This window comes from Bradyrhizobium nivariense, assembly GCF_029846695.2.
In the GTDB taxonomy this organism is placed as follows: Bacteria; Pseudomonadota; Alphaproteobacteria; order Rhizobiales; family Xanthobacteraceae; genus Bradyrhizobium.
Genome location: NZ_JARWCR020000046.1, coordinates 1 through 56548, shown reverse-complemented (window position 1 = coordinate 56548; position 56548 = coordinate 1). Strand labels below are relative to the sequence as shown.

The following is a 56548-nucleotide window of genomic DNA, read 5'->3' as shown; positions in this document are numbered from 1 at the left end:
CCCACCCGGTGAAATGGGTGGTCGGCTATCCGCCGGGCGGGGCCACCGACATCCTGGCGCGGCTGATCGGCCAGCGGCTGTCGGAGAAGTTCGGCCAGCAATTCGTGATCGAGAACAAGCCGGGTGCCGGCAACAATATCGCCACCGAATCAGTCGTCAACGCCGAGCCCGACGGCTACACGCTGCAACTGGTCAATCCGGCCAACTTCATCAACGCCTCGCTCTACACCAATCTGAAGTTCAACTTCGTGCGCGACATCGCGCCGGTCGCCTCGTTCCAGCGCGTGCCGAACGTGATGACCGTCAACAAGGACGTGCCGGCCAAGACCGTCGCCGAGTTCATCGAATACGTGAAGGCCAATCCCGGCAAGGTCAACATGGCCTCCTCGGGCAACGGCACATCGGTGCATCTGTCCGGCGAGATGTTCATGGCGCTGACCGGCTGCAAGATGCAGCACGTGCCTTATCGCGGCGCGGCGCCCGCGATCACCGACATGCTCGGCGGCCAGGTGCAGGTGATCTTCGACAACATGCCCTCGATCATCCAGCACATCCGTTCCGGCTCGCTCCGTGCCATCGGCGTCACCACAGCGGAGCGCTCGCCGCAGCTGCCCGACGTGCCGGCGATCGGCGAGACGGTGAAGGACTACGAGGCGAGCGCGCTGTTCGGCATGGCTGCGCCGAAGAATACGCCCAAGGAGATCATCGCCAAGCTCAATAGCGAGATCAACACGCTGATGAAGGAGCCGGACATGTCCAAGCGTCTGGTCGAGCTCGGCGGCGAGCCGCGGGTGCAGACGCCCGAGGCGTTCGGCGAGGAGATCAAGGCCGAGACCGAGAAATGGAAGAAGGTCGTCGAGTTCGCCGGCCTGAAGGTCGAGTAGCGATCTTGTGATGTCCGTGATTGGAGCCCTGCCGCATGGCAGGGCTTTTTTCTTGCGTGCTTTGTCCCGTCGACCTGGAATAAAACCGTGCGGCGAAACCTGATGATAGATGGCGCCGTATCTCGCGCCACCAACAGAGGAGTTGCGATCATGCGCAAGACGCAATTGGCGCTGCTGACGCTGGGCGCGACGGTCCTTGCCGGCTTCGTCACCATTATTACGCCGGCGGCGGCGGGCGGCTATCCCTGGTGCGCGCAGGGCGGCGGGTACGATTATCCCGGCGACTGCACCTACAGCACCTATAACCAATGTCAGGCCAGCGTCTCCGGCCGGCTGATGGCCTGCAGCCCCAATCCGCTTGTCGCCTATGGGCAAGTGCAGCAGCCGCAACCGCGCCCGCACCGTCGCGCGCGGCACGTTGCACCGTACTAGCCGCGCCTCACGCTCCCACGGATCGCTGACTGATCACGCAGTCGTGCGGGTTCCCGCTTGACCTGATCGTGCTCGCGCCTATACTAAACCTTATGGTTAAGTATAAAGATGAGATATTGGACCGGACTTTTGCGGCGCTGTCTGATCCGACGCGCCGCGCGTTGCTTGCGCGCCTCGGCGAGCAGGAAACCCTGTCGGTGAGCGAGCTGGCCGCGCCGTTTCCGATCTCGCTGCCGGCGGTCATGAAGCATCTCGACGTGCTCACGGATGCGGGCCTGATCGTGCGCGAGAAGAGCGGGCGCACTGTCGCCTGCCGGCTCACCGCGCAGCCGATGCAGCAGGCGATGAACTGGCTCAATCGCTACGCGCAATTCTGGTCCGACAATCTCGATCGCCTTGCCGCCTTTGTGGAGAAAGACCCATGGCCAACGCAGCCGTCAACGCCGGTCCCCGCAGCACAGAAAGCCCAACCGAACGTCCAAGCCTCACGCTCACGCGCCGGCTCCGCGCGCGGCCAGAAAAAGTCTACGCCGCCTGGACGCAAGCCGAGCAGCTAGTGCAATGGTTCGGGCCGCCGAACATGAAGCCGGCGACGCTGAACGCGGAGCTCGACGTCCGCACAGGCGGCCATTACCGCATCAGCTTCACGCGTGACGACGGCGAGTATTTTGAAGCAGGCGGGGTCTACCGCGAGGTCGTGCCGAACGAGCTTCTGGTCTTCACCTGGGCCTGGCACTCGACACCGGAGCGTGAATCGCTGGTGACGATATCGCTGAAGCCCGACAGTGCCGGCACCCTGATGATCTTCCATCACGCCCAGTTCTTCGACGAGACCGCGCGCGACAATCACCAGCGCGGCTGGAGCTCGTTCTTGGACAAGCTCGATGCCTTCGTCGCCTGACACCATGGAGGAGACCATGCAGCAACATCAGATCGTCTCTCGCGAGCAGTGGATCGCAGCCCGCAAAGCCCATCTTGCGCATGAGAAGGAACTCTCTCAAGCTCGCGAAAGGCTAGCCGAGGAGCGTCGCGCGCTGCCTTGGGTGAAGGTCGACAAGGCCTACGTGTTCGAAGGAGCGAACGGCAAGGTCACGCTCGCCGATCTCTTCAAGGGGCGCCCGCAACTGGTCGTCCAGCACGTGATGTTCGCGCCGGATTGGGAGGCGGCCTGCAAGAGCTGCTCGTTCTGGGCCGACGGCTTTGAGCTCATGGTGCCGCATCTCGCCGCCCGCGACACCACCATGGTCGCGGTCTCGCTCGCGCCAGCCGCAAAGCTCGAGGCTTTCAAGAAGCGGATGGGCTGGACGTTCGACTGGGTCTCGTCGGGCGGTAACGACTTCAATTATGATTACGAAGTCTCGTTCACGCGCGAGCAGATCGACAAGGGCGTGCCGAAATACAATTTCGGCACCACGCCCTTCTACGGCCCGGAGCTGCCCGGTATCAGCGTGTTCTTCCGCAATGAGGCCGGCGAGATTTTTCACACTTATTCCTGCTTCGCCCGCGGCCTCGACATGATGAACGCCGCCTATCAATATCTCGACCTCACGCCGCTCGGTCGACACGAGGACGGCCTGCCTTATCCGATGGACTGGGTGCGGCTGCGCGACCAATACGAGCCGCAGGCGGCGGAGGGCGCGTGTTGCCACGGGTGAGCGGGCGGGCACGCTGGGTCCGCACCAACGGTGTCATCGCCCGACTTGATCGGGCGATCCAGTACTCCGAGAGGGGAGCGCTTGAATCGAGAGGACGCGGCGTACTGGGATTCCCGCCTTCGCGGGAATGAGACTGCAGAGTGACGCGGCAGCGTGCCCTACCGCTTCGCGTCGGCCTGCTCGGTCGCGTTGCACGAGATCAGCATCGTATACGGCCGCGCATTGCCGGCGATGTCGGTGGTCTTGATCTCGCCCTTCGGTTCGGCGGTCTGATAGGCCACCACGGAATTGTCGAGGAAGTCCCGCAGCGCGCCGGTCTTGATCGCGAAGTTGATGTTTTCGGGGATGTTGCCGGTCGCCGCGGCCATCCGTATCCCATCAAGCTTGCGTGTGACCACGCCCACGATCTGCCCGGTGGTGTCGAACAGCGGGCCTCCGCTGTTGCCCGGCTGCACGGGCGCACTGATCTGCAGGAAACGCGAATCGTTGCGGATGCCGCTCAGCGAACTCACGATCCCGGTCGTCACAGTGAAGTCCGAGGTTAGCAATCCATGAAAGGGAAAGCCGATCGCGACGATGGAATCGCCGGACCGGATCGAGCGGTCGCGGATCCGGGCAAAGTCCTTGAACGTCGTTGTCGACGGCGCCTGCAACAAAGCGAGGTCGTTGTTGGCGTCACTCGAGACGACACGCAGCACCATCGCGGCTTCGCCGGTGAGATTGCCCTTGATGTCGCCGACGCAACCATCGATCACATGGTTGTTGGTGATGATGTGTCCGCTGGCGCTCACCACGAATCCGGTGCCGCTTTTGGCTCTGGCGGGCTTGCTGGCCGGCGGTGATGACTGCTTGTCCGCCGCGGCCTGCGGCTTGGCGGCGACCTTTGTGAAATCGCCGGCCTTGCTGAGCCCGTCGGCTTTCACTTTGGAGACGCAATTGGCGAGTGCCGCGATCACGGGCCCGGCCGAGGTCAGGTCGAAATTCAGCACGGTACGGCCGCTCGTTGCAACCATCAGGCTTGCCTTCTGAAACGTTCGCACGACGTTGGCAGGCATGACGGAGGTGAGCATGTTCGGCTGGTTGGCCGTGGCGAACAGCCTGGCCTGCTCCTGTCCGTCAAAGATGACGTCGATCGCGGCGTTCTCGCCCTGTTTGAAGCGGTAGCTCGGACTCGCAAAGCTCAATATCCACGAGCCTGCTGCATTCTGGCCGACGACGAGAATGACGCCGTTGGCATAAGGCGCCGTGGCGGCGCAATGGGAGAAAGCTCCCGTTTCATCATTGCTGAACGCGCCGCCGGTCCAGTTGCCGACATTGACGGAGCCGAACGGTCCCGCCGCATGCGCAACGCTGCCGACGCTCACCTGCAATAAAGACGCAACGATTAATGACTTAAGCCGCATACCTTCCCCCGGAACGCCTCTGCGCTGATCTTATCTGCGGGAGGAGGTGTCGCGCAACCGGCAGTTGTCTATCCAGACCGGCGGGTCTCGAGTCGACCTTCGGGCTTGCCTTTACTTTGCGATCCTATATACTTTGCAGTACAAAGTAACGGGACCCGTATTCCCGGCAAGCACGGGCGGAGCGGGGTTTTGGCGTTGCCAATGCGCGATCTCGACAAGGCACTGGCCGACATCGTGGCGATCCGCAGCCAGATTGCGGCCGGCACGGCGTTCCGCGGCTACGGCCCGGCGACGATGGCCGCGACCGGTGCGGTCGCGCTTCTGACCGCAATCCTGCAATTCTGGCTGCTTGGTGATCCCACCAGCGAACCGCTCGGCTTCTTCTTCGGCTGGTTCATTGCGGCCGCGCTCTCCGGCCTGATAATCGGCATCGAGATGCGCGCACGTTCGCGCCGCCATCATTCGGGTCTCGCCGATGCCATGATCCACCAGGCAGTCGAGCAGTTCCTGCCCGCAGGCGTTGCCGGTGTTCTGCTTGCGGTGGTGATGTGGAAGTTCGCAGGCGAAACGCTGTGGCTGCTGCCGGGCCTGTGGCAGATCCTGGTGTCGCTCGGCATTTTCGCCTCCATCCGCTCGCTGCCGCGCACCGTCGCGCTCGCCGGCGCCTGGTATTTCATGTCCGGCTTTGCGGTGGTGGTGCTCGCGAGCCAAACCCACACGCTGTCGCCATGGACCATGGGCCTGCCCTTCGTGATCGGGCAGTCGGTCATGGCGGGCATTCTGTATTTCGCGTCCGGAGACCATGATGTCGAAGACTGACAGCGCGCCCTTCTCTTATGAAGGACTTGACCGCGTGATCCACGAGAAGGCGAGACTCGGACTTCTGACCTCGCTGATGGCGCATCCGAAGGGTCTGGCGTTCGCCGATCTCAAGCAGCTCTGCGGCCTCACCGACGGCAATCTCAGCCGGCATCTCGCTGTGCTCCAGGAAGCCGGCCTCGTCGAGGTGACCAAGGGCTATGAGGGCAATCGCCCGCACACGACCTGCCGCCTGACCAAGGCCGGCCGCCGCCGCTTCCTCGACTATCTCGCCGTGCTCGAACGTCTGGTGCGCGACGCAGCCAAGGCCGCCGGTCGCGAGGCAGCGCCGCTCGGCCGCCTCAATATCATCTCGACCTGATCCCCATTTTTTTGACCGGAGACTTTGCAATGCAAAGTGACGTCACGTCCCAGAACGAGAAGCTTCATGTCGGCATCATCATGGACGGCAACGGCAGATGGGCGACGCGGCGCGGCCTGTCACGCGTGCGCGGCCATGAGGCCGGCGTCGAGACCATCCGCCGCATCGTCGAGGCCGCGCCCAAGCAGGGCATCGGCACGCTGACGCTCTACGCCTTCTCCGCCGACAATTGGCGAAGGCCGAAGGCCGAGGTCGCCGCGCTGATGACCTTGCTGCGATTCTATCTGGCGAACGAGGTGCAGAGCCTGGTGAAGAACGGCGTGCGTCTCACCGTGATCGGCCGCCGCGACCGTCTGCCCGATGGCATCGCCAATGCGATCGGGCGCGCCGAAGAGGCGACTGCCCATGGCAGCACGCTTCAATTGCGCATCGCCGTCGACTATTCCGCGCGCGATGCCATCCTCAACGCGGCGGCGAAGGCGGCGGCGCTGACCAGCCTGACCCGGGAGGCGTTCTCGCAGCTCGTCACCGGCGAGGCTGGTTTGCGCGACGTCGATCTCATCATCCGCACCTCGGGTGAGAAGCGGCTGTCGGACTTCCTGCTCTGGGAAGGCGCCTATGCCGAGCTGCACTTCACCGAGCGGATGTGGCCCGAATTCGACGCGGGCGATCTCGCCACTGCCCTGGCTTCCTTCCATGGTCGCGAGCGTCGCTTCGGCGGCCTCCAGGCGATCGTGCCGGAGGAGGTGCCTTCACTCTCTCGCGCGTGACGCAGAAAGCGGGGCAACGGTCCCCGCGTCTGTCATGTGCGCTGTCTTCGGGTTCAGTCGGGGGATTGGGCTTCTTTCAGGAAGTGGGACGGACGATCACGCCAACCAAAGCGGGAGCGAAAGTCCATGCGTGTTCTACTCGTCAACGTGCCTCATCCCTCGATCGGAAGTCGGATTCCCGACGATCATCTGCCGCCGCTCGGCCTGCTCGCGATCGGCGGACCGCTGATCGACGACGGTCATGCGGTGCGGCTGATCGATGCCGAATTCGGCCCCATGCCGATCGAAGGGATCATGGCCGACGCGAAGGGTTTTGCCCCGGACGCGGTGCTGTTCGGCCATTCCGGCTCGACCTCCGGACATCCGGTGATCACCGAGATCGCCCATGCCCTGGTCAAGGCGATGCCGCGCGTTTTGATCGTCTATGGCGGCGTCTTCCCGACCTACCATTGGCGCGAGATCCTGCGCGACGAGCCCTATGTCAGCGCGATCGTACGCGGCGAAGGCGAGGAGACCGCGCGGCGCCTGATGCGCGCGCTGGAGTATGGCCACGATCTCGGCGGCATTGCCGGCATCGCGTTTCGCGATGCTGCGGGTCCACGCGCGACGCCGCCGGCGCCCGTCATCGCGGACCTCGACGCTTATCGCATCGGCTGGGAATTGATCGATCATGCGCGCTACAGTTATTGGGGCGGCCTGCGCGCCGTGGTCGTGCAGTTCTCGCGCGGCTGTCCGCATCTGTGCAACTATTGCGGCCAGCGCGGCTTCTGGACGCGCTGGCGCCACCGCGATCCGGTTCGCTTCGCAAAGGAGCTGGCGCGCCTGCATCGCGAGCACGGCGTTGAGGTCATCAATTTCGCCGACGAGAATCCGACCGTGTCCAAGAAGGCGTGGCGCGCCTTTCTCGTAGCGCTGATCGCCGAGGACGTCGACCTCATCCTGGTCGGCTCGACCCGCGCCGACGACATCGTGCGCGATGCCGACATCCTGCATCTCTACAAGAAGGCGGGCTGGCAGCGCTTCCTGCTCGGGCTGGAGAACACCGACGAGAAGACCCTGGAGCTGATCCGCAAGGGCGCCACGACCGCGACCGACCGCGAGGCCATTCGGCTGCTGCGCCAGCACGACATCCTGTCGATGGCGACCTGGGTGGTCGGGTTCGAGGAGGAAACCGATCGCGATCACTGGCGCGGGCTGAAGCAGCTCCTCGCCTACGATCCCGACCAGGTCCAGCTGCTCTACGTCACGCCGCATCGCTGGACGCCGTACTTCCGGCTTGCCGCCGATCGCCGCGTGATCCAGCCCGATCGCCGCCGCTGGGACTACAAGCATCAGGTGCTGGCGACGCGCCACATGGCGCCGTGGCGCGTGCTGGTCTGGTTCAAGTTCACCGAGATGGTGCTGCAGTGTCGCCCCAAGGCGATCTGGCGGGTGTTGTTCCAGCGCGATGCGGGCCTGCGGCACGCCATGCGCTGGTACACGCAGATGGGCCGCAGGGTCTGGCCGCACGAGATCCTGGAATTCCTGCGCGCGCGACGGCTGAGATGGGGACCTTCGGTGAGCGAGTTCTGGGGCGCGCCGCAGGACGGCGAGGAGCAGTCGATGGCGGCGACAAGGCCGGAGCGCCGCGTCGGGAGACGTGAGGCCGCTTGAACGCGACCGTGTGTGACGCACGGCACAGGGCAACGAGCTGTTCGTTTACGGCTGCAAGATTGGCGGCAATGTCCAAGCGGCCGGTGCGCCGCTTCGGCTAAATGTGCAATCCACGCAACCTGCCGAAAGCCTCGCGCATGTCACAGTTATTGCTGGATGCCGCTGTCGAGTCAGCCGATGCGAACGGCACAGTCCGTATCAGGCCCGCCAGCGCCTCCGATGTCGAGAGCCTCTCGATCTATTTGACGAGCCTTTCGACGACATCACGCAACAAGCGCTTCATGGGCGCGCGAGCGGACCTTGTCGTGGTCGCGGCCGAATGCGTCGCCAAGACCAGCCATCCCGATCATTTCACCTTGCTCGCGGAGATCAGGCAGGAAGGACAGGGTACGATCATCGGCGAAACGCGATACGCCTGCGATGCGGCCGCACGGCATGGTGATTTCGCCATCTCCGTTGCCGAAGTCTTTCAGCGCAAAGGCGTCGGCCTCCGGATGATGACGGCGATGGAGAGGCACGCCAGCGATCTCGGTCACGAGATGATCGCGGCCGAGACCGCGCGGGTGAACGCCGAGATGCGGGGCCTTGCGAAGAAGGCCGGGTTCGAGGACACCGGCCTCGGCGACTGGCAGTCGGTCCATCTCGCGAAGCGTCTGTCGCGATAGCCTGGCTTGCCACAAATTTGAGCAAGCGCGCGACGCCGATCGTGCTCTAGTGTCTCCCTGCGACGGGAGCTTTGGTCGGATGCGCGCAGTTCTGGATTATTGCACCGGTGGGACGGAGCGGCAGGTTGCGGCCGGCACGCTTATCGTCACCGAGGGCGGCACCACCGGCCATCTCTATGTGCTGATCCAGGGCAAGCTCGAAGTGCTCAAGGGCGAGATGGTGGTCGCCACCGTGGCCGAGCCCGGCGCGGTGTTGGGCGAAATGTCGGTGCTGCTGGGACAGCCGCACACTGCGACGGTGCGGGCCTGCTCCGACGCAGTCATCTACGAATTCGAGGATGCGGCCTCGTTCCTCAAGCAGGAGGCGGGCGTGGCGCTTCTGATCGCAAAGATGCTGGCGCAGCGGCTCAACGTCGCCAACACCTATCTCGCCGATCTCAAGCAGCAATATGCCGGCCACGGCACGCATCTGGCCATGGTCGGCGAGGTGCTCCAGAGCATGATCAACCTGCCGCCGCACGAGGTCTCGCCAGGCTCGGATCGGCAATCCGATCCAAGAATGTGAGCCAGTCGGGCGGCGCCTCGATCGGGGCGGCGGGCCGCTTCAGCGGCGCGCCAAGATCGATCCATTGCGCTTCGCCGGCTGCAAGCCAGAACGCCTTGTCCGCATCGAGGTCCAGCACGATGTAGGTCGGGGGACGGCCGGGTTGCAGACCGGTGTTGAAGACCCAGGTCTGGCCCAGCCGGTCGAACCACGAGCCATCCGTAATGAATGGCGACTGATGCACATGGCCCGAGATCACCATCGAGGGCTGGTACTGCATGATCCATTGCACCAGCTCGACGTCGCCGAAGAAGCGCTTGCCGCCCCAGCTCGTCGGCGAGTTCGCCGGCGGCGCATGATGGGCCCAGATCCAGCGCTGCGGCCGCCCAGCCGCGGCGGCGCCGAGTTGCGCGACGAGGCGTTGCTTGACCAGCGGCCCATCCCACCATGGGCACACCGTGAACAGCGTGTCGCCGACGGTGAGGCTGTCACCGTCACAGGCAATGCCCAGCTCGCGCACCTCCGAGATCCAGCGCGAGATCTTTTCGCCTTCCGCATTGCGCTCGTCGAGGTCGTGATTGCCGGAGCAGAGGATCACGCGGGTCTTCGCGGCGAGCAGCGCGAGGTACTTCTTCACCACCACGATCTGCGCGCGAAAATCCACCATCGAGCCAATGTCGAGCGCATCGCCGGCGAAGATCACGAGGTCGAATTGCGGAGCGGCGCTGACGAGCCAGTCGAGCTGAGGCAGCGAATAGTGCAGGTCGGCCACGACCAGACAGCGCATTGGAAATCCACGGGTGAGACGTCAAAAATGTTCGGGAATTGCAAAATATCTGAACGCAAGAAGCAGGCCAGCCGCATCTCTCGCCAATTCAACGCGGGCAGTATGCTGCGGCGCATCCGCGGGTGCAAGCATCGAAGCGTCGCCGGGCTGGACCGGATCATCGAATTCTGATGTCGTGGCGTGTCCTCAACCGCTCGTGTCCGCATGACCTCCTTCAAGACCATTCGTGCTCGCGCCGAGAAACGCAAGGGCGGGCCCAAGGCGCTCGAAAAGCTGATGCCTGAAAAGCCCGACCTGAAGGGCCTCGCAAAACTCGGCGACGACCGCATCCTCGCCGAGATGACGAAGCGGGTGTTTTGCGCGGGCTTTGCCTGGAGTGTGATCGAGACGAAATGGGACGGGTTTGAAGGCGCCTTCCTGCATTTCCAGCCGGCCAAGCTCACCTTCCAGCCCGAGGATTATTGGGAGGGCCTGCTGCGCGACGCGCGCATCGTGCGCAACGGTGCCAAGATCATGTCGGTGCGCGACAACGCCGGCTTCGTGCAGGAGATCGCAAAAGAGCACGGCAGCTTCGGCAGGTTTCTGGCGAAGTGGCCGCCGTCCGACCAGATCGGCCTGCTCGATCTCCTGACCAAGCGCGGCAGCCGGCTAGGCGGCAACACCGGCCAGATGCTGCTGCGTTTCGTCGGCTGGGACGGTTTTGTGACGTCCAAGGACGTCGTCGCCTGCCTTCGCGATGCCGGTGTCGACATTGCCGAAGAGGTCAAGTCGAAGGGCGATCTCGCCAAGGTGCAGGCGCAGTTCAACGCCTGGGCCGAGGAGACCGGGCTGCCCTACACATATCTGTCACGCATCTGCGCGCTCTCGGTCGGCGAGATCAGGAACGCGTAGCGGGTTCGGCTCTGCCGCATCGTGCCGAATCATGTGCATCCTGTGGCGATCTCGTGCCGCGAGCGCGGCAGATGCAATGCGCGATCACGAAATGCATTTCTCCGGAACATTCGCGCGCGGCGCCCGTTCGGGAGATTGAGCCAGGCGAACATCGGCGCCGGGAACGCCCGCTCTGGCTCGGCTCAATGAAACCGACGTGACAGAAACGGAGCAGCTCATGAAGCTCACATCCGAACAGGTGAAGCAGACCGTCAACCAGCTCGGCGCTCAGGTGCTGCCTGACGAGCATCCCGCCATGCCGCAGCTCAACAGCATGTTCGGCGAGCACACCTTTTTCGTCGACGAGATGGGGCTGAAGGTGCTCGAGCCCACGGCGCCGCCCGGCACCGAGCGCCAGAGCGGCGAAGTCGTCAGCCTCGCCGACTGGGGCGATCCCGAGCTGACCCGCCTGATGGCGCACGAGCCCGAGCCGACCGGCGTGATCGTGGTGTTCGAGCACGTGAGGCATTGATTGGCCCGAGCGGATCGATTTTCATCGGTGGCGGTTCTGAAAATCCCGCCACCGTCTGGGACAGGTTTAGAACCGTGTCGCGGATAAAGATGTCGCTTTCGCTGAGGGCCTTTCCAGTCGGTCTCAAATGCCGAAAGTCAGCTGCGGCTCCGCATGGTCTCCTATCTGGAGGGCAGACAGCGACACCCCCAGCAGCCTGACGCGCTTGGGCAGAGGCATCTCGACTTCGAGCAGGCCGCAAGCCAGCCGCTCCAGATCGTCCCGGCCTGCAACCGGCGAAGGGGCGGATCTGCTGCGCGTGATGATCTCGAAGTCGGCAAATTTGATCTTCAAGGTGACGGTGCGGCCCCGATTGCTGGTCGCCTCGCAATGGCGCCATACCTTGTCGACGAGCGGCTTGAGCTCGGCGACCAGCGCGTCGAATTCGGTGAGATCGCTTGAGAACGTGGTCTCCGCGCCGATGGACTTGCGGACCCTGTCGGCCCGGACCGGCCGTTCGTCGACACCGCGCGAGATCCAATAGTAATAGGCGCCCGACTTGCCGAAATTCGCATTCATGAACTCCAGCGTCTGATGACGAATATCGAGGCCGGTGAACATGCCGAGCGCGTTCATCTTCGCGCCCGTCGCCGGGCCTATCCCATGGAATTTTCCGACGGGTAGTGCCTCGACGAAGGCGGGGCCCATCTCGGGTGAGATCACGAACTGACCGTTGGGCTTGCGATGATCGGAGGCGAGCTTGGCCAGAAACTTGTTGTAGGAAATGCCCGCCGAAGCGTTGAGGCCCGTCTCGGCCTTGATCCTCTCGCGGATCCGGAGCGCAATGTCACGCGCCAGCGGGATGCCTTGCAGGTTTTCCGTCACGTCGAGATAGGCCTCGTCGAGCGACAACGGCTCGATGATGGGGGTATGCTCTGCGAAGATGTCGCGGATCTGCCGGCTGATCGCTTTGTAGACCTCGAAGCGCGGCTTGACGAAGATCAGATCGGGACATTGTCGCCTCGCAGTCACGGACGGCATGGCAGAGCGAACGCCGAACTTGCGGGCCTCGTAGCTGGCGGCCGCGACAACGCCGCGTTCAGCGGAGCCTCCCACTGCCACCGGCTTTCCGCGCAGGTCCGGATTATCGCGTTGTTCCACGGACGCATAGAAGGCATCCATGTCGATATGGATGATCTTGCGGACGGGCGAGGCTTCGCCAGTCGCCGTGTCGGATTCGCTCATGGAAAGATGATACAATTGAACGATGAGAAGCGCGAGGTGCCGTGTGATTCACAGGGTAGTCTCAGGCTTGTGAGTGGCAAGCATGGGCAGGCGACCTAATATGAGCCCGCGGAGGACAGCACATGCAATACAGCTCCGAGCTCGTTCACACGATGCGTCAGGCACTGGAGACCGTGATGGCGAGCGTACCGGCGCATCAGTCGGTCTTCGGCCTGAAGGCGGCCGTAGCCGAATGCATCCTGAAGGCCGCAGCGCACGGCCAGACGTCATACGACGGACTGGTGACGTCGGCTTCCGACCAGATCCAGACGATCATCTCGATGCTGACGTAAGCGCGTGCCCGGCTGAGCAGGCGACGACTCCAGCGCGAGCGGTAACAATGACAATTCGGGCGAGGATGCTTCCAGCGCACACTGGAAGAGACTGGCGCACCCGACACGATTCGAACGTGTGACCTTTGCCTTCGGAGGGCTGTCTGGCCGGTTCTTTGGGGTCTGCCGGAGGCTACTTTGCCAGACACCTAATATCTTGGGCGAGTGGTGCTATGCTCGCGTCGCCGTGATCAGGAGGCAGCGGGTCAAAAAAGGGCGGCCGAAGCCGCCCTCTCCAGTACGATATGACCCAGCCGATTATTCGGCGGCAACCGCTGCCTGCGGCAACGAGCGTGCCTCGCTTTCGCTCAAGACCATGCCCAACTTGGCCTTGATGAAGGCCTTTGTTGCGGCACGCGACTGGCGGTTCGAAAGAACCGAATTGACGGACATACATACGCCCTCCCACTCAGGGTTTTTCTTGCTCCAGTCGATTGCCTCAAGCGCGGCAAGCTTTTGCTGCCAGCCCTCATTGTTCACAAGGTCGAGACCAAGGCCTCCCAATGCACGCAGCACCGTGGAATGCGAGGAGATCTTTTCCTGCCGCAGTTCAAGCGCGAGTTTCTGACCCTTCAGGACCTTGGTCCAATCAGGCATATGTTGCGCCACGGCCTTCCAGTAGGTCACCAGCAACTCGATGTTGGCATCGGTGTCGTTCTTCTCGCGCCCCTTGAGCAGTTCGACGTTAGCGTCGTAGAGCGCGGCCAAAGTGAACAGCTTGGTAGATTTGACACCGAGCGAGATGCTCTCCTTGTCCGTAAGGTCCTTGAACACCAACAGCCGGTCAATCATAGCGAGCGTCGCGGCCGCGCGTTCGTCACGCTTGTCATAGAGGATGTCGAGAGACTTCGACGTCTTCTGCACGAAGCGGTTCAAGTCAGAGAACATCTGCTGCACCCGCTCGGTACTTTCCCACGGAAACAGGAGGACCGAGATGGTGTCCTTGGTAATCGGGACACCGTGTTCGAGCGCGCGCGCAATGCCGGCGCAACGATGCTGGCCGTCATTGATGATGAACTCGTCGCCGAGCTGAAGGATGAGCATTCCGATATTGGAGCCCTCAACATAAGGCTCAAAACGCGGCTCCGACTTGTAGGACGCCGTGATAGACGAGAAGAGATAATCCTCCTCGTTTTCAGTGATGTACCCGGCCAGGTCGGGGACGCGTTTGTCATTAAGGACACGCTGCTCGCGATCCTCCGGGCTGATGCCCGCCCAGTTCGTGAACTTGAAGAACTGGGGTACGCCGCTCATAGGCATGAGCACCGAGTAATAAGTTCGGGTGCCCATCTTGCCACGCATCGCTGGAACCCGGATTTCCAAACCTTCGAACATCGCGATCATCTTAGTTCTCCGTTTCGAGCTCGCTTGGGCTTGAGCGAACAGCTCGCTCATTGATTTCCCCGAGCTCGTGATTTCCTTAGGCCACAGCTCGGCGTCGAATACAAGAGCTCGGATATAAAAAATTCGGAGCTGCAAATATTTTTATGCGGAGCTCGGAAAGATTTCGTCACGAGGTCTGAATGACGAACAAAAGGCCTCTTAGAATATATTAATTGCGTTGACATCCATATATGATGTGAGTATATCAATTGTATATTCTTAATCACGAAAGTATCATAATATGCGTATAGCAGTACGCGGCTGGTCGCGAGACCTTGGCGAGACCGAAGTCATGAACGCGTCGTTGCTCGAAGCCGAAGTTCCCGAGGGGAATTTCTCACTCCGCAAGCTCTACAAGAAAGTCTTGAACCCCGAAGACCGTCGCAGGACATCGGTGCGCATTTCGACCGGCACTGAGGTTCGCCTCGGTGGAACGTACCTGATGCATGTCGAACTGAGCCGACGGGAGATTGCTCAGTTATTCTTTGAGACGCACAACGGCTCGATGGTCCGGATGTTCAAGGCGTTCATTGAAGAAGAAGAGACTGAGGAGCGGGCGGAGATACTCCGAAGAATTGCTGAAATGGACGAGCGCCGCAGGCAACGGAAGATCGATACCGAGAGTGAGATCGCTCCCTAACGCCAAAGCCGCCCGGCATAGGCAGCTTCCCATGGCGGAAGATTAGGTGCACGGCGCTGCCCGACGCCGCGCGATGTTGATCTCCCGCGCTGCCTCACGTCCCGACCACATGGGGGCACGATCTCGTCGGGCGGTTGGTCTGTCAGAAGTGCCGGTAGGTCGAGCAGCGCCTGGTCGCGACGAGCTTACGCCGCTCGTGCAATCAGCCGCCGGAAGGCAAGTAGTCTTCAGGCGGGGTTACAGCGAACAAACTCACTGCCATTAATCAAAGACACGGCGGACTTGAACCTGCCACTTGTCATTGCGAAACCGTAGCGTTGTCATTGAAAAAGCTCCTCTGTTGTGACCAGCGCTGTTCTGAGGAGCTTTTGAGAAACTACCGTCAACGTGATAAGACGTTGATACATCCGGCTTAGCAGTGGCGCACCCGACACGATTCGAACGTGTGACCTTTGCCTTCGGAGGGCAACGCTCTATCCAGCTGAGCTACGGGTGCAGTGGGCTTCGTTTAGCCGATTGGCGGGGGGCGGGCAACCGCTTCTCGCCGCGTTGCGCTAGGCCATTTTACGCCGGAAAGGGACCGGAACCACCGTGGGATCGCGGCCGAGGCCGGCGAACTCGGCGAGAATGCGTTCGGCGCAGATGACGCGGTTGCGGCCGAGCCGTTTGGCCGCATAGAGCGCCTCGTCGGCCGCACCGAGCAGCCGGTCGGGGCTGCCGTCGGCTTCGCCCGGAATATGGCTGGCGACGCCGACGCTGAGGGTGACGTGGTCGCCGGCCCCGATGGCGCCATGGGCGATCCGCAGGGCCATGACGGCGCAGCGGATCTCGTCGGCGATGGTGCAGGCGGCATCGCCATCCAGGTCCGGCAGGATCAGCGCGAATTCCTCGCCGCCATAGCGGCTGGCAAGATCGAGCGGGCGCACGGCGTGGCGGCTGACGACGGAAGCGACCGCACGCAGGCATTCGTCGCCGCTCTGGTGGCCGTGGCGGTCGTTGAACAGCTTGAAATGGTCGACGTCGACGAACAGCAGCGCCATCGGCTTCTGCGTCCGCTGGGCGCGCTCCCATTCGCTCATCAGCATCTGGTCGAACGCGCGGCGGTTCGACAGGCCGGTCAGCCCGTCCTTGGTGGCAAGCTCCTTCAGCGCCATCTCGGCGCGCTTCTGGTCGGTGAGGTCGCGCAGCGTCTCCACCACCGCGATCAGATGCCCGGCTTCGTCGTGGATCGGGCCGGCGTCGATGGCGAGATAGAGCTGGCTGCCGAGCTTCGGCATCACGCACCAATTCTCGGCGCTGAAGCCGAGCCCGTTATGGCCGCGCGCGGCATATTCCGAGTAGAACTCCGGCAACTGCTCCGGGCGGTCGAGCGCCACGAGGTCGGCGAGACAAGGGCGCCTGGTCTCGTAGAAAGCCTGCCAGTGCTTATTGGTGCCGATCACCTCCGAGGCGGCAACGCCGGTCAGCCGCTCGCAGGCTCTGTTCCAGATCACGACGCGGCGCTTCGGGTCGATCACGAAGGTCGGCACCACCAGATGCTGCATCAGCCGCACGGCATAGGAATCCGCAACGTCGACGGCTTTGGGTGAAGTCTTGCCTGGAGTTTTGGCTGACTTCGCCATCAGGCCACCGCCGCCACCGGTACGGCATTGCCCGGGCCGAACAGTTTTCGCACCTCGCTGGCCGGCTTTGGCCGGCTGAACAGGTAGCCCTGCATCTGCGTGCAGCCGAGCGCGCGCAGCATCTCGCGCTGCGCCTCGGTCTCGACACCCTCCGCGACTGTGGTCATGTTGCTGGCGGCGGCGATGTTCACCACCGCCTGCACGATCACGGGCGCGCCGCTCGTCTCCGCGATATCGGCGACGAAGCAGCGGTCGATCTTGATCTTGTCGAACGGGAAGCGCTTCAGATAGCTCAGCGAGGAGTAGCCGGTGCCGAAATCGTCGAGCGCGATGCGCACGCCGATCGCGCGGAGCTGGTGCAAGATCGAGAGCGCCGCCTCGTCGTCGCGGATCAGCACAGCCTCGGTGATCTCGAGCTCGAGCCGGGACGAGCCCGGAAGCGGCGAGCGCGCCGGCGATCCGTAGCGCCAGCGTGTCGCATTTGAGCTGCACCGGCGAGACGTTGACCGCGACACGCACATGCGCCGGCCAGGTCGCGGCCTCGTTGCAGGCCACGCGCAGCACCCAGTCGCCGAGCTCGTTGATCAGGCCGGTGTCCTCGGCAATCGGGATGAACTCCGCCGGCGACACCATGCCGCGCTCGGGATGCTGCCAGCGCAGCAGCGCCTCGCAGCCGGCGACCTCGTTGCTGCGCAGATCGACCAGCGGCTGATAGTGAATCTCGAAACCGCCGTTCATCAGGGCCTGGCGCAGATCCTGCTCCAGGGACAGGCGCGCCTTGGCGCTCGCATCCATCTCCGGCTCGAAGAAGCGGTGGGTACGGCGTCCTTCGGCCTTGGCGCGGTACATCGCGAGGTCGGCATTCTTGATGAGCTGGTCGAGATCGGTACCGTCCTGCGGAGCCAGCGCGATGCCGATGCTTGCGTCGGTGGAGAGCTGATGCCCGAAGCAGTGATAGGGCCGGCGGATCGCCTCGTAGATTCGGGTCACGAACGACACCACGTCGGCGGACGATTCGATCCCGGACTGGATCACCGCGAATTCGTCGCCGCCGAGCCGCGCGATCAGGTCGCCTTGCCCGAGGCAGCCGCGGATGCGGCTTGCGATCGCCTTCAGCAGCTCGTCACCGACGTGATGACCGAGCGAATCGTTGATGCCCTTGAACTCGTCGACGTCGATATAGAGCACCGCGAATTGACCGCCGCCGCCGACCGTCTCCAGCTCGCGCTCGATCTGCTCGCGGAACAGCACCCGGTTCGGCAGGTCGGTGAGCGCGTCGTAATGCGCCATGTGCGCGATCTTCTCGTCGGCGCGCCGCCGTTCGGTGACATCCTCGACGACATTGATGAGGTAGCGCGGCTCGCCGGACTTGTCGCGGATTCCGATCCGGGTCGAGGTGATGTAGCGCAGCCCCTTGGCCTGGCTCTGCCAGGCATGTTCGTCCTTGAACAATCCCTTGGCCGCCTGCAGCGCCTTGCTGTCGTCGTCGGTGACAACCCTGGCGGAGGCATCCGGGTACATGTCGAAGGGGGTCTTGCCAACGATGTCTTCACTCGATTGGCCGAATTGCTCTTCGGCGGTCCGGTTGACCAACAGATATTGCCGCGTTCGAGCATCCTTCACCGTGATCTGCGACGGGATGTGATCGATGATCTCGCGCAGGAACATGTAGTTGCGGTCGCGTTCCTGCTCCAGATTGCGACGCTCGGTGATGTCTTCGATTGTTGCCACCCATCCGCCCTGCGCGAGCGGAGTGTTGATGACCTGGAAAGCGCGGCCGTTGGGCAGCTCGTGAATCCTGGTGGAGACCGTGCCTTCGGCGACGATCCGCATCACGTCGGCGCAAAACGCCTCGACGTCGCCGCCGAACGCGCCGCGCTCCTTGCGGTGGTGCATCGCCTCATGGATGTGGCAGCCGGGCTTGATGACGTCATGCGAGAGGTCGAACATGTCGGCGTAGCGGCGGTTGCAGGTGACGATGTATCCGGCGGCGTCGTACAGGATCAGCCCTTGCGACATGTTGTTCAAGGCGGTGTCGAGCCGCCTCCGCTCCGCTTCCAGCCGTTGCTGCGCCTCGCGGTTCTGCCGGTTGATCTGGCGAACGATCAAGAACAGAATCAGCGCAATCACGGTGGCCGAAAGCGCGGCGGTGGTGACCATGAAACCGGTCTGCTGCCGCCAGTCGGCCAGCGCGGCGCTCGTGGTGTTGGTCGCGACGATGACCAGCGGGAAATGCGAAAGCGAGGCCGCCGAGCCGAGGCGATCCTCGCCGTCGATCGGACCCTTGACGCGCAGGGTGTGCCGGCCACCCTCTGTCAGCATCTTGCGCATCAGCGGCGCGTCCTTGAAGTTCCTGCCGATCAGCCCTTCGACATGCGGGTAGCGCGCCAGCATCTTGCCTTCGCGGTCGAACAGCGAGATCGCCGTGCCCTCGGCAAGCGCAACGGAGGCGAAATAGTTCTGGTAGTTGTCCGGATCGATCCGGCGGACCATCGCGCCGAAGAAGCTGCCGTCCGCGCCGTTCAGTCGACGCGCGACGATCGTGGTCCATTTCCCGATGATGAAGCTGCGGACTGACTCCAGCGCCACCGGTTCGGCCATCGGATTCGATTTGAACGTCTGAAAGTAGGCGCGCGAGGAGACGTTGATCTTGGGCAACGGCTGGGCCCGCGACCAGTTGATCAGTTCGCCGTCGGCATCGTAGATCGCGATGTCGCCGAGATAAGACACGGAGCTGGTCTTGCTGCGCAGCATCTGGTTCGTGGCAGGTGCGGACATGCGCTCGCGGAACATCGCGGCCGAACTGATCTCCGGCAGGTTCATCTGCCCGATCACATCGGCGGCGACAACGTCGGAATCTTCAAATTGCTGATCGAAGTGCCGCGCGATCAGCTGCACCGTGTTTTCCAGCTCGCGCTCGCGGTTGGCCAGGGTACGTTCGCGAAATTCGCCGACGGCCATGGCGGTCACGGCGAAGATCCCTGCGACCAGCAACACGCCGCACAGGGTCAGCCACAGCACCGGTCCGCGGCGAATCGCTGCCTCCCAGCCGTTCTTCGCGGCTAGGGACATTCCGGCTGCGACCCCTGACAAGACCTGGCGCATTCCCCCTCCCTGGAAGGACAGGAATACACCGCACAAATGGCGCAAACCTTAGGAAAGCCAGTTACCTAAGCATTAACTCGTTGCGCGATCACAGGCAGGTCCAGCGAGCCGCTGCGCTGCATCACTAACCGCGCGTTAATGCGAGGTGCCCGCGCTCTTGTCGCCACCGCCATTGCGCAGCCGTCCGACGACGCCGGTCGGAAAGAAGTAGACGCTGGCGATGAAGAGCAGCCCGAGCCACAGCAGCCAGCGGTCGGGATGCAACAGCCCCGGCAACAGCGGCAGGCCGGCTTCAGACGCCGCCTTGGAGGCGACGCCCATCAGCGACTGCAAATAGTTCTGGGCGAGGATGAAGATGGTGGCGCCAATGATCGCACCGTAGATCGTGCCCATGCCGCCGATCACGACCATCAGGAGAATGTCCAGCATGATCGAGAAACTGAGCGAGGTATCAGGGCCGGCATAGCGCAGCCACAGCGCATTGAGAATGCCGGCGCCGGCGGCCACCAGTGCGGCGAGGCAGTTGGCGTAGGTCAGGTGGAAGACGGTGCGGAAGCCGAGCGCCTCGGCGCGGAAGCGGTTTTCGCGGATGGCCTGCAACACGCGCCCGAACGGCGAGTTCACCACCCGCAGCAAAGCGAGGATCATCAGGGCCGAGACGGCGAACACCAGATAATAGGTCAGGATGCGGCCGTTGACCTCGAATCCGAGCACGTTCCTGGAGATCAGCACCGTGCCGGGGCGCAGCAGCTCCGGCAGTTGAAAGCTGCGGCCGTCCTCGCCACCGGTCAACCAGGAGAGCTGCGAGGCCAGCACCTGGAAGGCGGATGCGACCGCGAGCGTGATCATGGCAAAGAAGATCGCGGCGACCCGCAGCGAGAACAGTCCGATCGCGAGCGCAAGCAGCGCGGCCAGCGGCAGGCCGACGACGATGCCGGTTGCGACCGCGCCCCAATTCGGACCCATCCCGTACAGCGCGATCGCGATCGCGTAGCTGCCGATCCCGTAGAACATGGTGTGTGCGAACGACACCGAGCCGGTATAGCCGAGCAGCAGGTCGTAGGACGCGACCAGCGCGGCGAAGACGCAGATCTTGGCCGCGACGTTCAGCGCCTTGGCGCCCGGGAACAGGAACGGCGTTAGCGCCAGCGCCAGGATGATGAGGACGAGAACGAGCGTGAGCACGCGGCTGCGCGGTGGATCGCCCGACAGAATCATCATCGGCTGGTCACCGCATAGAGGCCGCGCGGCCGCCACATCAGAATGGCGACCATCAGCAGGATGTTGGAGACGAGGGCGAGTTTCGGCACCAGGAAGCCGCCGTAATTGGCGATCATCGCCACCAGGATCGCGCCGATGAAGCAGCCGCCGATCGAGCCGAGGCCGCCGATGATGACGACGATGAAGATCAAGACGGTGAGGTCGTCGCTCATGGAGGCGTGGACCTGCTCGCGATACAGCGCCCACATCACGCCGCCGAGGCCGGCCAGCGCCGATCCCGTCATGAACACGCCGAGGAACAGGCGGCGGATGCGATAGCCGAGCGCCTCGACCATCTCGCGGTTCTCGACGCCGGCGCGGATCAGAAGCCCGAGCTTGGTCCGGTTGAGCACGAGCTGGATCGCGATGAAGACGACGAGGCCGATCAGCATCGCCAGCACGCGGTATTTCGCGATCGCGACGTCGCCGAGGATGAAGGAGCCGCGCAGCGACGTCGGCAGCGGCGTCGGGATGATCTGCGGCCCCCACACCGCATAGAGCGTCTGCTCGGCGACGATCAGGCCGCCCGTCGTCATCAGGATCTGCTTCAGATGCTGGCCGTAGACGGGCAGGATCAGCACACGCTCAACGATCAGGCCGAGCGCGCCGGAGACCGCCATCGACAGCAATGCCGCCGGCGCCAGCACCGCGAGGTTCATCCACAGCGAATCCGCCTGAAGCGAGGCTGCGAACGGCGCCAGCACCAGGGTTGCGACATAGGCGCCGACCGCGATGAAGGCGCCATGGCCGAAATTGAGCACGTCCATCAGGCCAAACACGAGTGTGAGCCCGGAGGCCATGATGAAGATCATCATGCCCATCGCGAGGCTCGCGGCCGTCAGCGTCAGCCATGTGCTGGGGGAGCCGATCAGCGGGATCATCACGAGAGCGACCGCGACCGGCAGCAGGATCGGCGCGATGTCGCGCTTCGGCTTCGGCAGCGGATCGGTTGCGGCGAGTTCAGTCACTGATGCGCCTCCAGGCTCAGGCCGAGCAGCCGCTCCTGCAACGGCACGTCGGCGGCGAGCGCCGCCATCTCGCCGCGATGGACGATGGTGCCGTTGTCCATCACGAGCACGTTGTCGCCGAGCTCGCGGGCGGCAAAGAAATTCTGCTCGACCAGCAGGATGGTGGCGCCCTTACGCTTGATCTCCTTCAGGCACTCGATCAGCGCCATCACGATCGCCGGAGCCAGCCCCTTGGTCGGCTCGTCGATCAGCAAGAGCTTGCGCGGTTCGACGATGGCGCGGGCGATGGACAACATCTGCTTCTGTCCGCCCGAGAGACTTCCCGCGCGCGACAGCCAGAACCGGCGTAGCGCGGGGAAGAAGCCAAAAATCCAGTCGAGCTTGGCGTCGTCGAGCGGTCCGTCGCGCGCCGCCAGCACCAGATTTTCCTTCACCGTGAGGTCGGAAAACACCGCCATGCTCTCCGGCACGTAGCCGACGCCGAGCCGCGCGATGTCGGGCGTCGCACGGCTCTCGATGCGCTCGCCGGCGAGGCTGATCTCGCCGGAGGAGGCCTGCCAGAGGCCCATGACGGTGCGCAATGTCGTGGTCTTGCCCGCGCCGTTGCGGCCGAGCAGCATCGTGGTCTGCCCCTGCGCGACAGCGAGATCGATGCCCTGGAGAATGTGATAGCGGCCGATATGGGTGTGCACGCCGGAGAGCTTTAACAGATCGGTCATGCTGCGCTCCCTGCAGCTTTTTTGGGTGCGACGCCCAGATAGGCTTCCTGCACGATCGGTGACGCAATCACCTCGGCCGGCGGACCATCCGCAACAAGTTGCCCGTTATGCAGCACGATGATGCGGTCGGCGAGCGAACGGACGACGTCCATCTTGTGCTCGACCAGGAGAATGATCTTGCTCTTGTCCTGCTTGAGCTGCGCGATCAGGTTCAACACGACCGGCACCTCGTCGATGCTCATGCCTGCGGTCGGCTCGTCGAACATGAACACCTTCGGCTCGAGCGCGATCATCAGCGCGACCTCGAGCTTGCGCTGGTCGCCATGCGACAGTGCGGTTGCGGCCACGCCGCGGCGGCCGCCGAGCGCGACCTGATCCAGAATCGCATCGGCGCGGGCGATCAGGTCACCGCGGACCATCCAGGGCCGCAGCATGTCGTAATGCGTGCCACCAGCAGCCTGCACGGCGAGGCGGACGTTTTCCTCCACCGAGAGGTTCGGAAAGAGATTGGTGAGCTGGAAGGCGCGCCCCAGGCCTGCGCGCGTCCGCATCGGCGCCGAGTGCTGGGTGATGTCTATGCCGTCGAACAGGATGCTGCCGCTCGATGCGCGGAGCTGGCCCGAGATCAGGTTGAAATAAGTGGTCTTGCCGGCGCCGTTCGGGCCGACGATCGCGGTGAGCTCGCCGGGGCGGAAGCTGCAGGTGACGCTGTTGACTGCGACATGACCGCCGAAGCGGATGGTGAGGTCGCGGGTTTCGAGGGTCAGCGTCATGGGAAATCTGGCGAATGATGAGAGGAAGATGTTTCCGCGATCACGCTGCACCCCCTCCCCCGCTTGCGGGGGAGGGTCGGGGAGAGGGTGTCTCAGCAATCGAGAACCCCAAGAGGATAAAGCCCTCTCCCGGCCTCTCCCGCAAGCGGGAGAGGTGAAGAAGCACCTACCGCTTGTTGCGGACCGGAACGTCCATGTCCTCGATCTTCAGCTCGCGCACCGGCTCGAGCACAGCCCAGGCGACGTTCGGATCGACCTTGACCTTGAAGTGATACATGCTCTGGAGCGCCTGATGGTCCTCCTTGCGGAACATCATCTTGCCCTTCGGCGTGTCGAACTCCAGGCCTTCCATGGCGGTGATGAGCTTCTCGGTGTCGGTCGACTTCGCCTTGGTGACGGCGGCGACGACGGACATCGCGGCGGCGAAGCCACCCGCGGTGAAGAAGTCCGGCGGCGCATTGAAGCGCTTCTGATGCTCGGCGACCAACCAGTCGTTCACCGGATTCTTCGGGATCGCATAGAAATAGTATGTCGCGCCTTCCATGCCGGGCAGGCCCTTGTAGGCGGCGAGCGCCGGCAGGATGTTGCCGCCGGTGGACAGTTCGATGCCGTAGCGCTTCGGATCCATGTCCTGGAGCTTTGCCAGGGGATTGCCGGCGCCGGCCCAGATCACCCAGATCACCTTGCGGCCCGGCTTGTCCTTCAGCGCGTCGAACAGGCGCTGGCCGACCGCCGTGAAGTCGGTAGTGGAGGTCGGGGCATATTCCTCGGCGGCGAGCGTCGCGCCGGTCTTGGCGAGCGCCTCCTTGAAGGCGGCGACGCCGTCGCGGCCGAACGCGTAATCCTGCGCCAGCGTCGCCACGGTGACGCCCTGCTTGCCGATCGCGACTGCGTTGGAGATCGCGTCCTGCGACGAGTTGCGCGCGGTGCGGAAGATGTAGCGATTCCACTTCTCGCCGGTAATCTGATCCGCGACCGCGGGCTCGACGATCAGGATCTTCTTGTTCTCCTCGGCGACGGGCAGGATCGCGAGTGCCGCGGCCGACGAGGTCGTGCCGATCGCGATGTCGGCCTTGTCGTCCTGATAGGCTTCCGCGAGCGCGGCCTTGGAGAGATCCGGCTTGCCCTGGTCGTCCTTGGTGATGACGACGATCTTGCGACCGTCGAGCGTCATGGTGCCCTTGGTGGCGTATTCAAAACCCATTTGCAGGCCGGTCTCGGTCTGCTTGGCATAGGCCTCGAGCGGGCCGGTCTTGCCGTAGATCAGCGCGACCTTGAGATCGTCGGCCTTTGCGGAGGTGCCCGCGGCGATGGCGAGGATGGTTGTTGTTATGATGAGTGAACGACGCACGATGGTCCCTCCCGATTTAAAGCCTCTCGGCAATAGCGATTTGCACAACGGTACGAACATTGCAATTAAACCTTCCGGCTGAGCTTAACGCCCTCGACCTGACGCCAGTCCGACCGCGCCTCGTCCGGGCTCTCGAAGATATGCGGCGCAACGCCGCGCTTCTCCAGGGCTTCGCCGAGCTTGATGCGCAGGAAGCCCGACGTGGTGTAGCGCGACACGCCGGAATAGAAGCGATCGACGAGGCTGCGCACCATCGCCGAATATTCGTCCATCAGCTCCGGCAGGATGGAAAAATTGTCATAATTGACGATGGCGTAGACCCGGCGGCCGAGCGGGGCGAGCCTCGCCTCGACGATGGCCGCGATGGTGTCGATCTCGCACCTGCTGCGCAGCGGATAGCGTTCCAGGTTGACGAAGAACAGGTTCTGCTGCTCGTCCAGCGTGAAGCGTTGGTCGAGCGGGATGGTGAGCAGGCGCTCGCGCAGGTCCATGAGGCCGTCGCGGAAGATGCGGTCGTCCATCGCTGCGGGATCGCGCGGGATCAGCGGCTTGAAATCCATCAGGCGCAGGATATCGCGCTCGATGTCGATGCCGGGCGCGACCTCGGTGAGCTCGAGTCCGTCAGGCCGCAGCTCGAACACACAGCGTTCGGTGACATACAGCGTGCGTTGCCGCCGCGCGGCGGCAAACGGGCCGCTGAAGGTGACGTGTTCGACCTTGTCGACGAATTTGCGTGATGTCGCCTCATTGAGGATGACGAGTTTCCCGTCATTCACCGCAATGCGCTGCTTGCCCGCGCCGAACGTGCCGACGAACACGACCTCTTTGGCATTCTGGCTGATGTTGATGAAGCCGCCGGCACCCGCAAGCTTCGGGCCGAACTTGCTGACATTGAGATTGCCGGCGCGGTCCACCTGGGCGAGACCGAGGAAGGCGGCGTCGAGACCGCCGCCGTCGTAGAAGTCGAACTGATACGGCTGGTCGATCACCGCCTGCGTGTTGATCGCCGCGCCAAAATCGATGCCGCTCGCGGGGATGCCGCCGATCACGCCCGGCTCCGCCGTCAGCGTGATGAGGTCGATGATCCGCTCCTCATTGGCGACCGAGGCGATCCCCTCGGGCATGCCGATGCCGAGATTGACGACGCTGTTGGCCTTGAGCTCGAGGGCGGCGCGCCGGGCGATGATCTTGCGCTCGCTGACCGGCATCACCGGCAGTGAGGCGGCGCGGACGCGGATCTCGCTCGAGAAGGCCGGATTGTACTGCGTGCCAAAGGTCTGCCAATGGTTCTCCGGCTTCGCCACGACGACACAATCGACGAGAATGCCGGGAATCTTGACCTGGCGCGGATTGAGACTGCCGCCCTCGGCCACGCGTTCGACCTGGGCGATGACGATGCCGCCGGAATTATGCGCGGCCATCGCGATGGCGAGCGCCTCCAGCGTCAGCGCCTCCTTCTCCATGGTGAGGTTGCCGTCGGGATCGCCGGTGGTGGCGCGGATGATCCCGATGTCGATCGGAAACGCCTTGTAGAGCAGGCACTCCTCGCCGCCGATCGTGATCAGCTCCACAAGCTCTTCGGTGGTGCGAGCGTTCAGCTTGCCGCCGCCGTGCCTGGGATCGACGAACGTGCCGATGCCGACGCGGGTGATATGTGCCGGACGATGCGCGGCGATGTCGCGGAACAGATGCGTGATAACGCCTTGGGGCAGGTTGTAGGCCTCGATCTGGTTGGCGATCGCGAGCTGCTGTAATTTCGGTGCAAGGCCCCAATGGCCGCCAATCACGCGGCGCACCAGGCCTTCATGGGCGAAATGATTGAGGCCGCGATGCTTGCCGTCGCCCTGGCCCGCGGCATAGACCAGTGCGAGGTTGCGCGGCTTGCCCTGCGTGTAGGGCGCATCGCCCTCGTTGGCGAGATAGAGCTCCTCCAGCGCGACCGCGATCTCCTCGGCAAAGCCGATGCCGACGAAGCCGCCGGTCGCCACCGTGTCGCCGTCGCGGATCAGCATGACCGCTTCGGCCGCCGTGACGACCTTGCCTTTCTCGGAATTGCGCAGGTAAGGCAGAGCTGGGTGATGGCTCACGGCGTTCCTCCCGATCTCTTCGACCGCATGCCGTTGTTGCTGTGTATTGCCCCTATCGCGAGGAGCAGCCCTGGAAAGCTTGCTCCTCGCGACAGAAGGCATCGTCGGGACGTTCAGGCCTGAACTATCTTGCGTGTTTCGGTGGCGAAGTAGACCGACACGATGGTGATGATCGCCAGCGCGATCATGTACAGCGAGATCGGCCAGGTTGCTGGCGCGTAGGCCGTCATCAGGCCCGTCGCGATCAGCGGCGACAGCGCGCCGGCGAAGATCGAGGCGAGGTTGTAGCCGAGCGAGACGCCGCTGTAGCGGACCTTGGTGCCGAACAGTTCCGACAGGAAGCTCGCCTGCGGGCCGTACATGGCGGCATGACCGATGGCGAGGCCGAGCACGATCGCGATCCAGGCATATTGCGGATTCCTGGTCGCCAGCAGCATGAACAGCGGGAACGACATCAGTGCCGAGAACACCGCGCCAAAAATGTAGATTGGTCGCCGCCCGACGCGGTCGGAGAGCGCACCGAAGGCCGGAATGGTGAAGGTCTCGATCGCCGCGCCGATCAGCACGCCGTTGAGCATGTCCTGCCTGTTCATGCCGAGCGACTGCGTCGCGTAGGCGAGCACGAAGGTGGCGTAGATGTAGAAGAAGCCGTTTTCGGCAAAGCGCGCGCCCATCGCCAGCAGGATGTTCTTGGGATACATCCGGATCGCCTCGATGATCGGCATCTTGACGTCCTGCTTGCTGTCCTTGACCTTCTGGAACTCCGGCGATTCCGCGATGGTGAAGCGGATCCACAGGCCCACGAGCACCAGCGCGATCGAGAACAGGAACGGGATGCGCCAGCCCCAGGCCAAGAGCTGCGCGTCGGTCAGCATCGAGGACACCACCGAGAACACCAGCGTGCCGAGCACGAGGCCGAGCGGTGCGCCGAGTTGCGGCCAGCTTCCGTAAAAGCCTTTCTTGTCCGCGGGCGCATGCTCGACCGCCATCAGCACCGCGCCGCCCCATTCGCCGCCGAGGCCGAAGCCCTGGACCAGGCGGCAGGTGACGAGCAGGATCGCGGCCCAGATGCCGGCGGTCTCGTAGGTCGGCAGGAATCCGATCGCCGCGGTCGCCGCACCCATGATCAGCAAGGTCAGATAAAGCATGGTCTTGCGGCCGATCTTGTCGCCGTAATGGCCGAATACGACGCCGCCGAGCGGGCGCGCGATGAAGCCGAGCGCATAGGTCGCGAACGCCAGCAGCGTTCCCATCATCGGGTCGAAGTTGGGAAAGAACAGCTTGTTGAAGATCAGCGCCGCGGCGGTGCCGTAGAGGAAGAAATCATACCACTCGATGGCCGTGCCGATCAGGCTCGCGGTGGCGACCGTGACGTGCGAGGGCTGTTTGGCCTGAAGCTGATGGACCGTGATCGCTTCACTCATCTTGCATCCTCCCTGGTTGCGAATGCGCATGTGCAGCATGCGTCATTGTGCAAAGCGAAGAGCAAGGTCCGCGCCAGATGCGGTCGGTTTGCGCAAAATGGCTGAAAAGACGGCAATTCCCGCATTCGCGCCCGGGAGGAGCCGCGATGCACCGTGTCAGGAATCCGAGACTCCGGACAATTCCGTGTCTCGAAACTCAGACGGAGGCCGGTCCCGCGGCCAAGCCGAACTTGGCGAGCTTCTTGTAGAAGGTCGCGCGCGAGATCCGCAGCATCCTGGCGGCCTCGGAGATCTGGCCGTTGCTGGCGGCGAGCGCCTGTTCGAGCGTGTGCTTCTCGAACTCGGCCTCGGCTTCGGCATAGGGCACTACGAGCCCGCCCGGACGCGCCGGCGCTGCGGGCCTCACTTCGGTGCCGACGGGGAGGATGCGGGCGACATCGTCGCCGGTCAGCCGTCCGGAATCGCTGAGGATCAGCGCGCGCTCCAGGATGTTGCGGAGCTCGCGGACGTTGCCCGGCCAGTCGTAGCGCGCGAGCGCGGCGAGCGCGCTCGGCGTGATCCTGGCGTTGACGTAATCGCCGGATGCGCTGATGTCCTCGAGCAGCCGGGCGCAGATGTCGGGGAGATCATCGAGGCAGTGGCGCAGCGGCGGCAGATCGATCGAGAGGACGTTGAGACGATAATAGAGGTCGGGCCGGAAGGCGCCGTCGCTGACGCGCTTGCGCAGGTCCACATTGGTGGCGGCGATCACGCGTAGGTCGACCTTGGAGATCTTGTCCGAGCCGAGCGGCTCGATCTCGCGCTCCTGCAGCACACGCAGCAGCTTGGCCTGCAATTGCAGCGGCATCTCGCCGATTTCGTCGAGGAACAGCGTGCCGCCGTCCGCGATGCGGAACTTGCCCTCGCGCCCCCTGCGGTCGGCGCCGGTATAGGCGCCCGGTGCGGTGCCGAAAAATTCCGATTCGATCAGCGTGTCGGGGACCGCGGCGACATTGACGCTGACGAACGGCTTTTCCGCGCGGGACGAGGCGTTGTGAATCGCCTGGGCCAGCATCTCCTTGCCGGTTCCGGTCTCGCCGGTGAGGAGCACCGTGACGCTCTGCCGCGCGGCGCGGCTTGCAAGCTCCTTGGCCTGCGCGATTCCCGGCGTCGTACCGACGTAGTCGGCGAAGGTGAAGCGCGCCGCACGGGGGTTGGACAATTGCCGCCGCGCCAGCCGCAGATCGCTCTCGAGCTGGGCCACGCGGGCGAGCAACGGCTTGAGGCTTTCGAGGTGGTCGTAGAGCACGAAGCCGATCGCGCCGATCACCTTGCCGTTCTCGTCCTCGATCGGCATGCGGGTGACGACGAGCTGCTCGCCGCCGAGCTCCATGATGTCGAGCAGGATCGGCTCGCCGGTCTCGGCCACCTTCCGCATCAGGCTGTTCGGAATGACCTCCTCGATCGGCCGGCCGATCGCTTCACTGGTGCGCTTGAGGCCGAGGGAGGCGAGATATTTTTCGTTGACATAGACGACCCGCCCGCCGCGGTCGATCGCGATCGCGCCCTCGCAGAGGTTTTCCAGCCGCTCGAACAGCGTCTCCATCGCGCGCGCACGGAGATAGGCGGGATCGCTGATCGAGGACGAAGAGGCAGACATGACATACCTCGGGGGAAGTGCGCCTGCTTATCACCAAAAGGCCCGTAATTTCAAAGGGGGAATTGGAGGCTGAGCCGTTCGCAATCTATCCACCGTTACCCCTGAGGTGCGAGCCTCGAAGGACGACGGCCCGGCTGCATCCCGGCCGTTCATCCTTCGAGGCCCGACCCACGATGCACGCATCGTGGGCCACGCACCTCAGGCTGACGGGGAGTGCTCATTGTATGTCAGTTGTCTGGGACCCTACCGTCGATAGCCGCCGGCGCGCGAATAGCCCTGCCGGTTCTGTTGCGTCGAGCGGTTTGTGACGCTGGCGCGTGCTTCGCTGGAGGCTGGCGTCGCCAGCTTCAGCTCCTCCAGGAAGATCGGCCGGGAGAAATAATAGCCCTGCGCGTAACGGATCTTGGTCGCAGCCTGGAGATAGGCGAGCTCCTCGTAGGATTCGATGCCTTCGGCAATCACGGTCATGCCGAGCGCTTCGCTCAGGGATTCGATCGCGCGCAAGATGCCCTGGTTGCGTGGTCGCTTATGGATATCTGTGATGAAGGAGCGGTCGATCTTGATCTCGTCCGCAGTGATGTCGGCCAGCGCCGAGAGCGAGGAATAGCCGGTGCCGAAATCGTCGATCGAGATACCGACGCCGAGCTTGCGGAACATCGGCAGGATCTCGGCCTGGAAATGATTCTTGGCGACGAAGGCGTCTTCGGTCACCTCGATCATGAAGCGCTGCGGAAAGCCTGTGTCGTTGAGCGCCTGCGCAAAGCTGCGCATGAATTCGGGGTTGCCGGCCTGCTTGGCCGCGACGTTGATGCTGATGGTCGCTTCCGCACCGAACGTCTCGTTGATCAGGTCGATCGACTTGACGATCTCGGCGAGCACGAGATGGGTCAGCTCGTCGATCAGCCCGAGTTCGCCGGCAAGATTGATGAACGAGCCGGGCGCCTGGATCAAGCCCTCGTCGTCGCGCAGCCGCACCAGGGCCTCGATGCCCTTTACGTCCTGCGTGCGGATGTCGACCTTGGACTGGAAGGCGCAGCAGAAGCGCTTCTCGAGGATGGCGAGCCGCAGCGATTGCTCGATCTTCGTCCGCGCCAGCGCCTCGCGCTCCATGCTGGAGTCGAAGAAGGCCGCCGATCCCTTGCCGTTATTCTTGATGCGGTACATCGCGATGTCGGCGTTCTGACGCAGTGTCTCGAAGTTGCTTCCGTGATCGGGATAGAGGCTGATGCCGACGGAGATGGAGGCGAAGACTTCCGAATTGTCGATAAAGAACGGCGCCGTCAGCCGCTCCAGCGTCGATTGCATGAACTCGGCGACTTCCTCCTGGCTCTGGATCGGCGACAGCAGCAGCAGGAATTCGTCGCCGGAGATGCGCGACAGCATGTCCGAATCGCGCAAGTCGCGTCCGAGCCGCTTCGACAGCTCGACCAGCAGGGCGTCGCCCACGGCGTGGCCGTAATAGTCGTTGATGTGCTTGAAATTGTCGACGTCGAGAAAAGCGAGCGCAAAGCGCTCGCCAGCGCGACCCTGGGCGAGCTGGCTGGTGGCGCGATGTTCGATCACGCGCCGCGAGGGCAGGCCGGTGAGCTCGTCGAAATAGGCCGAGCGGAACAGCTGGTCCTCGAAATTCTTCTGCTCGGTGATGTCGGAGGAGGCCGAGATCAGCAGCTCGCGTCCGTCGACGCGGACCGGACGATGGGTGGTCAGCAGCACCTGGCGTGCGGCTCCGTCGTGGAGCGCTTCCTCGGCGACGACCGCCTGGCCGGAGCTCAGGGCCTGCCGGCAGGCTTCCCGGCGCGGCGCGAGATCGCGCGAGGGACGGCTGCCGTCCATGCCGAGCTGGGTGGCCGCAACATCGTTGACCAGGAGAAGCTCGCCTTGCGCGTCCTGCACGGTCAGGCCGGCAGGCAGCATTCTAACGATTTCCTTGAGAAATCCGAGTTCGGCTTCACTCGCGCCGGAATATTTGTTGCCGTTCATAGAAGTCATGAATCTTGTTGTTTCAGCGCGCCTTTGTAATGGCCGCGATCTTGCGCGGTTCCCTCTTAAGTTCGGTTAAGGGGTCCGGAGAAATACGGTGGTGTCTTGCGGCGATGCGACACGCAGCCCATCGTCATTAACAGAGCGTCAACGCGCCCAGCGAAACCGCGAGCAAAGCGCGCGATCGAGTTTCGTTTGCGCTGTGTCTAATCGCTTTTGGGGATACGGCATTGCATGATGCAATGAAGTCCGGTCCTGAGATAAGTGACCTCGGTCTTGCCGTCGAAGGCCGACAGCGCCGACTTCAACAGCTTGGTGCCGAAACCCGGCTCGGAGACCTTGTCGACGCTCGGGCCCTCGGTTTCATCCCAGGTGACGGTCAGACGGTCGTCGCTGACAGTCCATGACACCTGCAACAATCCGCGCGGCGCGGAGAACGCGCCATATTTGCCCGCGTTGGTGGCGAGCTCGTGAAACATCAATGACAGCGTGACCGCAAGCTTCGGCCGCAGGAACAGCCGTTCGCCGTTGAGCGTGAAGCGGACATGGCCATACGGCCCGAGCTCGGCGATCAGGAGATCGCGGATGTCGCAGCCCGCCTTGTCGATCCGCGAGATCAAATCGTCGGTCGTGGCCAGCGACCGCAGCCTCGGATCGATCCGGGCCCAGATCTGCGGCTGGTCGTACAGCACCTGGTGCAGCACGGCATGCACCGTCGACAGCTTGTTCTTCAGCCGGTGCTGGAGCTCGTCGACCAGCAGCTTGCGATAGTCTTCTTCCTCGATCAGGCGTCTGGAAATCCGGCGCTGCTCGACGAGGAGCGAGCGATAGTGCTCGACGCCCCAGATGGTGAGCGCGCAGACCGCCCAATAGAGCGCCAGCAGGGCGAATCGCGCGTGATCGGCAAAAGCATCGCCGAAATTCACGACGACGCCGAGCACGCCGCCGACCAGCGCCGTGATGATGCCGATGCGGAAGCCGCCGAACGCGCCCGCAAAGAACACGGCCGGGAAGTACGGCGTGAAATAGACGTCGGGCCGCACATGGGCGAGACCCCAGCGCGCCAGCGTCGCAACCAGCAGGCAGGCGACCGCAAACGCAAGGCTCAGGCCGAGCGATGGCGGCGCCACGCCCTGCCAGCCCTTGCGGAATTCGTCGATCAGCTTCCCCATGCGCAGTCCGGTCGCGATATGCGTTCGACAATCGAGCGGTCGCCAGGAATGTTACGCATGTCGTCGGCGCAAGCAAAGCTTGCCTTGTCGGGAGTCGGCAGGAATAGTGCCTGCTGCGGCGCCGACTGTCGCGGCGCCGTCATCGATCGGTGTCCGCCATTTGGCGTCAAGGGGTTTGAAAACAGGGACATTCCATGGGCAGGCTGGACGGCAAGGTCGCGGTGATCACGGGCGCGACAAGCGGGATCGGGTTGCGGACTGCGGAAGTCTTCGTTGCCGAAGGTGCCAAAATTGTGATCGCGGGCCGGCGTGTACCGGAAGGCGAGGCGCTGGCGAAGCAGCTCGGAGCGACTTGCGTCTTCCGCCAGACGGATGTGACGGTCGAAGCGCAGATGCAGGCGCTGATCGCGCTCGCGATGGACAAATTTGGCCGCATCGACTGCCTGTTCAACAATGCCGGCGGCCCGGCGCAGACCGGCGGCATCGAAGGCCTCGAGGTCGAGCGCTTCGACGCGGCGATGGCGACCTTGGTGCGCAGCGTCATGCTCGGCATGAAGCACGCCGCGCCCACCATGAAGACGCAGGGTTTTGGCAGCATCATCAACAATGGCAGCATCGCCGGCCGTCTCGCCGGCTTCTCGTCCTCGATGGTCTATGGTGCGGCCAAGGCGGCGGTGATCCATCTCACCAAATGCGTGGCGATGGAACTCGGCGAGTCCAACGTGCGCGTCAACTCGATCTCCCCCGGCGCCATCGCGACCGGCATTTTCGGCAAGGCGCTCGGACTTTCGACCGATGCGGCGGAGAAGACGCCGGCGGTGATGCGCGAGGTCTACAAGACCGCGCAGCCGATCCCGCGCGCCGGCCTCCCTGATGACATCGCCCATGCCGCGGTGTTCCTGGCCAGCGACGAATCCAGCTTCATCAACGGCCATGACCTCGTCATCGACGGCGCGATGACCGGCGGCCGCAACTGGAGCCAGCAACAGCAGGGTTACGTGGCCCTGCGCAAGGCGTTCGATCAGGGGGCGTAGGAAGTAGGTCCTCGTGCCCCGGACGCAGCGCAGCGCTCCTTAAGCGGTGCGCTGCAGAGCCGGGGCCCATCTCTCGCACGGAACGTGTCTCACGATTCTGGGTCCCGGCTCGCGCTTCGCGCGTCCGGGATACGAGAGTGGAGCGCTAAAGCATGATCCGGAAAAGTGCGAAGCGGTTTTCCGAAAAGATCATGCTCAAACAACAACCTAAAGCGCGATGATGATTCATCCTCATTTCATCGCGATTTAGACCGCCTTGACCCGCACCCGCAGCCCGTCCCGCGGCTTCGGGATCGGCCACATCTGCCAGTCCGGCTTGTAACCCGGCTCCAGCGACACCTCGATGTTCTGCAAGAAGTGCCGCGCGAAGCATTTCGCCTGCATGTAGGCGAAGTGCAGGCCGAGGCACATATGCGCGCCGCCGCCGAACGGCACCCAGGCGAAGCGGTGGCGGTTGCGTTGGGCCTCTTCGGTGAAGCGAGAGGGATCGAAGCGATCCGGCTCCGGCCAGATGTCCTTCATGTGATGGGTGTAGAGCGGGTTGACGCCGACCGCGGTGCCGGCGGGAATCGTAAAGCCCTTGAAGGTGAAATCGCGCATGGCGCGGCGCGGCATCGAGGGCACCGGTGGCTTGAGCCGCAGTGCTTCCTTGAACGCCATCTCCGACAGCGGCATCTTTTCCAGATCGTCGAAGCTACTTGGCGCATCAGGGGCGAGCCCCAGCGCCATGACCTCCGCGCGCAGTCTGTCCTGCCAGTCGGGATTTGCGGCGAGCTCGCCGATGAAGGACGTCAGCGACGAGGTCAGCGTATCGTGGGCCGCCATCATCAGGAAGCTCATGTGGTCGATGATGTCCTGTTCCGAGAGCAGCGCGCCATCCTCGTGGGTTGCGCGGCAGAGCTGCGAGAACAGGTCATCGCCGCCGTGATTGCCGCGTCGCAGCGGAATCTGCTGGCGGAAATAGGCGACGATGCGCTTGCGGCCCCTGACGCCGGCCGCCATCTGTGTGCCGGGCAGCGGACGGCGGATCGGGGCGACGGCGGCGGCGACCATGTCGACGAAGGCGCGGTTGATTTCGTCGACCTCCGGCCCGATATCGGCGCCGAGAAAGGACGCCGCGGCGAGATCGAGCGTGAGCTGCTTCATCGCCGGATAAAGCTGCATCTCGCCGGGCTTGGCCTTCCACTGCGCGACGCGCGCCGCAATGCCACGGTCGAGATCGCTCAGATAGGACTTCATCGGTCCGGACTTGAACGCGACCGACAGCGCCTTGCGATGCAGCCGGTGCTCGTCGAAATCCAGCAGCATCAATCCGCGCGGAAACAACAGGCCGAGCACCTTGTTCCAGCCATGGGTCGAAGAGAACAGCTTTTGCTGGTCGAACAGCACGAGCTCATTGGCTTCGGGGCCAAGCAGCACGACATTGGTCTCGCCGAAAAAATGGGTGCGGTAGACCGGGCCGTATTTGGCGCCGTTCGCCTCGATATGGCCCTTGGGGTCGGCGAGCACCTGAAAGGTCTTGCCGATGATCGGCCAGCCTTCGTCGCCGGGGATGTGTGTCAGCTCGTTGCGCTTGGGCGCGGTGAAGCCGAGCGCAGGGGCGGCCACATTCTGCATCGACATGACGATTGCTCCGGTTGGCTAGACCCAACATAACACAAATCCGGGTCCGCTGATGCGCCGGTGCTTCTCTGCGGCCATCCTTCGAGACGCCCGCCCTTGGCGGGCCCTCAGGATGAGGACAGAGTGTGCGGCAGCAGTTTCAACGGACTCCGGTGCCGCTTAGCCTCATCCTGAGGAGACCGCGGAGCGGTCGTCTCGAAGGACGAGGCGTTCGCCGAGGTCCGGGCGGGCGCTGAACCTATCGCTTCGCTGCTTCCTTCTGCAAATCCGGGGCGTTGACGGCGGGAATGGCGACGCGGCCGGGGCCGGTCACCTTCAGCGCCTCGGCGGCCTTCTCGTTCTGCATGATCTTGGCCATCACGGCCTGGCCCGCGCGTTCGAAGATCGCGCGGTTCTCGATCACGAATTTTTGCGACTTGCGCAGGCCGTCGATGTAGCCGTTGATCTCCGGCACGACATAGCGCGCGACCATGTCCCAGCTCCGGCGCGTGGCTTCCAGGTTGGCCCAGTCGTGCACGAAGCCGATGACGGCGCCGACGCCGCCGGAGACCTGCATCACGTTCTTGATGGTTTTGACGAGATCGTCGGGCGTGCCGATGGTGGAGGCCGCGCCTTCGACGAAGGCGGTCTTGTCCACGGCCTCGTCGGGCGAGGCGAACGCGGTGAGGCCGGGCCGTTGCAGCGTGCCGACATTATATTCGTTGTGCCAGCGCATCAGCCCGGCGCCGGCCTCGCGGCGCGCTTGCTCGCGGGTCTCGGCGATGTGAAAGCTCAGGAGCACGCGCCAGTCGGCGCGGTTGACCGTGGTGCCGTGCTTTTTCGCCGCGTCCTCGGCGAACTGCCATTGCTGCTGGAGCGACATCAGGCCCTGCGTCGTCATCGAACCCAGCGAGATGATGCCGATGCCGTATTTGCCGGCGAGCGTCATGCCGGAGGGCGAGATCTGCGAGGCCACCACGAACGGCATCTCTTCCTGCAGCGGCAGGATCTGCAGCGCGGCGTCGTTCATGGTGAACCAGTCGCTCTTCGCCGTGACGCGCTCGCCGCTGAAGAGGCGGCGGATCACGCTGATCGCCTCGTCCTGGCGGTCGCGCTGCGTCATCGGATCGATGCCGAGCGTATGCGCGTCGGAGGCGAGCGCGCCGGGACCGGAGCCGAAGATCGCGCGGCCGCCGGTCATGTGGTCGAGCTGCACCATGCGCTGCGCGACGTTGTAGGGATGGTGATAGGGCAGCGACACCACGCCGGTGCCGAGCTTGATCCGCTTGGTGCGCTCGCCGGCCGCGGCCAGGAACATCTCGGGCGAAGCGATCATCTCCCAGCCGGAGGAATGATGCTCGCCGCACCAGAACTCGTCATAGCCGAGGCTATCTAGCTGCTCGACCAGGTCGAGATCGCGCCGGAACTGGAGCATCGGATGCTCCCCGATCGGGTGATGCGGGGCAAGGAAGGCTCCGAACTTCAGGCGCGCCATGGCGTTCTCTCCGGCTTTCATTTTTTGTTCGTTTGTGGCGCGAAGCTACGTGCTGGGAAGAGCGAAGGCAATCGCACGATGTCCCGCGCAGCGGAATGCAGGCATGCGTTGAGGCGCTACTGCGACGTACTCGGCCTGCATGGTTCGAGACGCCCGCTTTGCGGGCTCCTCACCATGAGGGTCTAAGACCGCGTCGCGAAACCAGACCTCATCCTGAGGAGCCGCGAAGCGGCGTCTCGAAGGATGGCCGCGAAGGGACTGCTCGCCAATTTTGCTGCGCGCGGCAAGATGAAGCGCGCCGCTACCGCGTCATCCTGTTCCACGCATCGAGGCCCGCGATCTTGTACGCCTCGGCCAGAGTCGGATAGTTGAACGTGTTCTGGATGAAATAGTCGATCGTGCCTTTGAGATTGAGCACGGCCTGGCCGATATGGATCAGCTCGGTGGCGCCCTCGCCCAGAATATGTACGCCGAGCAGGCGACGCGTCTTGGTCGAGAAGATCATCTTCATCATGCCGCTGTTCAGCCCCATGATGTGGCCGCGCGAGGTCTCGCGGAAGCGCGCAATGCTGACCTCGTAGGGGATGCCGCGGGTGCGCACCTCCTCTTCGGTCAGGCCGGCCGTCGAGATTTCGGGCACCGAATAGATGCCGTAGGGAAAGAACTCCGGCGGCGCCATCGGCTCCATGCCGAGTGCGTGACAGGCCGCGACCCGGCCCTGCTCCATCGATGTCGAGGCAAGGCTTGGAAAGCCGATCACGTCGCCGGCCGCGTAGATGTGCGGCACGCTGGTCTGCAAGGTCACGGGATCGACCGAGATGCGGCCGCGATGGTCGACAACGATGCCGGCGGCCTCGAGGTTAAGGCGGTCGGTGGCGCCGACGCGGCCCGCGGCAAACAGCAGCATCTCCGTCGTGACGTGCCGCCCGTCGGACAGCTTTGTGACGATGCTACCTTGCGCGGTCTTCTCGATCGAGTTCACCTTGGCGCCGAGCCGCAGCGCGACGTTGCGGTCGCGCAATTCGTGCATGAACTCGTCGATCAATTCCTTGTCGATGAAATCAAGGAAGGTCGGCCGCGGTTCGATCAGCGTCACGGGCACGTCGAGCGCACTGAAGATGGTGGCATATTCGACGCCGATCACGCCGGCGCCGATCACGGCCAGGCTGCGCGGCAGCTTGGGCAGCTCGATGATCTCGTCGCTGTCGAGCACGGTCGCACCGTCGAACGGCACGTAGTCGGGCCGGAACGGGCGCGTGCCGCAGGCAATCAGGATGAAGGCGGCCGACACCACCTTGGTCTCGCCGATCGCGCTCGTGATCTCGACCTCGTGCGGCGAGACCAGCCGTGCCTCGCCATTGGCGGTCCGCACCAGATTGCGGCTGAATTGATGCTCGAGCACCTCGACCTCGTGATCGAGCGTCTTCTGCAGCCGGGTCATCAAATCGCTGGCCACGATGTCCTGCTTCACCCGGTAGGAGCGGCCGTAAAAGCCGCGCTCGCGCCAGCCGGACAAATTGAGCACGGTCTCGCGCAGGGTCTTGGAAGGAATCGTGCCGGTGTGGACGGAGACGCCGCCGACCCGCCGGCCCTTCTCCACCACCAGCACGGCCTTGCCGAGCTTGGCACATTGCACCGCGGCCCGGCGCCCCGATGGGCCCGAGCCGATCACCACCATGTCGTAATCGTACATCGGAAGACTTCCGAACCCCACGAGACCAGCGGGAACCGACATGCAGCAATCGGGCCAAGGGGACAAGGGGGTGGCAAGTCCTACCTCCGAGGTAATCGCGCGGATGACGCCGATCTGAGAGCATCGAGCGCAAACAAATGCCGGAAGGTTCGCGCGCCGATGCATCAAACCGTCACAAAGCAGATCGATTCGTCGCGGCGCTGGTGGGTGCTGGCGATCGTCGTCGCCGCGCAGTTCATGTTCGGCGTCGATGCCTTCGTGGTCAACGTCGCCATTCCCACCATCGCGGTCGACCTGAAGGCGTCGCCGGCGCAGATCGAATCCGTCATCGCGATCTATTTGATCGCCTATGCCACGCTGGTCGTCACCGGCGGCCGGCTCGGCGACATCCACGGCACCAGGAACGTCTTTCTGGCCGGCGTACTCGGCTTCACTTTGTCGTCGCTGTGGTGCGGCCTCGCGCTGTCAGGCGCGGGGCTGATCATCGCCCGGCTGGCGCAGGGCGCGACCGCGGCTCTGATGGTGCCGCAGGTGCTGGCGACGCTGCATCTGCTGTTCACCGACGAATCGCGCAGCCGTGCCTTCGCGATCTACGGCATCGTGCTGGGGCTCGCGGGCGCCGCGGGCTTCCTGCTCGGCGGTCTTCTGGTCACGATCGATCTCGCCGGCACCAGCTGGCGCTCGGTGTTCTTCGTCAATGTGCCCTGCGGTCTCGTCATCGCCTCTGCGGCCTGGCGCATCATGCCGTCGGTGCCGCGTCGCGCCGGCACGCGGCTCGATATCACGGGCAGTATCGTTCTGTTCGCGGGATTGCTGTGCTTGATCGGTCCGTTGCTGTTCGGCCATGACGCCGGCTGGGCGCCGTGGCTGTGGGTGGTGATGGCGATCGGCGGCGTGATCCTCGCGGCCTTCCTGAGGCTCGAGCACGCCGTTGCGCACGCCGGCGGCATGCCGCTGATCGATCTCACGCTGCTGGCGGACACGACCTTTCTGCGCGGGCTCGGGGCGGCCTTCTTCTTCTTCGCCGCCAACCTTTCGTTTTATCTGGTCATGACGCTGTTCATGCAGAGAGGATTGAAGATCCCGCCGCTCTGGGCCGGCATGGCCTTCATTCCGCTCGCACTCGCTTTCGTCGCGGCGTCGCGCCACAGCGGGACGCGGGCGCGGCGGCGCGGCACCAAGGTGTTGATCGAAGGCTGCGCGCTGCAGATCGCGGGCCTCGCAGCGCTCGCGCTTGTCGCGTTCTCTGTCGATGCCCCGTCTGCGCTCCTGCTCGCGTTCACCATGATCATCTTCGGCTACGGCCAGGGGCTGGTGATGGCGCCGCTCTCAGGCGCGGTGCTTTCGACAGTCCAACCCGTTGCGGCAGGCTCGGCGTCCGGGATGTACGGCACCACGGCGCAGATCGGAAATGCGGCCGGAGTGGCCGCAATCGGCGCTGTTTTCTTCGCCGTCGAAACCGTGCAATCAGCGCGCGCAGGATTTCTCGTCTCGCTCGCGCTGTTTGTGACGTTAATCATGATCTGCGCCGCATTTCTGGCGTGGATGCGCCGCGCATCTGCACGAAGTTGAGGCATTGAGGTTAATGCGCGCGGATTCCTGCGGGATTTCCCGCGATTTTCGCGAGATTGACAGCGCACGGTCTTTTTATTTTGCAATGCAGCAACTATCTGGTTTGACTAAACGTTGAACGTCGCCTGCCAGGAGTTGCCGTGTCGCTCGCCAGAAATGTCGGTCTCTTGAGACATCTGCCAAAGGTGGATGGTCTGCGCTTTGCTGAGTTCGGCCGGAGTGCGAATGCGTCGAGCCCTCTGCAAGAGGTGATCGGTTTCGGCGACAATCCCGGAGGCTTGCGCCTGTTCGCGTTCGTGCCGGCGCAGTTGCAGAAGCCGCGCGCCCTGGTCGTCGTGCTGCACGGCTGCGGCCAGACGGCCGCGGGCTACGACCTCGGCGCCGGATGGTCGACGCTTGCCGAGCACTACGGCTTTGCGCTGCTGATGCCCGAACAGCAGCGGATCAACAACGGCAACACCTGCTTCAACTGGTTCAATCCGGAAGACACTGCACGGGACAGCGGCGAGGCGTGTTCGATTCGCGAGATGATCGCGCACATGATCGAAACGCATCGCGTCGATCCCAGGCGCATCTTCATCACGGGCCTGTCCGCCGGCGGCGGCATGACGTCGGTAATGCTCGCGACCTACCCTGAAGTCTTCGCGGCCGGCGCGGTCATCGCGGGTCTTCCCTACGGCATCGCGACGAACCTGCGCGAGGCGCTCGACGGCATGTTTCATTCCCCGGTGCGCCCCGCGCGCGAGCTCGGCGATCTGGTGCGGCGGGCCTCGAATCATCGCGGGCCCTGGCCGAAGATCTCGGTATGGCACGGCAGCTCCGACCGCACCGTCAATCCCGGCAATGCCAACGAGATCGTCAAGCAATGGCTCGACCTGCACGATCTGCCTGATGTGCCGATGGCGGAAACCAATGTCGACGGTTATCCGCGCCAAGCCTGGTGGAACAAGGACGGCGAGACTCTCGTCGAGTCCTACGCCATCACCGACATGGCGCACGGCACGCCGCTCGGCATTGCCGACAACGACCAGCGCTATGGTGTGGAAGGCGCATTCCTGATCGAGGCCGGCATCTCCTCGTCCTATCACATCGCAAAATTCTTCGGCCTGACCGGCTGGATCCCCGATGCGGCCAGGAAGGCGGAGGCGAAGCCGGCGCTGACGTCCGCGCCGCATCTGGCACGCTCGATCCGCGTTGCGGTCGCCGAAGGGCCGGCCGAGCCGAAGCGCGAGGAGGCCCGCGGCTTCGATCTCGGCCAGATCATCACGCGCGCGCTCACTGCTGCGGGATTGATGAAATAACTCAGGCCGTCGCGCCGATCCACTCGATCGGCGTCACCGTCACCTCGCCGCCGGCGACCTTCCGCGTCATCTCCTGATAGGCCTTGAAGAAGTCGCGCGATTGCAGCGTCTTTTGCGCTGCGTCGTCGCTGGCGCTGGCGAGGTGAAAATAGCTGCCGTCGTCGCGGTTCTTGAGGACGCGATAGCCGATCCGACCTTTCAGCTCCGGATCGCCGTCGATCGCCTTGATGAAGCGGCCGATCTCCTGGTGCCAGGCCTCCGTCGTGCCGTCCTTGAATTCGTATCTGATCATGAAGTGCTTCATGTGAGGCTCCCTGTTCGTATGATGCGTCATCATCTGCGTGCTGGATGCAATCCTGCAAGTATGGACAAAATTGATAGTATGGACTTTTTCAGCGTCGCTCCTATCCTCTTCGAACATGGAGGAGACGACATGGCCAAGGGAAGGGCGAAGGCAACCCCGGCGCGCAGCTGTCCGGTCGCGGCCTTTCAGAAGATGATCAGCGGCAAGTACAAGCTGCGCATCGTCTGGGACCTCAAGGACGGCCCGCGCCGCTATGGCGAGATCCGCAGCGGATTGCTGCGCGGCACCGAAGGCAGCGCGGAGATCGCGCCGCGCGTGCTGAGCCGCGAATTGAAGGCGCTGACCGAGAGCGGCCTGATCGACCGCAAGGATTTTGGCGAGGTGCCGCCGAAGGTCGAGTATCGCCTCACCCGCAAAGGCAAGAGCTTTGTGCCGGTCGTCGCCGCGATCCGGCAATGGGGCGAGCGTAACCTCAGTGACGTGGCGGTGCTGGCGGACGCCGCCGAGTAGAGCATGATCCGGGAAAGTGTGAAGCGGTTTTCCGATCGGATCATGCTCAAATAAAGAAGGCTTACATTTCGCCGGTGATGAACGGATTAGTCATCCGCTCCTGGCCGATGCTCGATCCCGCACCATGGCCGCAGATGAAGCCGACATCGTCGCCGAGCGGCAGCAGCTTGGTCTTGATCGAGTCGATCAAGGTCGCGTGGCTGCCGCCGGGCAAATCGGTGCGTCCGACCGAGCCTGCGAACAAGACGTCGCCGACATGAGCGAAACGCAACGCCTTGTTGAAGAACACCACGCTGCCCGGCGAATGGCCTGGGCAGTGATAAATGTCGAACGTGAGACCGCCGATCGACACGGTGTCGCCCTCCTCTAACCAGCGGTCCGGCTCGAAATTGCGGCCCCCGGTCATGCCGAAGCGTGCGCCGCTCTCGACCACGTTGTCGAGCAGGAATTTGTCCGCGACATGCGGGCCCTCGATCGGCACCTTCAGCGCATCGCGGAGTTCAGCCGCGCCGCCGACATGGTCGATATGGCCGTGCGTCAGCCAGATCTTCTCCACGGTGACGCCGGTCTGCTTGATGGCGTCCAGGATCTTCGGCACGTCGCCGCCGGGATCGATCACCACAGCGGTCTTGGAAGGCTCGTCCCAGATGATGGTGCAATTCTGCTCGAACAGCGTCACGGGAACGATGATCGCGCCGGCCTTGGCTTGTTGAGACTCTTGACTGTCATTTTGCTCGCTCATGGGCCTCACAATGCCGATTTTTGCCATGCCGCCAAGCAAAAGATTCGCCCCCGGGCCCGGAACAGCCGCAGGCGCCGTCACACGGCCGTCCCAATTCGCCTGCTGGTTTGAACCGGGACGTTGCTTCCGCGTTCTCTCGCGCGAGAGGCAGATTTTTGGATGGGTTTTCCGGCATGGCTCAGGGCGGTGACAATTGGTGGCGCGACGGCATTTTCTATCAGGTCTATCCGCGCTCGTTTCAGGACTCGGACGGTGACGGTGTCGGCGATCTCGCCGGGATCCTCCGGCGGCTGCCTTATGTGAAATCGCTGGGCGTCGACGCGATCTGGCTGTCGCCGATCTTCCCGTCGCCGATGGCCGATTTCGGCTACGACATCTCCGACTATACCGGCATCGAGCCGCTGTTCGGCACGATGGCGGATTTCGATGCGCTTCTTGCGGCCGCGCACGACAATGGCCTGAAGCTGATCCTCGATCTCGTGCCGAACCACACCTCGGACCAGCATCCCTGGTTCGTCGAGAGCCGTTCCTCGCGCGATAATCCCAGACGCGACTGGTACATCTGGCGCGACCCGGGCGAGGGTGGCGGCGTGCCGAACAATTGGCTGTCCGAGTTCGGCGGCAGCGCGTGGCAGTTCGACGAGACGACCGGGCAATACTACTACCACGCCTTCCTCACCCGGCAGCCGGACCTCAACTGGCGCAATCCTGACGTCCGTGCGTCGATCTACGATGTGATGCGGTTCTGGCTGGAGAGGGGCGTCGACGGCTTTCGCGTCGACGTGATCTGGCACCTGATCAAGGATGCCGAGTTCCGCGACAATCCGCAAAACCCGCATTATGTCGAGGGCCGGCCGCCGAACGAAAAGATCCTGACGCAATATTCCACCGACCAGCCGGAGGTGCACGACGTCATCGCCGAGATGCGGCGTGTCACCGACGCGTATGCGGCGCGCGTGCTGATCGGCGAGATCTATCTGCCGCTGCATCGCCTGATGGCCTATTACGGCAACGACCTCACCGGCGCGCAGATGCCGTTCAATTTCGCGCTGCTCTCGACCTTCTGGAGCGCGCGCTCGATCGAGAAGATCGTCGGGGATTACGAGAAGGCGCTGCCGAAGGGCGCCTGGCCGAACTGGGTGCTCGGCAATCACGATCGCCCGCGCGTCGCAAGCCGCGTCGGGCCGGAGCAGGCCCGCGTCGCCGCCATGCTGCTGCTGACGCTGCGCGGCACGCCGACGCTCTATTACGGCGACGAGATCGGCATGCATCAGCTCGCGATCGCCCCCGAGGACGTGCGCGATCCCTTCGAGAAGAACGTGCCCGGCATCGGTGTCGGCCGCGACGGCTGCCGCACGCCGATGCAATGGGATTCCTCCAACTTCGCCGGCTTCTCGGAGGTCAGGCCATGGCTGCCGCTGCCGGAGGATCATATCCGCGAAAACGTCGTCAATCTCGAAGCCGATTCACGTTCGATCTTCAGTCTGTACAAGCGCCTGATCGCGTTGCGGAAGGCATGTCCGCCGCTGGTCGCGGGCGACTATCATCCGATCGCGGCGCAAGGCGATCTGCTGGTCTATCGCCGCGAGGCCGAGGGCAGGGCGGCGATCGTGGTGCTCAATCTCGGTCCTGAGCCGATCGCGGTCACCAGCAGCGCGATAAGGTTTGGCAGCGAGATATTGCTGTCGACGTTTTTGGATCGCGAGGGTGAGCGGCTCGAAGGGGTGCTGGATTTGCGCGGCAATGAGGGCGTGATCATCGCGCCGCCTTCTTAGCCTTCGCCGGGACGACATTATCCCGAATGCTTGTTGCCCGCGGTAATCCCGTCGATATCACTCCGCTTCAACAGATAGTCCAGCCCGCCGACGCGGTACCAGCGATAACCGTAAGGCTCCAGCACGATGCGGTGCTGGCCGCGCTTGTCGGCGTGGCTGTGGTCTTCCGCGAGCAAATTGATCAGGTGTGCGCCGGCATCGTCAGGCAGCCCCGCCGAAAATGCGATCTCGCGGGGCTTCTCGTCGAGATTGTGCACGAACAGCACGGAATTGTTGCGCCAGTCGTAGCGCATGATGAACACGGCGGGATCCCGCGTCGCGATGATCGCGAAATCGCCCCAGCCGATCTCCGGCACCTCCTTGCGCATGCGGACGATGCGCTCGGTCCAGTTCAGCATTGAATTGGGATCGCGCCGCTGTTTGGCGACGTTGACGTGCTCGTAGCCGTAAGGGCCCTTGTCGATGACGGGGCATGCCGGGTTGTCGCTCTTGGTGAAGCCGCCCTGGGGCTCGGTCGACCATTGCATCGGCGTGCGCGCGCAATTGCGCTCCGGCAATGAGAGATCGTCGCCCATTGCAATCTCGTCGCCGTAACGGATCACGGGCGTCCCCGGCAGCGTGCACATCAGGCTGTAGGCGAGCTCGAGCCGCCTGCGGTCCCCGCCCAGCATCGGCGCGAAGCGGCGGCGAATGCCGCGGTCGTAGAGCTGCATGTCCTTGTCCGGACCGAAACGCTTGAAGACGATGTCGCGCTGCGCCTTGGTCAATCGGCCGAGATCGAGCTCGTCGTGATTGCGCAGGAACAGGCCCCATTGCGCCGTGGCCGGCCGCGGCTTGGTCGCCTTCAGCGATTTCGCCAGCGGACGCGAGTCGCCCGACGCCAGCGCATAGAACAGATGTTGGTTGACGTGGAAGTTGAACATCATGTGCATGCGGTCGGCATCGCGGCCGAAATATTCCAAGTCGGTTTCCGGCAGCACGTTGGCCTCGGCGAGGATGATGGCGTCGCCCTGCCGCCATTGCAGGAATTCGCGGAATGCGCGCAGCATGTCGTACTGCTCGATTGGCTTCTTCACCTTCGCGCCCTTGGTCGCGATCACGAAGGGCACCGCGTCCATGCGGAAGCCGGAGACGCCGAGCTGGATCCAGAAGCCCATGATCTTGAGAATCTCGGCCTGCACGTGCGGGTTCGAGGTGTTGAGATCGGGCTGGAAATCGTAGAAGCGATGAAAGTAATACGCTCCGGCTTCCTTGTCGCGCGTCCAGGTCGACTTCTGCACGCCGGGAAACACCATGCCCTTGTTGGCGCCGGCCGGCTTCTTGTCGGACCACACATACCAGTCGCGGTAGGGCGATTTCTTGTCGCGCCGCGCCTCCTTGAACCAGTGATGCTGGTCGGAGGTGTGGTTGACCACGAGATCGATGATGATTCGGATGCCTCGCTGCTTGCAGCCATGGGCGAACTCGACGAAGTCGCCGAGCGTGCCGTAGCGGGAATCGACGCTGTAATAGTCGGCGATGTCGTAGCCATCGTCGCGGCCCGGCGAGGTCTGGAACGGCATCAGCCAGATCGTGGTGATGCCGAGCCCGTGCAGATAATCGAGCCGGCGTAAGAGCCCCTTGAAATCGCCGACGCCGTCGCCGTCGGCGTCCATATAGGTGCCGACGGACAGGCAATAGATGACAGCGTTCTTGTACCAGAGATCGTCGATCATGCGCCGCGGTCTCGATGCTCCGCCCGGGCCGGCGGCTGCGTGATAAGTGTTGAGGGCGAGGGCGGTTCCGCACTCCGCCGTCGTCCTGGACAAGCGAGCGGAGCGAGCGCTGCTCCAGGACCCATTACCCCAGGGAGCAGTGTGGCGAAGATGCGTGGTGAGCAGCTCGTGCTCCAACGGCCGCTTGGGGTAATGGGTCCCGGCTTTCGCCAGGACGACGACGGAGGAATCGGCTAATCTCCCCCCATGGACAACCCCGCCCGCAACATCACCCTGGTGCCGCCGCCGGACCGCCGCCAATCCGAGACGGCGCTGGCGATCGCGCGCGGCACGGCGCGGTTGCTCCGCTCGCTCGGCTTCACCTGCATCAGCGAATTGCCGCTGCCGTCGGGGCGGCGCGCCGATCTCGTCGCCCTGAACGAGCGCGGCGAGATCTGGATCGTCGAGATCAAGTCGTCAGTGGAGGATTTGCGCGCCGATCAGAAATGGCACGAATACCGCGCGCATTGCGACCGGCTGTTCTTTGCCTTCACGCAGGATCTGCCTTGCGAGATCTTTCCGCAAGACACCGGCCTGATCATCGCGGATGCCTATGGCGCGCATCTGCAGTGCGAGGCGCCCGAGCACAAGCTCGCTGCGGCCACGCGCAAGCAGATGACGGTGCGATTTGGCATGGCGGCGGCGCTGCGGATCAACCGGCTGGTCGATCCGCAGGGGCATGCGGATTTTTGGGAGTAGCGCAAAGTCCGAATTGCCGCCCCGTCATCCTGAGGTGCGAGCCACGCCGCGCAACGCGCGGGGTGGGGAGCCTCGAAGGATGCACGGCCGGGATGCAGCCGGGCCGTCGTCCTTCGAGGCTCGCCTTGCTTTTGCAAGGCGAGCACCTCAGGATGACGGTGATGGATGGTTGATGGCAGAATTACCGCGGCGCGCGCTTGGCCAGAATGCGCTGCAACGTCCGCCGGTGCATGTTGAGCCTGCGCGCGGTCTCCGAGACGTTGCGGTTGCACATCTCGTAGATGCGCTGGATGTGTTCCCAGCGCACGCGGTCGGCCGACATCGGGTTCGCCGGCAACTCGGATTTGTCCGAGCCGGTCGAGAGCAGCGCCGCGACGACGTCGTCGGCGTCCGCAGGCTTGGAGAGATAATCGATCGCGCCCATCTTTACCGCGGTGACGGCGGTGGCGATGTTGCCATAGCCGGTCAGCACGATCGCGCGGGCGTCGGGGCGCTTCTTCTTCAGCGCCGAGACAACGTCGAGACCGTTGCCGTCGCCGAGCCGCAGATCCACCACGGCGAATGCCGGCGCCGCCTTGCCGATCTGCGCCAGACCGTCCGAGACGGTGTCGCAGGACGTCACCGCAAAGCCGCGCGTTTCCATGGCGCGCGACAATCGCTCCAGGAACGGCTTGTCGTCCTCCACGATCAGCAACGAGCGGTCGGTCTGTTCGTTCAGTTCGGCGATGGCGTTCAAGGTGTCGTCCTCTCTCCAGCGCGTCTACATATGGCGGCGCAATCGGGCGGTGCCAAGGCCGCCAATAGTCGATCGGCCCTGTTGTGCGACGCAAGGTCGCGGCCTATCCTATTGTTTCTTCAAAGGTCTCGATAGCCTCAAAACGCTCTCGCAGCCACGTGATCTGGACCACCGCACCGTGTTCCGGAAAGGTCCGGTTGGTAAACGAGACTTTGGCGCCGGTGCGCTCCAGCAAAGTGCGTGCGATGAACACGCCCAATCCGAGGCCGCCGCCTTCGTCCTGGCTGCGTCGCCGTGACAAATAGGGCTCGCCGATCCGGTTCAGGATATCGGGCGGAATCCCGGGGCCGTCGTCGGAGATCAGGATCTCGATCGTGTCCTTGTTCCACCACGCGTTGACCTCGACCGTGGTGCGGGCGAAATCGACCGCATTCTCGACGATGTTGCCGACGCCGTAGAGGATCGCCGGATTGCGCGAACCGACCGGCTCGGCCACGATGGCGACCGCGATCCGCACCTTGATATCGACGCCGAAATCGCGGTGCGGCGCCACCACCTCCTCGATCAACTCCGACAGCTTCATGCGGTCGAATGGCGCGCCGGTGGAGGAGAGCTGGGTGATCTTGCTCAGGATGTCGCGACAACGCTGCGTCTGCTCGCGCAGGGTCTTCAGGTCGGCGGCAAAACTCGGCTCCTTCACCGTCTTTTCCAGTTCGCGCGAGATCAGGAAGATGGTCGCGAGCGGCGTGCCGAGCTCGTGCGCAGCGGCCGCAGCCAGGCCGTCGAGCTGGGTCAGATGCTGCTCGCGCGTCAGCACGAGCTCGGTCGCGGCCAGTGCGTCCGCAAGTTTCCGCGCTTCCTCGGTCACCTGGAACGAGTAGAGGCTGGTGACGCCGATCGCGAGCACGATCGAGAGCCAGACGCCGACGAGATAGATCGGCGGCAGCACCAGCGGATCGTCGGAATCCCAGGGCAGCGGCAGATGGAAGAAGAACAGGACCGAGGCGCAGGCGACAGCCAGCACGCCGAGGCCGAAGGTGAAGCGGGCCGGCAGGGCGGTCGCCGAGATCAGCACGGGCGCGAGGAACAGGAACGAGAACGGGTTCTGGAGTCCGCCGGTGAAGAACAAGAGACCCGCCAGCTCCACGATGTTGAGCGCGAGCAGTCCGGCCGCCTGCATCGGCTCCAGCCGCTGCAGCGGATTGGACACGGTCTGGAGCGCCAGATTGAGCGCCGCCGACAGGGCGATGATGCTGACGCAGGGGACGATCTCGACGTTGAATTCCAGCCCTTGCGCCACGATGAAGATCGCAGCGAGCTGGCCGAGCACCGCGAGCCAGCGCAGCCGCAGGATCGTGTCCAGGCGGATATGCCGCTGCGCGGGGCGAAAGTCGGAAGCGGCAATTTCGGTCATTTCGGCCAATGGGGCGGTGCCTTCTCGATCACAAGCGCGCGGCTCGCGGAACCACCGGATTACAAGCCTTGCGCTCTCCGCTGCAATAGCAGAAGAACGCCCAGCATGACCGAGAATGACAAGGCTTCAAGTCGGCCGACTGTCGCGGATCGCAGCCTCTCCGCGGCAATCGCGGTCGATCACCTCGTCAAGGTCTACAAGCAGACCCGCGCCGTCGACGACATCTCCTTTTCGCTTTCGCGCGGCAGCATCACCGGCCTTCTGGGCGGCAACGGCGCCGGCAAGACCACGACCATCGCGACGATCATGGGCCTCGTGCTACCGACCTCCGGCCGTGTGCAGGTGCTCGGGCATCGGATGTCCGAGGAAAGCGCTTCCGTGCTGGGGCGGATGAATTTCGAAAGCCCCTATGTCGACATGCCGATGCGGCTCACGGTGCGTCAAAACCTCACCGTGTTCGGCAAGCTCTATGCGGTGAAGAATCTCGCTGGTCGCATCGCGAAGCTCGCCGACGATCTCGATCTCACCGATTTCATCGACCGCGCCAACGGCAAGCTCTCTGCCGGGCAAAAGACCCGCGTTGCGCTTGCCAAGGCGCTGATCAACCAGCCCGAGTTGCTGTTGCTGGACGAGCCGACCGCCTCGCTCGATCCTGACACGGCCGACTGGGTCCGGGGCCATCTGGAGCGCTATCGCAAGGCGAACAACGCCACCATCCTCCTGGCCTCGCACAACATGCTCGAGGTCGAGCGGCTCTGCGACCGCGTCATCATCATGAAGCGCGGCCGTATCGAGGACGACGACACGCCCGAAGCCATCATGGCCCGCTACAACCGTACCACGCTGGAAGAGGTGTTTTTGGACGTCGCGCGCGGCCGGGTGAACGGCGCGAAGGAGGCGGTGCGATGAGCGAGCTTTCCCTCCATCGCGGCATTTCCGTCCATCGCATCGGCGCGATGATCCTGCGCTATTGGTATTTGCTGATGTCCTCCTGGCCGCGTCTGCTCGAGCTGCTCTACTGGCCCGCGCTGCAAGTCATCACCTGGGGCTTTCTTCAGCTTTATATCGCGCAGAATGCAAATTTCTTCGCGCGTGCCGGCGGCACCCTGATCGGCGCCGTCATCCTCTGGGACATCCTGTTTCGCGGCCAGCTCGGCTTCTCCATCTCGTTCCTGGAAGAGATGTGGGCGCGCAACCTCGGCAATCTCATGATGAGCCCGTTGAAGCCGATCGAGTTTCTGCTGTCGCTGATGATCATGAGCCTGATCCGGCTCGCGATCGGCGTCATCCCGATGACGCTGCTCGCGCTGTTTTTGTTTCACTTCAACGTCTATGCGCTCGGCCTGCCGCTGATCGCGTTCTTCTGCAATCTGATCTTCACGAGCTGGTCGGTCGGTATCTTCGTCTCTGGCCTGGTGCTGCGAAACGGCCTTGGCGCCGAGAGCATCGTCTGGACCTTGATGTTCGCGATCATGCCGCTCGCTTGCGTCTACTATCCCGTCAGCGTGCTGCCGGTCTGGCTGCAATATGTCGCGTGGGCGCTGCCGCCGACCTACGTGTTCGAGGGGATGCGCGCGCTGCTGATCGAAAACACCTTCAGGACCGATCTGATGCTGAGTGCGTTGGCCATCAACGCAGTGCTGCTGGTTGCATCGTTTGGGGCATTCCTTGCCCTTTTGCGCAGCGCCAGGATGCAGGGCTCGCTGCTGTCAGGCGGTGAATAACGTCACTTTCTCGTGGATTCAGCTCGGTTTTGGCACCTCGGCCACGTAGATGTACGGAGCCATGCATTGACGCAATATTACGCATTCGGCAGTATGTTGCGATGCGAAGAGGAATTTAGCGATGCCTATTGGTGAGTTTGGCGGCGCGCCGCCCCTGGCGGCTGAAGGCAGTCCGGTCCTGACGACGCCGATGTACTGGATGTACGAGATGGCGCAGGCCTCTCTCAATCCGGCGCGTGCGGTCACCGACGCGACCAAGCTGCTGTTTCAGAATCCGCTGAACCCGTGGGCGCGCACCGAGGTCGGCAAATCGGTTGCCGCGGCCTGCGAATTGTTCGAACGCACCACGCGCCGCTACGGCAAGCCGGAATGGGGTCTCAACGACACCGAGGTCAACGGCATCCGCGTCCCCATCGAGGTCCGCCCGGTCTGGGAAAAGCCGTTCTGCCGCCTGCTCTACTTCGATCGCAAGTTCGCGCGTCCCTTGCGCAGCCCGCAGCCGCGCGTGCTGATCGTAGCTCCAATGTCAGGCCACTATGCGACGCTGTTGCGCGGCACGGTCGAAGCCTTCCTGCCGGCGCATGAAGTCTACATCACCGATTGGGCCGACGCCCGCATGGTGCCACTCAGCGACGGCCGCTTCGATCTCGACGACTACATCGATTATGTCATCGAGATGCTGCATGTCCTCGGCGGCAACACTCATGTGCTGGCAGTGTGCCAGCCTTCCGTTCCCGTCGTCGCCGCCGTCTCGATCATGGAAGCGCAGCGCGATCCTTTCGTGCCGACCTCGATGACGCTGATGGGCGGCCCGATCGACACCCGTCGCAACCCGACCGGGGTGAACGACCTCGCCCAGGAGCGCGGCATAGATTGGTTCCGCAATCACGTCATCACCAAGGTGCCGTTCCCGCATCCGGGGATGATGCGCGACGTCTATCCGGGCTTCTTGCAGCTCAACGGCTTCATCAGCATGAATCTCGACCGGCATATGGATGCCCACAAGCAGCTCTTCGCCAATCTGGTGAAGGGCGACGGCGATCTCGTCGACAAGCATCGCGACTTCTACGACGAATATCTCGCGGTGATGGATCTCTCCGCCGAGTATTACCTGCAGACGGTCGACACCGTGTTCGTGAAGCACTCGCTGCCGAAGGGCGAGATGACCCATCGTGGAACACGCGTCGATCCCTCGAAGGTCACGCGCGTCGCGTTGATGACGGTCGAAGGCGAGAACGACGACATCTCCGGGCTCGGTCAGACCGAAGCGACGCACACATTGTGCAGCTCGATTCCCGATCATCGCCGCGTTCATTACGTCCAGAAGGGCGTCGGACATTACGGCGTGTTCAACGGCTCGCGCTTCAAATCGGAAATCGTGCCGCGCATCCATGACTTCATGGTCTCGGCGGCGAATCCGAGCTCGTTACAGGCTCTCGCGGCCGAATAATCGCGTTTTTCGGCTTTCCCGTCGAAAATCCAAGCCCTGTCGGAGGTTCCGGCAGGGTCGAGTTCCCTCCAGATTCGCGGTATTGCGGTAGCTTTGTAGGAGTGAGTCTTACCTCATCCCTTGGGGGTGGTGCATGCGTCCAGCGAGGGCGAAAAAAGCCGGTTCCAACCCCAGTCTGTAGGGTCTCCCGGACGCCAGACCCCTGTATATTGGGCAAATGATTTGTTTTTGCGCCGAGCGCTTTCCCTGGCGGCGGTTATGGCAGAATCCGAGCGCCCTCCTGCCCCCCGGACTGACAGACATGGCCACTCGCGCGCTCCTCTATCGGCGGCCCCACGAACCGAAGACCCTCCTGATCACCCATGGATCGCAATTTTTTGCGATTCGACTGCGCCGGCATCGCCGCGCGCGCCGCTACACGCTCAGAATTCATCCGAGCGATCGCGAAGCCATCCTCACCATGCCGCCGCGCGGCACGCTCGCCGAAGCAAAGGACTTTGCGCAGCGCCACGGCGCGTGGATCGCGGCACGTCTCGGTCGCTTGCCGAAGGCTGCGCCGTTCCAGCCTGGCACAGTGATACCGCTTCGTGGCGTTTCCCATCGCATCGTTCATCGCGCCGGCACGCGCGGTACGGTGTGGACGGAAGTGCGCGACAGCGGTGAACGGATTCTCTGCGTCGCCGGCGGCGCCGAGCATGCCGACCGTCGCGTCAGCGACTTCCTCAAGCGCGAGGCGCGCCGCGATCTTCAGCGCTCGGCGGAATCCTATGCCGCCGACCTCGACGTCAAGGTGAAGCGGCTCTCGATCCGCGATCAATCCAGTCGCTGGGGCTCCTGCACCTCGGCCGGTTCGCTGTCGTTCTCCTGGCGCCTGATCCTCGCGCCGCCCTACGTGCTCGACTATCTCGCCGCGCACGAGGTCGCGCATCTCATCGAGATGAACCATTCGGCGCGATTCTGGCGTGTCTGCGGCAAAGCCTGCCCGTCGATGGAGCGCGCCAAGAAGTGGCTCGACACGTACGGCAATGATCTGCACCGGTACGGGGTCGAGGATTAGGCTGCGCTGCCAGCCCCATCTGACGCTGTCATCGCCCGGCTCGACCGGGCGATCCAGTATTCCGAGGCGGTTGTAATTGAACCGAGAGGCGGCGGCGTACTGGATTCCCCGCCTGCCGCCTACGCTAAAAGCTTCGGCGCCCCTGGAGCTCAACCTCGGCGAAGCCTTGGCGTAGCCGGGTCGCGGGGAATGACAGTCGAGAATGCGGCGACGTCCGCGCGTTTTCGCGGACTCATCGATACGCTGCGGTGATTGCGCGGCGTTCGTTATTTGCCTTGCCGCATCAAAGCCTTCGCACAATCCACCGCGCATCGCGCCGGACATGGCCGGCTACTGTGCATGGGGTTGTTTTCGCGTTTTTTGTTTTGAGGTCACCAGGATCTCGGGCCGACCCTAGCGATTTCCGCCGAATAGCCGGTCCATCAGCCAGCCGTCGAGCCCTGCCGCCGCTTCCGGTCGCGCATTGGCGCGCGTGGGGGGTGGGCGATAGCCGCTGTTGCTGCCCGATGCCGGTCCCGGCGCTGCTGCCGTCGGCGGCGACACCTGCGAGGCTGCCTGCGCGAGGTTCGACAGGCCCCAGCTCGCTTGCGAATTCGGCAAGGCGGCCACCGGCACACCGTCGTGTGCCGCGCGCATGAAGCGGGACCAGACCTCGACCGGCAGCCCGCCGCCGGTCGCCTTCTTGGTCGGCGAGTTGTCGTCATTGCCGAGCCACACGCCGGTGACAAGGTTGGCAGTGTAGCCGATGAACCAGGCGTCGCGGTAGTCCTGGCTGGTGCCGGTCTTGCCGGCCGCCGGCCAGCCCGGGATCTCCGCTTTCTTGGCGGTGCCGTTGATCAGCGTTTCCCGCATCATGGTGTTCATCATGCCGACATAGCGCGGGTCGATCACCTGGTTGTGCTCGTCGGCCTGGCGCATGTAGAGCAGCTTGCCACTGAGCGTCCTGATCCGCGTGACGACATGCGGCGTCGCCGCGAAGCCGCCATTGGCAAAGGGCGCATAGGCGCCGACCAGCTCGACCACCGAGACCTCGGAGGTGCCGAGCGCGATCGAGGCGTTGGGCTCGAGTTTTGAGGAGATCCCGAGCCGGTGCGCGGTACGCACCACGTTCTTCGGCCCGACCTCGAGGCCGAGGCGGATGGCGACCGAGTTGAGCGACATCGCGAGCGCCTGGGTCAGCGTCACCGCGCCGAAATATTCATGCGTGTAGTTCTCAGGTTTCCAGCCCTTGACCTCGATCGGCGCATCCTGGCGGACCGTATCAGGCGTCAGCCCCTGCTCGAGCGCGGTCAGGTACACGAACGGCTTGAATGACGAACCTGGCTGGCGCTTGGCGGTGACGGCGCGGTTGTACTGGCTGTCGGAATAGTTCCGCCCACCGACCATGGCGCGCACCGCGCCGTCAGGCGTCATCGCCACCAACGCGCCCTGGCTGACATTGAACTTCACGCTCTTGGCTGCCAGCTCGTCGATGATGGCGGCTTCCGCCACGCTCTGCAGCTTCGGGTCGATCGTTGTCTCGACCTTGATGCTCTCGTCGATCTGGCCGACCAGATCGTCCAGCACCTCGCCGATCCAGTCGGCGACGTAATTGACCGTGCCGGCGCCGACCGGCCTCACATTGTAGGAGGGTTGGCCGATCGAGGCCTGCGCCTGCGCCTCGGTGATGAATTTGGCATCCGCCATCGCCGTGAGCACGATTTTCGCGCGCGCTTCCGCGCCCTCGGGGTTGCGGTTCGGCGCGAGCCGCGACGGCGATTTGACGAGGCCGGCCAGCATCGCGGCTTCCGCGACGGTGACGGTCTTGGCCGACTTGCCGAAATAGCGCTGCGCGGCGGCTTCGACGCCATAGGCGCCGGAGCCGAAATAGACGCGGTTGAGATAGAGCTCCAGGATCTCGTTCTTGGAATGCTTGCGCTCCAGCCAGATCGCGAGCTCCGCTTCCTGCAACTTGCGCTGCATGGTGCGCTCCTGGGTCAGGAACAGGTTCTTCGCCAGCTGCTGCGTCAGCGTCGAGCCGCCCTGCGATACGCCGCGATGCATGACGTTGGTGACGAGCGCGCGCAGGATGCCGATCGGGTCAATGCCGAAATGGGAATAGAAGCGGCGGTCCTCGATGGCGATGAACGCCTTGGGCAGATATTGCGGCAGATCCTTCAGCGAGATGTTGGCGCCGGCCATCTCGCCGCGCTGCGCCAGCATGCTGCCGTCGATCCCGACGATCTGGATCGTCGGCGGTCGCTTGGGGATTTCCAGCGACTGGATCGGCGGCAGATGGGCGCCGACATAGACCACGACGCCGATCACGGCAATCGCGCCCCACAGGCCCAGCACCGCGCCCCAATAGACCAGGCGGCCGAGCCCAGCGCCGAGGCGCGACTTGGATCGCCGCTTGGCGCCGCCGCGGCCGGCCGGCGCCTTGCGCTCGCGCGGCGCCTCGTCGCCGGCATCCTCGCTCTTGCGTTTGGCAGATGATTTCGTCGATTTCTTCCGCTTGTCGTCGCCGCCGGGGATGCGGTCCGCCGCGGTCAGGCGCAGATCGGCGAGCGCCGCGGGCAAGCCGAACAACGGCTCCTTCCGCCCACCCTTTTTC

At 63.8% G+C, this 56548-nt stretch carries 48 protein-coding genes, 2 tRNA genes and 2 pseudogenes (1 of these 52 cut by a window edge); 25 read left to right on the top strand and 27 right to left on the bottom strand.

Annotation, left to right across the window (positions count from 1 at the left end):
- The 5 genes from QCM77_RS29990 to QCM77_RS29970 all read left to right on the top strand — a co-directional run.
- Window positions 1-884 carry the 3' portion of a Bug family tripartite tricarboxylate transporter substrate binding protein gene (locus tag QCM77_RS29990; RefSeq protein WP_279667897.1) on the top strand. It extends 91 nt beyond the left edge of the window, so the window shows 884 of its 975 coding nt (coding positions 92-975); its start codon lies off the left edge, out of view; it ends in the stop codon at window positions 882-884.
- A 150-nt stretch (window positions 885-1034) separates the two neighbouring features.
- Window positions 1035-1316, top strand: a complete 282-nt coding sequence (locus tag QCM77_RS29985) for a DUF3551 domain-containing protein (protein ID WP_279686001.1) — start codon at window positions 1035-1037, stop codon at window positions 1314-1316.
- A 116-nt stretch (window positions 1317-1432) separates the two neighbouring features.
- The gene (locus QCM77_RS29980) at window positions 1433-1873 is read left to right on the top strand and encodes an ArsR/SmtB family transcription factor (RefSeq protein WP_279685999.1); all 441 of its coding nucleotides are present in this window, start codon (window positions 1433-1435) and stop codon (window positions 1871-1873) included.
- On the top strand, window positions 1873-2217 hold the full coding sequence (locus QCM77_RS29975; RefSeq protein ID WP_279685998.1) for an SRPBCC family protein: 345 nt from the start codon (window positions 1873-1875) through the stop codon (window positions 2215-2217). The genes QCM77_RS29980 and QCM77_RS29975 overlap by 1 nt, the downstream gene beginning before the upstream one ends.
- A gap of 16 nt (window positions 2218-2233) precedes the next feature.
- The gene (locus QCM77_RS29970) at window positions 2234-2971 is read left to right on the top strand and encodes a DUF899 domain-containing protein (RefSeq protein ID WP_279686013.1); all 738 of its coding nucleotides are present in this window, start codon (window positions 2234-2236) and stop codon (window positions 2969-2971) included.
- Window positions 2972-3129: 158 nt separating this feature from the next.
- Here QCM77_RS29970 and QCM77_RS29965 read toward each other — a convergent pair whose 3' ends face one another.
- Window positions 3130-4374, bottom strand: coding sequence for a S1C family serine protease (locus QCM77_RS29965; protein ID WP_279685996.1), 1245 nt, complete (start codon window positions 4372-4374; stop codon window positions 3130-3132).
- Between the two features lie 201 nt (window positions 4375-4575).
- Between QCM77_RS29965 and QCM77_RS29960 the strand changes: the two genes are divergently transcribed.
- The 6 genes from QCM77_RS29960 to QCM77_RS29935 all read left to right on the top strand — a co-directional run bounded on the left by QCM77_RS29960 (window position 4576) and on the right by QCM77_RS29935 (window position 9207).
- Window positions 4576-5193: a hypothetical protein gene (locus tag QCM77_RS29960; protein ID WP_279667904.1), complete on the top strand. Its 618-nt coding sequence runs from the start codon at window positions 4576-4578 to the stop codon at window positions 5191-5193.
- On the top strand, window positions 5180-5554 hold the full coding sequence (locus QCM77_RS29955; RefSeq protein ID WP_279685995.1) for a transcriptional regulator: 375 nt from the start codon (window positions 5180-5182) through the stop codon (window positions 5552-5554). The genes QCM77_RS29960 and QCM77_RS29955 overlap by 14 nt, the downstream gene beginning before the upstream one ends.
- A 29-nt stretch (window positions 5555-5583) precedes the next feature.
- A complete protein-coding gene (locus tag QCM77_RS29950) occupies window positions 5584-6324 on the top strand; it encodes a di-trans,poly-cis-decaprenylcistransferase (RefSeq protein WP_279667906.1) in 741 nt (246 codons plus the stop codon).
- A 126-nt stretch (window positions 6325-6450) separates the two neighbouring features.
- Complete coding sequence (gene bchE / locus QCM77_RS29945) at window positions 6451-7977, top strand: magnesium-protoporphyrin IX monomethyl ester anaerobic oxidative cyclase (protein ID WP_279685994.1); 1527 nt, start codon at window positions 6451-6453, stop codon at window positions 7975-7977.
- A 137-nt stretch (window positions 7978-8114) separates the two neighbouring features.
- On the top strand, window positions 8115-8642 hold the full coding sequence (locus tag QCM77_RS29940; RefSeq protein WP_279685993.1) for a GNAT family N-acetyltransferase: 528 nt from the start codon (window positions 8115-8117) through the stop codon (window positions 8640-8642).
- 79 nt (window positions 8643-8721) lie between these two features.
- Window positions 8722-9207 (top strand): Crp/Fnr family transcriptional regulator, encoded by a 486-nt coding sequence (locus tag QCM77_RS29935; protein WP_279667909.1) that lies wholly within the window; start codon window positions 8722-8724, stop codon window positions 9205-9207.
- On the opposite strand, the gene QCM77_RS29930 is transcribed toward QCM77_RS29935, so the two are convergent.
- The gene (locus tag QCM77_RS29930) at window positions 9146-9973 is read right to left on the bottom strand and encodes a metallophosphoesterase family protein (RefSeq protein WP_279667910.1); all 828 of its coding nucleotides are present in this window, start codon (window positions 9971-9973) and stop codon (window positions 9146-9148) included. The two genes, QCM77_RS29935 and QCM77_RS29930, sit on opposite strands and share 62 nt — an antisense overlap.
- 204 nt (window positions 9974-10177) lie before the next feature.
- On the opposite strand from QCM77_RS29930, the gene QCM77_RS29925 reads away from it, so the two are divergent.
- Together QCM77_RS29925 and QCM77_RS29920 are read left to right on the top strand one after the other, a co-directional pair.
- The gene (locus QCM77_RS29925) at window positions 10178-10864 is read left to right on the top strand and encodes a DNA-3-methyladenine glycosylase I (RefSeq protein WP_279667911.1); all 687 of its coding nucleotides are present in this window, start codon (window positions 10178-10180) and stop codon (window positions 10862-10864) included.
- A 217-nt stretch (window positions 10865-11081) separates the two neighbouring features.
- Complete coding sequence (locus QCM77_RS29920; protein ID WP_279667912.1) at window positions 11082-11375, top strand: hypothetical protein; 294 nt, start codon at window positions 11082-11084, stop codon at window positions 11373-11375.
- Between the two features lie 123 nt (window positions 11376-11498).
- Here QCM77_RS29920 and dinB read toward each other — a convergent pair whose 3' ends face one another.
- Window positions 11499-12599, bottom strand: coding sequence for a DNA polymerase IV (gene dinB, locus QCM77_RS29915; RefSeq protein ID WP_279685991.1), 1101 nt, complete (start codon window positions 12597-12599; stop codon window positions 11499-11501).
- A 122-nt stretch (window positions 12600-12721) separates the two neighbouring features.
- Here dinB and QCM77_RS29910 point away from each other — a divergent pair, with 122 nt between their 5' ends.
- Window positions 12722-12931 carry a hypothetical protein gene (locus tag QCM77_RS29910; RefSeq protein ID WP_279685990.1) on the top strand — a complete coding sequence of 70 codons (210 nt, stop codon included), beginning with the start codon at window positions 12722-12724 and terminating at the stop codon, window positions 12929-12931.
- 92 nt (window positions 12932-13023) lie between these two features.
- On the opposite strand, the gene QCM77_RS29905 is transcribed toward QCM77_RS29910, so the two are convergent.
- A tRNA-Arg gene (locus tag QCM77_RS29905) sits at window positions 13024-13097 on the bottom strand.
- 131 nt (window positions 13098-13228) lie between these two features.
- On the bottom strand, window positions 13229-14314 hold the full coding sequence (locus QCM77_RS29900; RefSeq protein WP_279685989.1) for a DNA sulfur modification protein DndB: 1086 nt from the start codon (window positions 14312-14314) through the stop codon (window positions 13229-13231).
- A gap of 331 nt (window positions 14315-14645) precedes the next feature.
- On the opposite strand from QCM77_RS29900, the gene QCM77_RS29895 reads away from it, so the two are divergent.
- A complete protein-coding gene (locus QCM77_RS29895) occupies window positions 14646-14993 on the top strand; it encodes a hypothetical protein (protein WP_279685988.1) in 348 nt (115 codons plus the stop codon).
- Between the two features lie 419 nt (window positions 14994-15412).
- Here QCM77_RS29895 and QCM77_RS29890 read toward each other — a convergent pair.
- The 13 genes and pseudogenes from QCM77_RS29890 to QCM77_RS29830 form a co-directional block, all read right to left on the bottom strand.
- A tRNA-Arg gene (locus QCM77_RS29890) sits at window positions 15413-15489 on the bottom strand.
- Window positions 15490-15547: 58 nt separating this feature from the next.
- A pseudogene (locus QCM77_RS29885) lies at window positions 15548-16486 on the bottom strand (sensor domain-containing diguanylate cyclase); the annotation flags it as partial.
- A gap of 128 nt (window positions 16487-16614) precedes the next feature.
- Window positions 16615-19720 (bottom strand): annotated as a pseudogene (locus tag QCM77_RS29880) (bifunctional diguanylate cyclase/phosphodiesterase).
- 135 nt (window positions 19721-19855) lie between these two features.
- Window positions 19856-20941 carry a branched-chain amino acid ABC transporter permease gene (locus QCM77_RS29875; protein ID WP_279685987.1) on the bottom strand — a complete coding sequence of 362 codons (1086 nt, stop codon included), beginning with the start codon at window positions 20939-20941 and terminating at the stop codon, window positions 19856-19858.
- Window positions 20938-21948, bottom strand: coding sequence for a branched-chain amino acid ABC transporter permease (locus QCM77_RS29870; RefSeq protein ID WP_279666305.1), 1011 nt, complete (start codon window positions 21946-21948; stop codon window positions 20938-20940). The genes QCM77_RS29875 and QCM77_RS29870 overlap by 4 nt, the downstream gene beginning before the upstream one ends.
- Window positions 21945-22667 (bottom strand): ABC transporter ATP-binding protein, encoded by a 723-nt coding sequence (locus QCM77_RS29865; RefSeq protein ID WP_279685986.1) that lies wholly within the window; start codon window positions 22665-22667, stop codon window positions 21945-21947. The genes QCM77_RS29870 and QCM77_RS29865 overlap by 4 nt, the downstream gene beginning before the upstream one ends.
- Window positions 22664-23440 (bottom strand): ABC transporter ATP-binding protein, encoded by a 777-nt coding sequence (locus QCM77_RS29860; RefSeq protein ID WP_279685985.1) that lies wholly within the window; start codon window positions 23438-23440, stop codon window positions 22664-22666. The genes QCM77_RS29865 and QCM77_RS29860 overlap by 4 nt, the downstream gene beginning before the upstream one ends.
- A gap of 166 nt (window positions 23441-23606) precedes the next feature.
- Window positions 23607-24791, bottom strand: coding sequence for a substrate-binding domain-containing protein (locus QCM77_RS29855; protein ID WP_279666308.1), 1185 nt, complete (start codon window positions 24789-24791; stop codon window positions 23607-23609).
- 65 nt (window positions 24792-24856) lie between these two features.
- The gene (locus QCM77_RS29850) at window positions 24857-26878 is read right to left on the bottom strand and encodes an acyl CoA:acetate/3-ketoacid CoA transferase (protein ID WP_279685983.1); all 2022 of its coding nucleotides are present in this window, start codon (window positions 26876-26878) and stop codon (window positions 24857-24859) included.
- A 113-nt stretch (window positions 26879-26991) separates the two neighbouring features.
- Window positions 26992-28302: an MFS transporter gene (locus QCM77_RS29845; protein ID WP_279685982.1), complete on the bottom strand. Its 1311-nt coding sequence runs from the start codon at window positions 28300-28302 to the stop codon at window positions 26992-26994.
- 196 nt (window positions 28303-28498) lie between these two features.
- Window positions 28499-29941 (bottom strand): sigma-54 interaction domain-containing protein, encoded by a 1443-nt coding sequence (locus QCM77_RS29840; RefSeq protein ID WP_279685981.1) that lies wholly within the window; start codon window positions 29939-29941, stop codon window positions 28499-28501.
- 243 nt (window positions 29942-30184) lie between these two features.
- Window positions 30185-31921, bottom strand: coding sequence for a putative bifunctional diguanylate cyclase/phosphodiesterase (locus QCM77_RS29835; RefSeq protein WP_279686011.1), 1737 nt, complete (start codon window positions 31919-31921; stop codon window positions 30185-30187).
- 206 nt (window positions 31922-32127) lie between these two features.
- Window positions 32128-33093 (bottom strand): sensor histidine kinase, encoded by a 966-nt coding sequence (locus QCM77_RS29830; RefSeq protein ID WP_279666314.1) that lies wholly within the window; start codon window positions 33091-33093, stop codon window positions 32128-32130.
- Window positions 33094-33287: 194 nt separating this feature from the next.
- Between QCM77_RS29830 and QCM77_RS29825 the strand changes: the two genes are divergently transcribed.
- Entirely contained in the window at window positions 33288-34127 is an 840-nt protein-coding gene (locus tag QCM77_RS29825) for an SDR family NAD(P)-dependent oxidoreductase (protein ID WP_279666316.1), read from the top strand.
- A gap of 246 nt (window positions 34128-34373) precedes the next feature.
- On the opposite strand, the gene QCM77_RS29820 is transcribed toward QCM77_RS29825, so the two are convergent.
- The 3 genes from QCM77_RS29820 to sthA all read right to left on the bottom strand — a co-directional run bounded on the left by QCM77_RS29820 (window position 34374) and on the right by sthA (window position 38917).
- On the bottom strand, window positions 34374-35750 hold the full coding sequence (locus QCM77_RS29820) for a cytochrome P450 (RefSeq protein WP_279666317.1): 1377 nt from the start codon (window positions 35748-35750) through the stop codon (window positions 34374-34376).
- 238 nt (window positions 35751-35988) lie between these two features.
- A complete protein-coding gene (locus tag QCM77_RS29815) occupies window positions 35989-37224 on the bottom strand; it encodes an LLM class flavin-dependent oxidoreductase (RefSeq protein WP_279685980.1) in 1236 nt (411 codons plus the stop codon).
- A 301-nt stretch (window positions 37225-37525) separates the two neighbouring features.
- Window positions 37526-38917 (bottom strand): Si-specific NAD(P)(+) transhydrogenase, encoded by a 1392-nt coding sequence (gene sthA, locus QCM77_RS29810; RefSeq protein WP_279686010.1) that lies wholly within the window; start codon window positions 38915-38917, stop codon window positions 37526-37528.
- A 159-nt stretch (window positions 38918-39076) separates the two neighbouring features.
- Between sthA and QCM77_RS29805 the strand changes: the two genes are divergently transcribed.
- Both QCM77_RS29805 and QCM77_RS29800 read left to right on the top strand, forming a co-directional pair.
- Window positions 39077-40489 (top strand): MFS transporter, encoded by a 1413-nt coding sequence (locus QCM77_RS29805; RefSeq protein WP_279685979.1) that lies wholly within the window; start codon window positions 39077-39079, stop codon window positions 40487-40489.
- Between the two features lie 140 nt (window positions 40490-40629).
- Complete coding sequence (locus QCM77_RS29800; RefSeq protein ID WP_279685977.1) at window positions 40630-41790, top strand: extracellular catalytic domain type 1 short-chain-length polyhydroxyalkanoate depolymerase; 1161 nt, start codon at window positions 40630-40632, stop codon at window positions 41788-41790.
- A 1-nt stretch (window position 41791) separates the two neighbouring features.
- Here the strand turns inward: QCM77_RS29800 and QCM77_RS29795 are convergent, their stop codons facing one another.
- Entirely contained in the window at window positions 41792-42094 is a 303-nt protein-coding gene (locus QCM77_RS29795; RefSeq protein ID WP_279666323.1) for a hypothetical protein, read from the bottom strand.
- A 129-nt stretch (window positions 42095-42223) separates the two neighbouring features.
- Here QCM77_RS29795 and QCM77_RS29790 point away from each other — a divergent pair, with 129 nt between their 5' ends.
- Complete coding sequence (locus QCM77_RS29790; protein ID WP_279666325.1) at window positions 42224-42604, top strand: winged helix-turn-helix transcriptional regulator; 381 nt, start codon at window positions 42224-42226, stop codon at window positions 42602-42604.
- 61 nt (window positions 42605-42665) lie between these two features.
- Here QCM77_RS29790 and QCM77_RS29785 read toward each other — a convergent pair whose 3' ends face one another.
- Window positions 42666-43346, bottom strand: coding sequence for an MBL fold metallo-hydrolase (locus tag QCM77_RS29785; protein ID WP_279685975.1), 681 nt, complete (start codon window positions 43344-43346; stop codon window positions 42666-42668).
- Window positions 43347-43519: 173 nt separating this feature from the next.
- On the opposite strand from QCM77_RS29785, the gene QCM77_RS29780 reads away from it, so the two are divergent.
- The gene (locus QCM77_RS29780; protein WP_279685973.1) at window positions 43520-45121 is read left to right on the top strand and encodes an alpha-amylase family glycosyl hydrolase; all 1602 of its coding nucleotides are present in this window, start codon (window positions 43520-43522) and stop codon (window positions 45119-45121) included.
- A gap of 17 nt (window positions 45122-45138) precedes the next feature.
- Here the strand turns inward: QCM77_RS29780 and QCM77_RS29775 are convergent, their stop codons facing one another.
- Window positions 45139-46836, bottom strand: a complete 1698-nt coding sequence (locus QCM77_RS29775; protein ID WP_279685972.1) for an alpha-amylase family protein — start codon at window positions 46834-46836, stop codon at window positions 45139-45141.
- Between the two features lie 246 nt (window positions 46837-47082).
- On the opposite strand from QCM77_RS29775, the gene QCM77_RS29770 reads away from it, so the two are divergent.
- Entirely contained in the window at window positions 47083-47574 is a 492-nt protein-coding gene (locus tag QCM77_RS29770) for an MmcB family DNA repair protein (RefSeq protein ID WP_279685971.1), read from the top strand.
- Window positions 47575-47755: 181 nt separating this feature from the next.
- On the opposite strand, the gene QCM77_RS29765 is transcribed toward QCM77_RS29770, so the two are convergent.
- Complete coding sequence (locus tag QCM77_RS29765; protein WP_211395226.1) at window positions 47756-48310, bottom strand: ActR/PrrA/RegA family redox response regulator transcription factor; 555 nt, start codon at window positions 48308-48310, stop codon at window positions 47756-47758.
- A 103-nt stretch (window positions 48311-48413) separates the two neighbouring features.
- Entirely contained in the window at window positions 48414-49724 is a 1311-nt protein-coding gene (locus QCM77_RS29760; protein ID WP_279666333.1) for an ActS/PrrB/RegB family redox-sensitive histidine kinase, read from the bottom strand.
- A gap of 105 nt (window positions 49725-49829) precedes the next feature.
- Between QCM77_RS29760 and QCM77_RS29755 the strand changes: the two genes are divergently transcribed.
- From QCM77_RS29755 to QCM77_RS29740, 4 genes are all read left to right on the top strand, one after another.
- Window positions 49830-50633 (top strand): ABC transporter ATP-binding protein, encoded by an 804-nt coding sequence (locus tag QCM77_RS29755; protein ID WP_279685970.1) that lies wholly within the window; start codon window positions 49830-49832, stop codon window positions 50631-50633.
- On the top strand, window positions 50630-51448 hold the full coding sequence (locus QCM77_RS29750) for an ABC transporter permease (RefSeq protein ID WP_279685968.1): 819 nt from the start codon (window positions 50630-50632) through the stop codon (window positions 51446-51448). Before QCM77_RS29755 ends, QCM77_RS29750 begins: the two co-directional genes overlap by 4 nt.
- Before the next feature lie 121 nt (window positions 51449-51569).
- Window positions 51570-52898, top strand: a complete 1329-nt coding sequence (locus QCM77_RS29745; RefSeq protein ID WP_279666337.1) for a polyhydroxyalkanoate depolymerase — start codon at window positions 51570-51572, stop codon at window positions 52896-52898.
- Between the two features lie 217 nt (window positions 52899-53115).
- Window positions 53116-53955 (top strand): M48 family metallopeptidase, encoded by an 840-nt coding sequence (locus QCM77_RS29740; RefSeq protein WP_279685967.1) that lies wholly within the window; start codon window positions 53116-53118, stop codon window positions 53953-53955.
- 393 nt (window positions 53956-54348) lie between these two features.
- Here the strand turns inward: QCM77_RS29740 and QCM77_RS29735 are convergent.
- On the bottom strand, window positions 54349-56548 hold a 2200-nt coding region (locus QCM77_RS29735), incomplete at its 5' end, for a transglycosylase domain-containing protein (protein WP_279685966.1).

Excerpts from the sequence above, each read along its gene's own strand:
- QCM77_RS29985 (WP_279686001.1), top strand. The coding sequence starts at position 1,035 with ATGCGCAAGACGCAATTGGCGCTGCTGACGCTGGGCGCGACGGTCCTT.
- QCM77_RS29970 (WP_279686013.1), top strand. The coding sequence starts at position 2,234 with ATGCAGCAACATCAGATCGTCTCTCGCGAGCAGTGGATCGCAGCCCGC.
- QCM77_RS29965 (WP_279685996.1), bottom strand. The coding sequence starts at position 4,374 with ATGCGGCTTAAGTCATTAATCGTTGCGTCTTTATTGCAGGTGAGCGTC.
- QCM77_RS29960 (WP_279667904.1), top strand. The coding sequence starts at position 4,576 with ATGCGCGATCTCGACAAGGCACTGGCCGACATCGTGGCGATCCGCAGC.
- QCM77_RS29955 (WP_279685995.1), top strand. The coding sequence starts at position 5,180 with ATGTCGAAGACTGACAGCGCGCCCTTCTCTTATGAAGGACTTGACCGC.
- QCM77_RS29950 (WP_279667906.1), top strand. The coding sequence starts at position 5,584 with ATGCAAAGTGACGTCACGTCCCAGAACGAGAAGCTTCATGTCGGCATC.
- bchE (WP_279685994.1), top strand. The coding sequence starts at position 6,451 with ATGCGTGTTCTACTCGTCAACGTGCCTCATCCCTCGATCGGAAGTCGG.
- QCM77_RS29940 (WP_279685993.1), top strand. The coding sequence starts at position 8,115 with ATGTCACAGTTATTGCTGGATGCCGCTGTCGAGTCAGCCGATGCGAAC.
- QCM77_RS29935 (WP_279667909.1), top strand. The coding sequence starts at position 8,722 with ATGCGCGCAGTTCTGGATTATTGCACCGGTGGGACGGAGCGGCAGGTT.
- QCM77_RS29930 (WP_279667910.1), bottom strand. The coding sequence starts at position 9,973 with ATGCGCTGTCTGGTCGTGGCCGACCTGCACTATTCGCTGCCTCAGCTC.
- QCM77_RS29925 (WP_279667911.1), top strand. The coding sequence starts at position 10,178 with ATGACCTCCTTCAAGACCATTCGTGCTCGCGCCGAGAAACGCAAGGGC.
- QCM77_RS29920 (WP_279667912.1), top strand. The coding sequence starts at position 11,082 with ATGAAGCTCACATCCGAACAGGTGAAGCAGACCGTCAACCAGCTCGGC.
- dinB (WP_279685991.1), bottom strand. The coding sequence starts at position 12,599 with ATGAGCGAATCCGACACGGCGACTGGCGAAGCCTCGCCCGTCCGCAAG.
- QCM77_RS29910 (WP_279685990.1), top strand. The coding sequence starts at position 12,722 with ATGCAATACAGCTCCGAGCTCGTTCACACGATGCGTCAGGCACTGGAG.
- QCM77_RS29900 (WP_279685989.1), bottom strand. The coding sequence starts at position 14,314 with ATGATCGCGATGTTCGAAGGTTTGGAAATCCGGGTTCCAGCGATGCGT.
- QCM77_RS29895 (WP_279685988.1), top strand. The coding sequence starts at position 14,646 with ATGAACGCGTCGTTGCTCGAAGCCGAAGTTCCCGAGGGGAATTTCTCA.
- QCM77_RS29875 (WP_279685987.1), bottom strand. The coding sequence starts at position 20,941 with ATGATGATTCTGTCGGGCGATCCACCGCGCAGCCGCGTGCTCACGCTC.
- QCM77_RS29865 (WP_279685986.1), bottom strand. The coding sequence starts at position 22,667 with ATGACCGATCTGTTAAAGCTCTCCGGCGTGCACACCCATATCGGCCGC.
- QCM77_RS29860 (WP_279685985.1), bottom strand. The coding sequence starts at position 23,440 with ATGACGCTGACCCTCGAAACCCGCGACCTCACCATCCGCTTCGGCGGT.
- QCM77_RS29845 (WP_279685982.1), bottom strand. The coding sequence starts at position 28,302 with ATGAGTGAAGCGATCACGGTCCATCAGCTTCAGGCCAAACAGCCCTCG.
- QCM77_RS29840 (WP_279685981.1), bottom strand. The coding sequence starts at position 29,941 with ATGTCTGCCTCTTCGTCCTCGATCAGCGATCCCGCCTATCTCCGTGCG.
- QCM77_RS29835 (WP_279686011.1), bottom strand. The coding sequence starts at position 31,921 with ATGAACGGCAACAAATATTCCGGCGCGAGTGAAGCCGAACTCGGATTT.
- QCM77_RS29830 (WP_279666314.1), bottom strand. The coding sequence starts at position 33,093 with ATGGGGAAGCTGATCGACGAATTCCGCAAGGGCTGGCAGGGCGTGGCG.
- QCM77_RS29825 (WP_279666316.1), top strand. The coding sequence starts at position 33,288 with ATGGGCAGGCTGGACGGCAAGGTCGCGGTGATCACGGGCGCGACAAGC.
- QCM77_RS29820 (WP_279666317.1), bottom strand. The coding sequence starts at position 35,750 with ATGTCGATGCAGAATGTGGCCGCCCCTGCGCTCGGCTTCACCGCGCCC.
- QCM77_RS29815 (WP_279685980.1), bottom strand. The coding sequence starts at position 37,224 with ATGGCGCGCCTGAAGTTCGGAGCCTTCCTTGCCCCGCATCACCCGATC.
- sthA (WP_279686010.1), bottom strand. The coding sequence starts at position 38,917 with ATGTACGATTACGACATGGTGGTGATCGGCTCGGGCCCATCGGGGCGC.
- QCM77_RS29805 (WP_279685979.1), top strand. The coding sequence starts at position 39,077 with ATGCATCAAACCGTCACAAAGCAGATCGATTCGTCGCGGCGCTGGTGG.
- QCM77_RS29795 (WP_279666323.1), bottom strand. The coding sequence starts at position 42,094 with ATGAAGCACTTCATGATCAGATACGAATTCAAGGACGGCACGACGGAG.
- QCM77_RS29790 (WP_279666325.1), top strand. The coding sequence starts at position 42,224 with ATGGCCAAGGGAAGGGCGAAGGCAACCCCGGCGCGCAGCTGTCCGGTC.
- QCM77_RS29785 (WP_279685975.1), bottom strand. The coding sequence starts at position 43,346 with ATGAGCGAGCAAAATGACAGTCAAGAGTCTCAACAAGCCAAGGCCGGC.
- QCM77_RS29780 (WP_279685973.1), top strand. The coding sequence starts at position 43,520 with ATGGCTCAGGGCGGTGACAATTGGTGGCGCGACGGCATTTTCTATCAG.
- QCM77_RS29775 (WP_279685972.1), bottom strand. The coding sequence starts at position 46,836 with ATGATCGACGATCTCTGGTACAAGAACGCTGTCATCTATTGCCTGTCC.
- QCM77_RS29770 (WP_279685971.1), top strand. The coding sequence starts at position 47,083 with ATGGACAACCCCGCCCGCAACATCACCCTGGTGCCGCCGCCGGACCGC.
- QCM77_RS29760 (WP_279666333.1), bottom strand. The coding sequence starts at position 49,724 with ATGACCGAAATTGCCGCTTCCGACTTTCGCCCCGCGCAGCGGCATATC.
- QCM77_RS29755 (WP_279685970.1), top strand. The coding sequence starts at position 49,830 with ATGACCGAGAATGACAAGGCTTCAAGTCGGCCGACTGTCGCGGATCGC.
- QCM77_RS29750 (WP_279685968.1), top strand. The coding sequence starts at position 50,630 with ATGAGCGAGCTTTCCCTCCATCGCGGCATTTCCGTCCATCGCATCGGC.
- QCM77_RS29745 (WP_279666337.1), top strand. The coding sequence starts at position 51,570 with ATGCCTATTGGTGAGTTTGGCGGCGCGCCGCCCCTGGCGGCTGAAGGC.
- QCM77_RS29740 (WP_279685967.1), top strand. The coding sequence starts at position 53,116 with ATGATTTGTTTTTGCGCCGAGCGCTTTCCCTGGCGGCGGTTATGGCAG.